Source organism: Arthrobacter sp. ISL-72 (assembly GCF_018613755.1).
In the GTDB taxonomy this organism is placed as follows: Bacteria; Actinomycetota; Actinomycetes; order Actinomycetales; family Micrococcaceae; genus Arthrobacter.
The window spans coordinates 1-55125 of sequence record NZ_JAGGPP010000001.1 but is presented as its reverse complement, the minus strand read 5'-3'; the positions used below and the strand labels follow the sequence as shown (position 1 = coordinate 55125).

57 protein-coding genes and 3 pseudogenes (1 of these 60 only partly in view) are annotated in these 55125 nt (G+C 65.8%); 37 read left to right on the top strand and 23 right to left on the bottom strand.

The features are described from left to right. A protein-coding gene (locus J7I92_RS00300) for a TetR/AcrR family transcriptional regulator (RefSeq protein WP_214835763.1) crosses the window boundary here: on the bottom strand, nt 1-443 show its 5' portion. The gene continues 157 nt to the left of window position 1, outside the view; 443 of the gene's 600 nt are visible here — the first part of the coding sequence; it begins with the start codon at nt 441-443; its stop codon lies off the left edge, out of view. 83 nt (nt 444-526) lie between these two features. Between J7I92_RS00300 and J7I92_RS00295 the strand changes: the two are divergent. Further along, a pseudogene (locus J7I92_RS00295) lies at nt 527-1306 on the top strand (SDR family NAD(P)-dependent oxidoreductase). 101 nt (nt 1307-1407) lie between these two features. On the opposite strand, the gene J7I92_RS00290 reads toward J7I92_RS00295, so the two are convergent. Then, nucleotides 1408-2331 (bottom strand): LysR family transcriptional regulator, encoded by a 924-nt coding sequence (locus J7I92_RS00290; protein ID WP_214835760.1) that lies wholly within the window; start codon nt 2329-2331, stop codon nt 1408-1410. A gap of 211 nt (nt 2332-2542) precedes the next feature. Between J7I92_RS00290 and J7I92_RS00285 the strand changes: the two genes are divergently transcribed. Continuing rightward, nucleotides 2543-2887, top strand: a complete 345-nt coding sequence (locus J7I92_RS00285; protein WP_214835756.1) for a YgjV family protein — start codon at nt 2543-2545, stop codon at nt 2885-2887. Between the two features lie 210 nt (nt 2888-3097). On the opposite strand, the gene J7I92_RS00280 is transcribed toward J7I92_RS00285, so the two are convergent. Together J7I92_RS00280 and J7I92_RS24155 are read right to left on the bottom strand one after the other, a co-directional pair. Beyond that, on the bottom strand, nt 3098-4189 hold the full coding sequence (locus tag J7I92_RS00280) for a type I restriction endonuclease (RefSeq protein WP_214835753.1): 1092 nt from the start codon (nt 4187-4189) through the stop codon (nt 3098-3100). A 70-nt stretch (nt 4190-4259) separates the two neighbouring features. Then, entirely contained in the window at nt 4260-4499 is a 240-nt protein-coding gene (locus J7I92_RS24155; RefSeq protein ID WP_311379971.1) for an IclR family transcriptional regulator C-terminal domain-containing protein, read from the bottom strand. A gap of 315 nt (nt 4500-4814) precedes the next feature. Here J7I92_RS24155 and J7I92_RS00270 point away from each other — a divergent pair, with 315 nt between their 5' ends. The 4 genes and pseudogenes from J7I92_RS00270 to J7I92_RS00255 all read left to right on the top strand — a co-directional run bounded on the left by J7I92_RS00270 (nt 4815) and on the right by J7I92_RS00255 (nt 8443). Beyond that, nucleotides 4815-5642, top strand: coding sequence for a GPP34 family phosphoprotein (locus tag J7I92_RS00270; RefSeq protein WP_214835747.1), 828 nt, complete (start codon nt 4815-4817; stop codon nt 5640-5642). 68 nt (nt 5643-5710) lie between these two features. Further along, a pseudogene (locus J7I92_RS23600) lies at nt 5711-5869 on the top strand (CGNR zinc finger domain-containing protein); the annotation flags it as partial. Continuing rightward, complete coding sequence (locus J7I92_RS00260; RefSeq protein WP_214835744.1) at nt 5870-6754, top strand: aminoglycoside phosphotransferase family protein; 885 nt, start codon at nt 5870-5872, stop codon at nt 6752-6754. Between the two features lie 132 nt (nt 6755-6886). Further along, nucleotides 6887-8443: an HNH endonuclease signature motif containing protein gene (locus J7I92_RS00255; protein WP_214835741.1), complete on the top strand. Its 1557-nt coding sequence runs from the start codon at nt 6887-6889 to the stop codon at nt 8441-8443. Nucleotides 8444-8463: 20 nt separating this feature from the next. On the opposite strand, the gene J7I92_RS00250 is transcribed toward J7I92_RS00255, so the two are convergent. The 4 genes from J7I92_RS00250 to J7I92_RS00235 form a co-directional block, all read right to left on the bottom strand. Continuing rightward, nucleotides 8464-9699 carry an NYN domain-containing protein gene (locus J7I92_RS00250; RefSeq protein WP_214835738.1) on the bottom strand — a complete coding sequence of 412 codons (1236 nt, stop codon included), beginning with the start codon at nt 9697-9699 and terminating at the stop codon, nt 8464-8466. Nucleotides 9700-9779: 80 nt separating this feature from the next. After that, nucleotides 9780-10262 carry a hypothetical protein gene (locus J7I92_RS00245; protein WP_214835735.1) on the bottom strand — a complete coding sequence of 161 codons (483 nt, stop codon included), beginning with the start codon at nt 10260-10262 and terminating at the stop codon, nt 9780-9782. Beyond that, nucleotides 10259-12745, bottom strand: a complete 2487-nt coding sequence (locus tag J7I92_RS00240; RefSeq protein WP_214835732.1) for a molybdopterin oxidoreductase family protein — start codon at nt 12743-12745, stop codon at nt 10259-10261. The genes J7I92_RS00245 and J7I92_RS00240 overlap by 4 nt, the downstream gene beginning before the upstream one ends. A 132-nt stretch (nt 12746-12877) precedes the next feature. After that, nucleotides 12878-13621: a GAF and ANTAR domain-containing protein gene (locus tag J7I92_RS00235; RefSeq protein ID WP_214835729.1), complete on the bottom strand. Its 744-nt coding sequence runs from the start codon at nt 13619-13621 to the stop codon at nt 12878-12880. Nucleotides 13622-13843: 222 nt separating this feature from the next. Here J7I92_RS00235 and J7I92_RS00230 point away from each other — a divergent pair, with 222 nt between their 5' ends. From J7I92_RS00230 to J7I92_RS00215, 4 genes are all read left to right on the top strand, one after another. Beyond that, entirely contained in the window at nt 13844-14272 is a 429-nt protein-coding gene (locus tag J7I92_RS00230; protein WP_214835726.1) for a hypothetical protein, read from the top strand. A gap of 96 nt (nt 14273-14368) precedes the next feature. Further along, a complete protein-coding gene (locus J7I92_RS00225; protein WP_251039283.1) occupies nt 14369-15031 on the top strand; it encodes a DUF6766 family protein in 663 nt (220 codons plus the stop codon). Nucleotides 15032-15182: 151 nt separating this feature from the next. Next, on the top strand, nt 15183-16676 hold the full coding sequence (locus tag J7I92_RS00220; protein ID WP_214835722.1) for an FAD-dependent oxidoreductase: 1494 nt from the start codon (nt 15183-15185) through the stop codon (nt 16674-16676). Between the two features lie 88 nt (nt 16677-16764). Further along, entirely contained in the window at nt 16765-17538 is a 774-nt protein-coding gene (locus J7I92_RS00215) for an oxygenase MpaB family protein (RefSeq protein ID WP_214835720.1), read from the top strand. Here J7I92_RS00215 and J7I92_RS00210 read toward each other — a convergent pair. Genes J7I92_RS00210 through J7I92_RS00200 form a run of 3 tightly spaced genes read right to left on the bottom strand, consistent with a single transcriptional unit; the run spans nt 17535 to nt 20591 of the window. Further along, nucleotides 17535-18368: an SDR family oxidoreductase gene (locus tag J7I92_RS00210; protein WP_214835718.1), complete on the bottom strand. Its 834-nt coding sequence runs from the start codon at nt 18366-18368 to the stop codon at nt 17535-17537. The genes J7I92_RS00215 and J7I92_RS00210 overlap by 4 nt on opposite strands. Then, complete coding sequence (iolG, locus tag J7I92_RS00205; protein WP_214835716.1) at nt 18365-19399, bottom strand: inositol 2-dehydrogenase; 1035 nt, start codon at nt 19397-19399, stop codon at nt 18365-18367. The genes J7I92_RS00210 and iolG overlap by 4 nt, the downstream gene beginning before the upstream one ends. Next, a complete protein-coding gene (locus J7I92_RS00200) occupies nt 19389-20591 on the bottom strand; it encodes a phytanoyl-CoA dioxygenase family protein (RefSeq protein WP_214835714.1) in 1203 nt (400 codons plus the stop codon). Before J7I92_RS00200 ends, iolG begins: the two co-directional genes overlap by 11 nt. A gap of 218 nt (nt 20592-20809) precedes the next feature. Between J7I92_RS00200 and J7I92_RS00195 the strand changes: the two genes are divergently transcribed. From J7I92_RS00195 to J7I92_RS00180, 4 genes are all read left to right on the top strand, one after another. Beyond that, complete coding sequence (locus J7I92_RS00195) at nt 20810-21829, top strand: LacI family DNA-binding transcriptional regulator (RefSeq protein WP_214835711.1); 1020 nt, start codon at nt 20810-20812, stop codon at nt 21827-21829. A gap of 116 nt (nt 21830-21945) precedes the next feature. Then, nucleotides 21946-22362, top strand: a complete 417-nt coding sequence (locus tag J7I92_RS00190) for a hypothetical protein (RefSeq protein ID WP_214835708.1) — start codon at nt 21946-21948, stop codon at nt 22360-22362. A 40-nt stretch (nt 22363-22402) separates the two neighbouring features. Continuing rightward, complete coding sequence (locus J7I92_RS00185; RefSeq protein ID WP_251039282.1) at nt 22403-22762, top strand: PEP-utilizing enzyme; 360 nt, start codon at nt 22403-22405, stop codon at nt 22760-22762. After that, complete coding sequence (locus J7I92_RS00180; RefSeq protein WP_311379965.1) at nt 22759-23361, top strand: hypothetical protein; 603 nt, start codon at nt 22759-22761, stop codon at nt 23359-23361. Before J7I92_RS00185 ends, J7I92_RS00180 begins: the two co-directional genes overlap by 4 nt. A 34-nt stretch (nt 23362-23395) precedes the next feature. On the opposite strand, the gene J7I92_RS00175 is transcribed toward J7I92_RS00180, so the two are convergent. Then, on the bottom strand, nt 23396-23776 hold the full coding sequence (locus tag J7I92_RS00175; RefSeq protein WP_214835701.1) for a glyoxalase/bleomycin resistance/extradiol dioxygenase family protein: 381 nt from the start codon (nt 23774-23776) through the stop codon (nt 23396-23398). A 246-nt stretch (nt 23777-24022) separates the two neighbouring features. On the opposite strand from J7I92_RS00175, the gene J7I92_RS23595 reads away from it, so the two are divergent. Both J7I92_RS23595 and J7I92_RS00165 read left to right on the top strand, forming a co-directional pair. Continuing rightward, nucleotides 24023-24202, top strand: coding sequence for a hypothetical protein (locus J7I92_RS23595; RefSeq protein WP_251039281.1), 180 nt, complete (start codon nt 24023-24025; stop codon nt 24200-24202). 105 nt (nt 24203-24307) lie between these two features. Continuing rightward, a complete protein-coding gene (locus J7I92_RS00165; RefSeq protein WP_214835698.1) occupies nt 24308-24607 on the top strand; it encodes a DUF6221 family protein in 300 nt (99 codons plus the stop codon). A 58-nt stretch (nt 24608-24665) separates the two neighbouring features. Here J7I92_RS00165 and J7I92_RS00160 read toward each other — a convergent pair whose 3' ends face one another. The 3 genes from J7I92_RS00160 to J7I92_RS00150 all read right to left on the bottom strand — a co-directional run bounded on the left by J7I92_RS00160 (nt 24666) and on the right by J7I92_RS00150 (nt 27255). Continuing rightward, complete coding sequence (locus J7I92_RS00160) at nt 24666-24839, bottom strand: CsbD family protein (protein ID WP_214835695.1); 174 nt, start codon at nt 24837-24839, stop codon at nt 24666-24668. A 120-nt stretch (nt 24840-24959) separates the two neighbouring features. After that, nucleotides 24960-26162 carry a serine hydrolase gene (locus J7I92_RS00155; protein WP_214835693.1) on the bottom strand — a complete coding sequence of 401 codons (1203 nt, stop codon included), beginning with the start codon at nt 26160-26162 and terminating at the stop codon, nt 24960-24962. Nucleotides 26163-26409: 247 nt separating this feature from the next. Further along, complete coding sequence (locus tag J7I92_RS00150) at nt 26410-27255, bottom strand: DMT family transporter (RefSeq protein WP_251039308.1); 846 nt, start codon at nt 27253-27255, stop codon at nt 26410-26412. A 184-nt stretch (nt 27256-27439) separates the two neighbouring features. On the opposite strand from J7I92_RS00150, the gene J7I92_RS00145 reads away from it, so the two are divergent. Beyond that, a complete protein-coding gene (locus J7I92_RS00145; protein ID WP_214835689.1) occupies nt 27440-28312 on the top strand; it encodes a LysR family transcriptional regulator in 873 nt (290 codons plus the stop codon). A gap of 77 nt (nt 28313-28389) precedes the next feature. Here the strand turns inward: J7I92_RS00145 and J7I92_RS00140 are convergent, their stop codons facing one another. Next, nucleotides 28390-29058, bottom strand: coding sequence for a GntR family transcriptional regulator (locus tag J7I92_RS00140; protein ID WP_214835687.1), 669 nt, complete (start codon nt 29056-29058; stop codon nt 28390-28392). A gap of 103 nt (nt 29059-29161) precedes the next feature. On the opposite strand from J7I92_RS00140, the gene J7I92_RS00135 reads away from it, so the two are divergent. Continuing rightward, nucleotides 29162-30376: an MFS transporter gene (locus J7I92_RS00135; RefSeq protein WP_251039280.1), complete on the top strand. Its 1215-nt coding sequence runs from the start codon at nt 29162-29164 to the stop codon at nt 30374-30376. 50 nt (nt 30377-30426) lie between these two features. On the opposite strand, the gene J7I92_RS00130 is transcribed toward J7I92_RS00135, so the two are convergent. After that, a complete protein-coding gene (locus tag J7I92_RS00130) occupies nt 30427-30999 on the bottom strand; it encodes an MOSC domain-containing protein (protein ID WP_214835684.1) in 573 nt (190 codons plus the stop codon). A gap of 274 nt (nt 31000-31273) precedes the next feature. Here J7I92_RS00130 and J7I92_RS00125 point away from each other — a divergent pair, with 274 nt between their 5' ends. The 4 genes from J7I92_RS00125 to J7I92_RS00110 all read left to right on the top strand — a co-directional run bounded on the left by J7I92_RS00125 (nt 31274) and on the right by J7I92_RS00110 (nt 34137). Further along, complete coding sequence (locus J7I92_RS00125; protein WP_214835681.1) at nt 31274-32629, top strand: MFS transporter; 1356 nt, start codon at nt 31274-31276, stop codon at nt 32627-32629. After that, nucleotides 32626-33429, top strand: coding sequence for a putative hydro-lyase (locus tag J7I92_RS00120; RefSeq protein WP_214835676.1), 804 nt, complete (start codon nt 32626-32628; stop codon nt 33427-33429). Before J7I92_RS00125 ends, J7I92_RS00120 begins: the two co-directional genes overlap by 4 nt. Next, nucleotides 33426-33689: a hypothetical protein gene (locus tag J7I92_RS00115; protein WP_214835673.1), complete on the top strand. Its 264-nt coding sequence runs from the start codon at nt 33426-33428 to the stop codon at nt 33687-33689. Before J7I92_RS00120 ends, J7I92_RS00115 begins: the two co-directional genes overlap by 4 nt. Nucleotides 33690-33771: 82 nt before the next feature. Continuing rightward, nucleotides 33772-34137, top strand: coding sequence for a VOC family protein (locus J7I92_RS00110; RefSeq protein ID WP_214835670.1), 366 nt, complete (start codon nt 33772-33774; stop codon nt 34135-34137). A 14-nt stretch (nt 34138-34151) separates the two neighbouring features. Here J7I92_RS00110 and J7I92_RS00105 read toward each other — a convergent pair whose 3' ends face one another. Next, a complete protein-coding gene (locus J7I92_RS00105; RefSeq protein WP_214835667.1) occupies nt 34152-34892 on the bottom strand; it encodes a copper homeostasis protein CutC in 741 nt (246 codons plus the stop codon). A gap of 117 nt (nt 34893-35009) precedes the next feature. Between J7I92_RS00105 and J7I92_RS00100 the strand changes: the two genes are divergently transcribed. The 7 genes from J7I92_RS00100 to J7I92_RS00070 all read left to right on the top strand — a co-directional run bounded on the left by J7I92_RS00100 (nt 35010) and on the right by J7I92_RS00070 (nt 42625). Continuing rightward, complete coding sequence (locus J7I92_RS00100; RefSeq protein WP_214835663.1) at nt 35010-36158, top strand: ROK family transcriptional regulator; 1149 nt, start codon at nt 35010-35012, stop codon at nt 36156-36158. Continuing rightward, complete coding sequence (locus J7I92_RS00095) at nt 36151-37212, top strand: ROK family protein (protein ID WP_214835660.1); 1062 nt, start codon at nt 36151-36153, stop codon at nt 37210-37212. The genes J7I92_RS00100 and J7I92_RS00095 overlap by 8 nt, the downstream gene beginning before the upstream one ends. A 61-nt stretch (nt 37213-37273) precedes the next feature. Then, nucleotides 37274-38566 carry an extracellular solute-binding protein gene (locus J7I92_RS00090; RefSeq protein ID WP_214835657.1) on the top strand — a complete coding sequence of 431 codons (1293 nt, stop codon included), beginning with the start codon at nt 37274-37276 and terminating at the stop codon, nt 38564-38566. A gap of 43 nt (nt 38567-38609) precedes the next feature. After that, the gene (locus J7I92_RS00085; RefSeq protein WP_214835655.1) at nt 38610-39620 is read left to right on the top strand and encodes a carbohydrate ABC transporter permease; all 1011 of its coding nucleotides are present in this window, start codon (nt 38610-38612) and stop codon (nt 39618-39620) included. Next, the gene (locus tag J7I92_RS00080; protein WP_214835652.1) at nt 39617-40528 is read left to right on the top strand and encodes a carbohydrate ABC transporter permease; all 912 of its coding nucleotides are present in this window, start codon (nt 39617-39619) and stop codon (nt 40526-40528) included. Before J7I92_RS00085 ends, J7I92_RS00080 begins: the two co-directional genes overlap by 4 nt. Beyond that, the gene (locus J7I92_RS00075; protein ID WP_214835648.1) at nt 40525-42180 is read left to right on the top strand and encodes a beta-N-acetylhexosaminidase; all 1656 of its coding nucleotides are present in this window, start codon (nt 40525-40527) and stop codon (nt 42178-42180) included. Before J7I92_RS00080 ends, J7I92_RS00075 begins: the two co-directional genes overlap by 4 nt. Before the next feature lie 7 nt (nt 42181-42187). Continuing rightward, nucleotides 42188-42625: a rhodanese-like domain-containing protein gene (locus J7I92_RS00070; protein WP_214835646.1), complete on the top strand. Its 438-nt coding sequence runs from the start codon at nt 42188-42190 to the stop codon at nt 42623-42625. A 133-nt stretch (nt 42626-42758) separates the two neighbouring features. Here the strand turns inward: J7I92_RS00070 and J7I92_RS00065 are convergent, their stop codons facing one another. From J7I92_RS00065 to J7I92_RS00055, 3 genes are read right to left on the bottom strand one after another with little or no spacing between them, the layout of a single operon-like run. Beyond that, entirely contained in the window at nt 42759-43163 is a 405-nt protein-coding gene (locus J7I92_RS00065) for a RidA family protein (RefSeq protein WP_214835644.1), read from the bottom strand. Then, complete coding sequence (locus J7I92_RS00060; RefSeq protein ID WP_214835642.1) at nt 43160-43921, bottom strand: IclR family transcriptional regulator; 762 nt, start codon at nt 43919-43921, stop codon at nt 43160-43162. Before J7I92_RS00060 ends, J7I92_RS00065 begins: the two co-directional genes overlap by 4 nt. Nucleotides 43922-43925: 4 nt before the next feature. Then, entirely contained in the window at nt 43926-44933 is a 1008-nt protein-coding gene (locus tag J7I92_RS00055) for a sugar kinase (protein ID WP_214835640.1), read from the bottom strand. Nucleotides 44934-45181: 248 nt separating this feature from the next. Between J7I92_RS00055 and J7I92_RS00050 the strand changes: the two genes are divergently transcribed. From J7I92_RS00050 to J7I92_RS00035, 4 genes are read left to right on the top strand one after another with little or no spacing between them, the layout of a single operon-like run. Then, a complete protein-coding gene (locus J7I92_RS00050) occupies nt 45182-46498 on the top strand; it encodes an alanine racemase (protein WP_214835638.1) in 1317 nt (438 codons plus the stop codon). Nucleotides 46499-46507: 9 nt separating this feature from the next. Further along, nucleotides 46508-48169: an amidohydrolase family protein gene (locus J7I92_RS00045; RefSeq protein ID WP_214835635.1), complete on the top strand. Its 1662-nt coding sequence runs from the start codon at nt 46508-46510 to the stop codon at nt 48167-48169. Beyond that, nucleotides 48159-48794, top strand: coding sequence for a bifunctional 4-hydroxy-2-oxoglutarate aldolase/2-dehydro-3-deoxy-phosphogluconate aldolase (locus J7I92_RS00040; RefSeq protein ID WP_214835632.1), 636 nt, complete (start codon nt 48159-48161; stop codon nt 48792-48794). The genes J7I92_RS00045 and J7I92_RS00040 overlap by 11 nt, the downstream gene beginning before the upstream one ends. A 21-nt stretch (nt 48795-48815) precedes the next feature. Then, on the top strand, nt 48816-50204 hold the full coding sequence (locus J7I92_RS00035; RefSeq protein ID WP_214835629.1) for a GntP family permease: 1389 nt from the start codon (nt 48816-48818) through the stop codon (nt 50202-50204). Nucleotides 50205-50292: 88 nt separating this feature from the next. Here J7I92_RS00035 and J7I92_RS00030 read toward each other — a convergent pair. After that, a pseudogene (locus J7I92_RS00030) lies at nt 50293-52168 on the bottom strand (Na+/H+ antiporter). Nucleotides 52169-52445: 277 nt separating this feature from the next. Here J7I92_RS00030 and J7I92_RS00025 point away from each other — a divergent pair. The 3 genes from J7I92_RS00025 (at nt 52446) to J7I92_RS00015 (ending at nt 53732) form a co-directional block, all read left to right on the top strand. Beyond that, nucleotides 52446-52709, top strand: a complete 264-nt coding sequence (locus J7I92_RS00025; RefSeq protein ID WP_214835626.1) for a GlsB/YeaQ/YmgE family stress response membrane protein — start codon at nt 52446-52448, stop codon at nt 52707-52709. A 175-nt stretch (nt 52710-52884) separates the two neighbouring features. Further along, a complete protein-coding gene (locus tag J7I92_RS00020) occupies nt 52885-53217 on the top strand; it encodes a metalloregulator ArsR/SmtB family transcription factor (RefSeq protein ID WP_214835623.1) in 333 nt (110 codons plus the stop codon). 14 nt (nt 53218-53231) lie between these two features. Further along, nucleotides 53232-53732: an SRPBCC domain-containing protein gene (locus J7I92_RS00015; protein ID WP_214835620.1), complete on the top strand. Its 501-nt coding sequence runs from the start codon at nt 53232-53234 to the stop codon at nt 53730-53732. Nucleotides 53733-53799: 67 nt separating this feature from the next. Here J7I92_RS00015 and J7I92_RS00010 read toward each other — a convergent pair whose 3' ends face one another. After that, nucleotides 53800-53997 (bottom strand): hypothetical protein, encoded by a 198-nt coding sequence (locus J7I92_RS00010; RefSeq protein WP_214835617.1) that lies wholly within the window; start codon nt 53995-53997, stop codon nt 53800-53802. A gap of 399 nt (nt 53998-54396) precedes the next feature. Here J7I92_RS00010 and J7I92_RS00005 point away from each other — a divergent pair, with 399 nt between their 5' ends. Continuing rightward, a complete protein-coding gene (locus J7I92_RS00005) occupies nt 54397-55065 on the top strand; it encodes a DUF2306 domain-containing protein (RefSeq protein WP_214835613.1) in 669 nt (222 codons plus the stop codon). The last annotated feature ends 60 nt before the right edge of the window (nt 55066-55125 follow it).

The following is a 55125-nucleotide window of genomic DNA, read 5'->3' as shown; positions in this document are numbered from 1 at the left end:
TAGGCACGCGCCCGCTCCCGCTGCGGCGCCAGGGCCTCGTAACTCCGGCTGGCCAACTCCGGGTGTTCGGCAATCAGCCGCAGCCTGCCGCGCGTGACGGCGAGGTTAGGCAGAACGGCAACCCCCGCGACGGCCGCCTGCCGCAGCCCCGCCAGGATCTCGCCGCCGGCACCCCCGGCAGCACCAGCCGAATCCAGCATCCGCCCCGACGCCTCAACCACCGGTTCCATGCCGCCCCAAATGAGCTCGGCCTTGCTGGAGAAGTAGCGGTACAGGCTCTTGCGCCCGATCCCCGCCTCGCGGGCGATGTCCTCCATTGAGGTCTGCTCGTAGCCGCGCTCGGCGAAGAGCCGCAGTGCGATGGCGGCCACGGCGTCGGGATCAATCGTCACCGGCCGTCCGGTGGGGCGGGGAACAGCGGTCTTCACAGCATCCGAAGGCATCCCACCAGTATTCATCCTTACATAATGACACAGAGTGTCATAAGGTGGAACGCATCACCCTCAGCACCGTCTGGAAGGACATCATGGGCAACGAAGCTTCATGGCAGGAAGCCACCACCAACGGCCGATTCGCCGGCAAGACCGTCATCGTCACCGGCGCGGCCTCCGGCATCGGCTAGGCCACCGCCCTGCGCGTGGCCAAGGAAGGCGGCCGCGTCATCGCCGCCGACATCAGCAAGGAACGCCTGGACGACCTGGTGGCCGAGAACGCGGGACTGGACCTGGTCCCCGTGGCCGGCGACATCTCCACCGAAGAGACCGTGGCCGCCGTCGTCGCTGCCTCCGGCGGACGCGTCGACGCCCTGGCCAACGTCGCCGGCATCATGGACAACTTCGCCCCCATCCACGAAGTGGACGACGACCTCTGGGACCGCGTCTTCCGGATCAACGTCACCGCCCTCATGCGCCTCACCCGCGCCGTGGTGCCGCTGATGCTGGACGCCGGCACCGGCTCCGTGGTCAACGTCGCCTCGGAGGCCGGCCTGCGCGGTTCCGCCGCCGGCGCCGCCTACACCGCGTCCAAGCACGCGGTCGTCGGCCTCACCAAGAACTCCGCCGTGATGTACGGACCCAAGGGCCTGCGCTTCAACGCCGTGGCCCCAGGCCCCACCATCACCAACATCGTGGCCAACTGGGGATCCCAGCTCGCGGCCGAACGCCTCGGCCCGCTGATGCAGGCCACCGTCCCCACGCCCGCCACCGCGGCGCAGCTCGCCGCCTCTATCACCTTCCTGCTCAGCAACGACGGCACCAACGTCAACGGCGCCATCCTGGCGTCCGACGGCGGCTGGTCGGCACTGTAAAGCACCTCCCCGAACGGCAGAGGACGACGGCGGGACGTCCTGCCGTCGTCCGCTCACTTCTGCACGTGTCTGTTCAGCAGGACCATCCGGGACAAGGCCGCTCAGGATGTCGACCGCGTGTCGAACGCTGCAGCCGATTCCCGGAGGAGGCGGGCGACTGTGTCTACCGGCGTGCCGGTTGACCGCCGCCGGTCGAACCGCCACAGAACAATGCGTCGCGTGCCCAGTCCGGGGACGTCCAGCACGTCCACGCCGTCCTGGACCACGCCGCTCAACGCCAAGGTGGGTACGATCGCAGCACCTTCGCCCGCAGCGACGAGTGCCAGAGCGGTGAGCGTGTCCTGGTACTGATGCACTGTCTCCATCTGGGCACCCGTCGACTGGCGGAGCCGACCCAGCACCGAAGCGTTAGCGGCTGTGGACTCGACGCCGAGCCACGGAAACGGCAGACGGCCGAGGTCGACGTTCTCGGTGGAGAGCAGCGAACCGGCGGGAACGACCAGTTTCCAGGGCTCGTCCAGCAGGGGCTCTTCGGTCATTCCGGCGGAAAGTGAACGTTGCCCGGTCGTCGTCGAATCCAGCTCGACCACGACGGCGTCCAGCTGGCGCTGACGGAGCAGCCGCATCAGGGCAGGGAAGTCGTCCTCGACCATCCGGATCTGCAATTGCGGGTACCGGACGCGCCATTCGGGCAGACGCGGGATCACCACCGTCCGAACGAAGCTGGTGAATCCGCCCACCCGCACCACTCCGGCGACTTTGGCCCCGCCTGCGATTCGGGCCCGGGCGACGCTGAGTGCGCGTTCTATCTCCTCGCCAGCTTCTGCAACCGCCAGACCGGGGGGCGTCAATACTGAGCCTCTGGGCGTCCGCACCACCAAGGCGTGCCCTGTCTCGTCCTCCAGTTTGCTGAGCTGCTGCGATACGGCCGACGGCGTAATCCCCAGCTCGTCAGCCGCGGCGAGCACCCCGCCTGTGCGGGCAACCGCAAGAAGTACGCGAAGCCGGCGCGGGTCGATTTCCATATTCACTATTTCTAAACCATGTCTTCAGCGGAATGCAATTGATCTAAAGGTCTGTCTTCCTGATAATTGCTGTTGAGACTGGCTAAGCAGACGCTGGTGCAGCGATGCCTGGTCCATTCGGCAAGGGCCGCTTCCAAAACACACATTTATAGCCCACCATCTACACTCCGCCCGGCGGATGGCAGTCGGGCGTCACCTCTGAAAGGACATCATGGAACTGCTGTGGGAAATCTCCGGTTGGGCAGGCGCGGTTGCGATCCTGAGTGCGTACCTGGCTGTCTCCATGGGCTGGCTGAAGGCCGGCCGGGGCTTCCAGATCGCGAATCTCCTCGGTGCTTGTGCCTTCATCGTCAACGGCGCATTCCATGAAGCATGGCCGTCCGTGGTCACGAATATCGCGTGGTTCCTCATTTCCGCGGTCGCGCTTCTTCGCATGCGCTCCGCACAGGAGCCGCCAGCGGACGCTGTAGAGCCCCCGCAGGTGCAATTTCCTGGCGTCCCTGAAACCGGCCAACTCTCCATTGTTGAAGCGCCCCGGGCAGCTAGCTGCGCATAATCTGATGTAAGGCCGGTGTCGCAGACCTCCTACGGCGGCTGGTCGGCGACATAGGGGAGCAGCCACGAAAGCGGACGACGGCGGGGGAGTCCCGCCGTCGTCCGCTTTTCCGATCCCTGCGCCTAGTACTTCAGAGAATTGCCGGACTGTTTTCTAGGCCGTCGAGGCGGCGATGGCCTGAAAGCAGGTCGAGGTCAGGAATATCCGTGCTCACAGGTAGCTCTTTACACTCGCACGCAGGGCTTCTGTGTGCTCGTAGATCTCTTCCAGTGAGCCAATGGGCACTCGTGTCTCTTCCTTGTTTGCGTCGAATATTCCGATGTACTTCTGGGTGCGGTTGAAGTGCAGGCGCGCGATCGGCTTGCGGTTGTTGTCATCCAGCAGCACCGCGAAATAGGACTTGGCATCCCGCTGGACGACGCGGGCAGGCTTGACTTCGCTGCAGACAATGGCGCGCACGATCTGGTAGCCCTCAATTTCCTCCAGGGTTGTTTCCAAGCCGTCAGCCTCGGCCAGGTCCGCTTCGGCCACGGGCGCACTGGTGACACTGGCGGCGATGGTTACGTCTTCGTTTTGCGGGAAGCTCGGCGCAGCCAGCGCTTTCTTCAGCCGTTCGTTGACCTGGTCATTCAGGAACTGCTTGGATGCTTTGGTTACCAGCGCTGTGAACTGCTCGCGCACCTTCTGCGTATAGGGGCCCGGATAGACGCGGCCCGTCAAAAACTTGATCCACTCGTCCTCAGGTGCGTTGAATTGTGCCGCCAAGGTCCTCTTGAGTTCACCGATGTATTTCAGTTCACCTGCCGCGTTGATGATCGAGTCGAGATCGAAGACATCCTTTGACAGCTTTTGCAGTTCCGGAATGAGGGACTCGTCAATGTCGTTCAAATCAAGAACAAGGAACGGCTTGGCGTCCATCCGGTTCGGTGCATCGAGGTCCGTGAAGAACTGATACACCTCGCCGTTGGTAAGGATGGCGATCCTGGCATTGGTTACAGCAAAGTAGCGGAAAAGCTGGGATGCATGCTCGATCTTCACTGGTTCCGTGGACTTCTTGCACTCGATCAGGATCTGGACCTCGCCATCCTTGACGATGGCATAGTCGATCTTCTCGCCTTTCTTGAGCCCGACGTCGGCGATGAACTCTGGAACGACTTCCAGCGGGTTAAACACGTCATAGCCGAGAATTGTAGAAATGAACGGCATGACAAAGGCATTCTTTGTTGCCTCTTCAGTTTGGATCGCACCTCGCTGCTGGCGCACCTTTGCTGCCAGAGCTGAGAGTTTTTCTGCAAATTCCATGCGTCCCCCTAAGAATTGATGGTGCTGCTAACCGTAACGCAGGCCTACGTCAATCCAGGGCAGCCGGACCTCAGCCCCTAATCTCCTCTTTTTTGAATTCATCGGCCGTCTCCAGCAGTTGGCCGGTCAGGCGTTTTGCGTCGTGACGGGCGAAGCGGCCGATGGGCATGGCGATGCTAAGCGCGGCGTGTTGGCCATCGATGAGACCCAAGGACACGGCCATTGCGGCCACGCCGTCCTCGCTCTCTTCGAAGTTCATGCCGATCTTCTGCCTGCGCGTCTGGTCCAGTTGCTCAACCACGGGCTGCACATTGGCTGGGCAATGGTTTCCGGACGCATCGCCGGCCGCAACGTGGCCCAGGCCCCGAGCCGGCGCGATTTGACGGCCGTGACGGGTGTCGTCGTCGGCTGACAGTTGCCAGTCGCGGCGTCAGCCGCTTATCCGCGTGTCCACCGACGACGGCGGGAAGTCCCGCCGTCGTCCCCCTATCGGGGACCTTGATCAGAGGGTCTATGCGCCCACGTTGGCCGCGATGATCTTGCCGAGCAGACGAAGGCCGCCATGCGAAGCGCATGCTTGTAAATCCTCATTGTGGTGGCTGCCCGACTGCGCCACGATGTTCGTATGAACGCTGAAACACCGAAGGCGGCGGAGTTGAGCCTTCCCCAGGCTTTCCTCCTCCTGGCTACGAACGACAAAGACGGCAAACCTGAAGTGCCGGTGTACGCACTCAGGACCACCCTGGCAGGGGCAATACTGGCCGAGCTGGACCTGATCGGTGCCATCCGGCTGCGGGGGAAGCACGTCAGGGCTACAGGCAGCGCGCCGCCAACGGAGTTCCAGCACGAGTTGGAGCTCATCCGGCACAAATCACGGCCCCACACTCCCAAGCGGTGGGTCTCCATGCTGGAGGGCCGCGCCGAAGTGCAGCGTGTCTACGAGCGGATGGCATCGTTGGGCATTGTGGAAGAAGTCGGCGAAAAGCACCTGGGCCTGTTCCGGACCGTGCGGTACCTGGAGAAGGACCACGCTCCGGAGGCGGCGCTCCTGAAAAAGATCCAGGAGGCACTCGGCGGTGCGCCGTCCGATGCTGCGCCGTCGGATGCTGTGCCGTCCGACTCCAAAGCGCCCGACGCCGGGGCACCTGGTCCCGAGGCGAGCGGCGCCGGGGCGCTGGCGCCCGAAGCGGGGGCGTCTGAAGGCGGGGCGCCTGAAGGCGAGGCGCCCGGCGCCGGGACGCCTAAAGCCAGGGCGCAGGAGTCTAAGGCGCCCGAAACCAGGACCCTAGCCCTGATTGCCCTGCTTCAGGCCGCCGGGCTGTTCGGCAAGCTCTTCCCCGACGCAGATCGAAGCCGGGCAAGCGAGTTGGCGAAGGACTATTGGCCTTCCCGCGCAGTGGAGGACGAACTTCGTATGATCAGATTGGCGCAGGAAGAAGCCGCCACGTTGTGACGCGTAGCCCAGGAGGTGCTTAGCGGCTTTTATGCGCCCCCGCGGGTGAGCGGCCTGGCGTCTGCGCACGGCAGGGCTGTGACCGGGTATTTGCCGATACCAGCCGGGGCGGAAACCGCTCGTACTGCTCAGCCCAGTGCGGTAACGCCGACGCGGTTCAGCGCTACCGCGGCCGATGGCGCTCCGGAGACTCCGAGGCGCGCATGGACAGGAAGGCTGATTTCTAAATGGCAGGAATGCCGGCAGCCACCGTGGAGGTGAGTGCCGCCGTCGTCCGTACCCTCATCCGGGAGCAGCGGCCGGACCCTGCCGGCCGCTCGCTCGTGCGTGTTGCCAATGGCTGGGACAACGCGACCTTCCGGCTCGGCGACAATCTGGCAGTCCGGCTGCCGCGCCGGGCCGAAGCGGTGCCGCTGATCCGGCATGAGCAGCGGTACCTTCCCGGCATCGCCGCCCGATCGCCGGTTGCGGTGCCCGTCCCCGTCCATGCCGGCCGGCCGACGTCGGACTTTCCCTGGCCGTGGAGCATCGTCAGGTGGGTTCCAGGTGCGCCGGCGGCCGAGGTCGGAACGGCGGACCGTGGGCCTGCTGTGGACGGCCTTGCCGCCTTCCTGAGGTCCCTCCATGTGCCCGCGGAAGCAGGAGTCCCGGTGAATCCTGTCCGCGGTGTGCCGCTGATGGACCGGGATGCGGCTGTACGGGAAAGGCTCAGGGACGGGGAACGCTACCCGCAGGCGGCACGGCTGAGGGCGATATGGGCTGAGGCCTGTGCCGCTGAAACACGGGGCGGCCCGGCGATGATGCTCCATGGCGACCTTCACCCGGGCAACATTCTGCTGGCGGCCGACGGTTCACTGGCTGGAGTGATCGACTTCGGCGATGTCGGGGCCGGGGATCCGGCCGTGGATCTTGCCGTGGGATGGTTAATGTTCGACGCCGGTGCCCGCCAGCGCTTTATCGGCGCCTTTGGCCCCTCAGTAGACGGAGGCACGTGGATGAGGGCGCGTGGCTGGGCTCTCGTCCTGTCCACCGCCATGCTGAGCAACTCCGACGACAATCCGCGGATGTTCTCGGTGGGGGATTTCGGGATCCGGCAGGTGCTGGAAGGCTGAGTCGGGCTGGGGCGGTCACCGCGGGGGGATTTCCGTCTTCCGAACGGTCGTTCCGCGGCGTCGGAGTGCTTGTCGTAGAGTGCCCAACAGTACAGTCGGTTTTTTGTCGGACCCTCCTGCCATGCTGTGGGTATGGAAAGCAGAGCAGCTGTGGAGGCGTTGGAGGGCATTGAGTCCTCCGTTGCTGCGTTGGCTGTTTGTGTCCGCGGCGCGGCCGGTGAGGTGGCCCCGACCGGTGTTGATCCGGCGGGTGGGGATCCCGCCGGTGGGGATCCGGTGGGTCTTGATCCGTTGCGGGATCAGGCGGATGCGTTCCTGGACGGTCTGGCCGAGGCGGGCAGGATGGAGGCCCGGCTGGCCGCGCTGAAGGTGCACCTCGCCGCGGGCTACGCCGCCGCGGCCGAGGCTTTGGCGGCACCGGCAAAGTCCCCGCAGGAGCACACCGCGCAGGAGATGGCGGTGACCGCTGAGGTCGCGTGTGTGCTGACGGTCAGTGAACGCACCGCCGGTGCCTTGCTGTGCGAGGCCCGCACCCTGACCGCCGGGCTGCCGTTGACGCTGGCCGCGTTGCAGGCCGGGACCATTTCCTGGCAGCACGCACGGATCCTGTGTGATGAAACAGCCAACCTGGAACCGGCCGCCGCCGCCGCGTTGGAAGCGCATTTCCTGGACCCGGACGCGGTGAACCCGGCGCGGGGCTGCCCGGCCGGGGAACTGGTGCCGGGCCGGTTCCGGGCCAAGGCACGGGCCTGGCGGGAGCGGCACCACCCGGTCAGCATCGAGACCCGTCATACCAAGAGCGCCGCGGACCGGCGGCTGGAGTATGTTCCGGACCGGGACGGCATGGCCTGGCTTTCGGCGTACCTGCCGGCCGATACCGCGGCGGGGATCTGGGACCGGGCCACCACCGCCGCACGTGCCCTGCAGGGCCCCGCAGAAGCCCGCACCCTGACGCAGCTCCGGGTCGATGTTGCTTCTGAGTGGCTGCTGGGCGGTGTGATGGAGGGAACCCCGTCCCCGACCGCGCAGGTCCTGGTCACCGTCCCGGTCTTTTCGCTGCTCGGCCTGACCGGGGAACCGGCCATGCTGGACGGGTACGGGCCGATCCCGCCGTCCATGGCCCGCCGCCTCGTCGCCGACGGTGCCGCCTCGATCCGGCGGGTCCTGACCGACCCGCGTGACGGGGCACCCCTGGAGATCGGCCGCAGCACCTACCGGATCCCGACAGCCCTGCGGCAGTGGCTCCGGCTCCGGGACGGGCGCTGCCCTTTTCCCGGCTGCAACAACCCCTCCCTGGACAACGACGCGGACCACCTCCTCGCCTGGGCAGACGGCGGAACTACCGGGATCAGCAACCTGGGCCAGCCCTGCCGCATGCACCACCGACTGAAGCACACCACAGCCTGGACCCCCGTCGGGGCGACAGCCAACGAATCACCTGGCTGGATCTCACCCACCGGACGGTCCTACCCCAGCGAACAACAGGACTGGGAACCACCACACTGGCCCGAACCGCCGGATCATGCGCGGGAAGACCTAGCACGCGACGACCGGGACTGGGAACCGCCGGACTGGCCAGCCAGCTTCGACAGCCTCGAGCGCTTTGAGGGCCCCGGGGGCCTCGATGGCGTGGGCTCTCCACTGCCGGTGGATCCCTTCCCCGACTGGGCACTATTCACAGCTGCCTAGAATCAGGCGGACACTTAACCCTACGCAGCCACGAACCCGCCGCTTGCCCAGCGCCGCAGCTCCTGCTTTTCAGCTTCATCGAATTCCATCAGCGCCACCCGGCACAGCTCTTCCACGTCTTCCGTCCACGCCGCCGCGAGCTCGGATGCCGTGGCCGAATCGCTGAGCTGGAAGTCCACGCTGCTCAGGCCCTGGATGACAAAGTTCACCGCGTTCCGGGACACCGGCTGCCCTGCCGTGACACAGTCATCCCGGACAAGCCTCGACAGTTCACTGCGGCTGGCCGGGTTCTCACGGAGCCGCGCCTCCATGGACACGAACATCTGCCGGAACTGGGCAGCGGAGAGCGCCGGAACATCCGTCACCCGGGCAACCTGCTCCTCGATGCCTGGCTGGACTTCGGCTTCTGACGGAAGATCGGCGCTAGAGAAACGCTTCGTATCCCAGACCCAGCCGCCGCGTGCGGGTGAGTATTCGATCCCCTTGCCGATCTGGGCCACCCAGGTCCCAAACTTTCCACAGCCGCCCCAGTCCGCCTTCAGCCCGGGGTCTGCCGTCAGCGCCCGGTGGGCCACCAACGCTCCGGCCACGGGACCGGGCGCGTTCCGGACGAACTCCCCAACCTCCTTGATGGCAGGCGAGATGGTTTTGGCCCTGGTCTTTCCGCGGAGCGGGGCACTTTTCGCTTCACCGGCGCCCACAGCAGGCATCGGCTCCGCTGTCGTCCCATGGAGAATCGCCACGAAGTCGTGGGACTCAACCACACTGTCAGCCATCTCGCGGTAGGCGAAGGCCACAGCACCCGCTGCAATCACAGTGGTCATGCGGTCCGCCGCCCTGAACCGCTGAATCAGCGACGTGAAGTCGGCGTCCGCCGAGGCGATGAAAAACTCCTCGATGCCGGAGGTTCCGGACAAGGCATCCATGGCGTCAAGTACCAGGTTGATGTCGGTGCTGCTCTTGCCGCGCTGGGTCAGTGACGGGCAGTCGATCACGCGAAAACCAGCCCGGGTCCAGTACGTCCGGTACTTCGAATACACCACCGGGTTCAGGTAGCAGTTGCGGATCAGGAACCGGCGGGACTCCTCGCCGGCACCCCCTGCCGACAACGCATCGGCCCAGTGCTTCGGATCCTCGGCGAACCGCTTGGCCGCCACCGGGTCGAGGGCCTGTAAACCGGTATAAACATTGTCGAAATCAACGAACATCGCAGCACGGATGCCAGGCCGCCTGGACGGGGAAAACGCATCGATCATTGGCTCAGTGTGCCAGCAACACTTCGCCCCCACCAGATGCGACGCACCGTGGCGGGCGGCGTCAAATGAAGCGGACGACCTCAGCTGACCAGGATCTGGGTGGAGGACTCCTTGATCTTGCCGTTGGCCCACTTCATCTGGCGGACGGTCTGCGCGTGGCAGCGCTGGGCGACCTCCAGCAAGTCCGTGTGTTTGATGCCCTGGGCGGCCTGGGCGAGCATCTCCCAGTCGGCGGACACGCCGCAGGACTTCAGATAGACCTCCCGAAGGTCCCGGAGCAGCAGCAGACCGGCCTCACCGCGCCGGCCCATCAGCTCGCTGCCCTTCTCCCTGAGTTTTTCCATCACTGCGGCCTCGTCGCGGGGCTCGGGATCCAGTTCCTGGCCGTACTGCTTGGCAATTTTGGCGATCTCCCGGACGTGCTCTTGCGACCACTTGGCCAGGTCGCGTGCAAGGTAGTAGATGTCGTGGTCCACCTTGTGCCGTTCCGAGACTTTCAGGAGCTCGTGCGCCAGCTCGTTCTCGGACCGGTGGAGTTCTTCCAGCACCAGACCGATTTTCATGATGCTCCTCCCGACGCGGCGCCCTCGATGGTTTCATAGGCCTGTGCCGAGGGGATTCCTGACGTCAGCTTCCCGGCCGGGAAAGCTGCCGCCTGGATACCTGCAGCGGGAGCCGAAGCAGTGTTGGTGGGGGCCGACGACGGGCCGTCGCCCGCGGCGATCCGCGTCAGGCGCGCCGCCGCCGTCTTGAAGATGGGCTGCTTGGACGCGGCGTCCCATTCGGTGATGGTCAGCTCATTTGCGGCCCGCCCGTTGCCAGGCGGTTCATGTCCGCCGTCGGTATCCCAATATCCGTAATGGAACGGAAGGAAAAGGACGCCGCTGCGGATTCCGCTGATGCGCACCTGGGCGCGGACCGATCCGCGCGGAGTCTCCACCTCCGCAAGGTCCCCTTCGGCAATACCGTACGCGCCGGCGTCGTCCGCTGACATCTCCACCCAGACCTCCGGCGCGGCAGCCTGCAGCTCAGGCGCCCTTGCGGTTTTGGTGCGGGTGTGGAAGTGGAAGAGCGTCCGCCCCGTGATGAGCTGCAGGGGGTATTTCTGGCTGGGCAGCTCATGCGGCGGCGTGTATTCGGCGGCCTTGATGATCGCCTTACCCTCCGGATTCAAAGCCTTGTACTCCGATGCCTCCATGGGTGCGCCGGTCAGCAGGTCACGTCCGTAGCTTTCGCAATACTCCGGATCGGCCCAGAACTTTCCATCGGCATAGATCCGCTCGGAGCCCTCGGGATTCTCCTCATTGCACGGCCATTGGATGCCGGATCCGCCGCGGAGCTTGTCATAAGTGATGCCGGTGTAATCGCAGGGCCGTCCGCGGCTGCACTCCTTCCAGGCTTCGAAGGCGGACTCCGGATCGTGCCACTTGACCAGCGGCTCCCCGTCCTTGTCCTTCAACCCCATCCGCTGGGCGTAGTCGATGAAGATGTCCAAATCCGGCCGGGCCTCGCCGGGAGGTTCCACGGCCTTGTCCGAGAGGTGGACGGTCCGGTCCACATTGGTGAACGTTCCAGTTTTCTCACCCCAGGTGGCCGCGGGGAGGACAACGTCGGCAAGCTGCGCGGTCTCGGAAAGGAAGATGTCCTGCACCACCAGGAACAGCCGCTCCTGCGTGAGGAGGGATCGGATCCGGGCCAGTTCCGGCAGGGACACGGCAGGGTTGGTGCCGCTGACCCAGAGCATCCGGATCGAGCCCTCTTCCACGTAACGGATCATCTGCATCACGTGCGTGGGCGGCGAAAAGTGCGGGATCGACGACGGCTCGACGTTCCAGACCTTCGCCAGGTCCTCGACCTGGGCATCGTTGGACCAGTTGCGGAAGCCGGCAAGGTCGCCGTCGGCCCCGCATTCCCGGGTGTTCTGCGCGGTGGGCTGGCCGTTCATCTGGAGGATGCCGCAGCCGGGTTTGCCCAGCATCCCGCGGATGAGGTTGAGGTTGTTAACCTGCACCGCTGCGGCCGTAGCCTGGTTGGACTGGTAGAAACCCTGCAAGACCGTGGACAGCAGCCGCTCTGCATGGCCGATGATGGCCGCTGCCTCCTGGATCTTTTCAGCCGGAACGCCGCAGATCTCGGCCACCAGCACCGGGGGGTAGTCCTTGACCATCTTCTCGAGGTCCGCGTATCCCACCGTGTTCGCCTGGATGTAGTCGGTGTCCAGCCAGCCGTTGCTGATGATTTCGTGGAGGATGGCGTTCATCAGGGCCACATTCGTCCCCGGCCTCGGAGCCAGGTGGACCGTGGCTGCCTTGGCCACGGGCGTCAGGCGCGGGTCCACGCAGATGACCTTCGGCGGGTTCGGGCCCTCCAGCCTGTCCAGTACCCGGGTCCACAAGACCGTCTGCGTCTCGGCCATGTTGTGACCGAACAGGGCAATAACGTCCGCGTGGTCCACATCCGTGTAGGACCCCGGCTGCCCGTCGCAGCCGAACGATTCCTTCAAAGCCTCCGCAGCCGTGGCCGTGCAGAGCCGGGTATTTCCGTCCACGTGATTGGTGCCCAGGCCGCCGTGCGCCACCACGCCCAGCGTGTAGTACTCCTCGGAGAAAAGTTGGCCCGTGGTGTAGAAACCGATGGCACTGGAACCCTGCTCCGCCAGCAGTTCCTTGGACCGGGCCACCACGCGGTCCATGGCGGTGTCCCAGTCCGTCTCCACCAACTGCCCGCCTGCACGGATCAGCGGTCTGGTCAGCCGGTCCGGGGATGCGTTCGCCTGCCAGCCGTAGAGATCCTTGGGCCCCAGGCGTCCGTGGTTGACCCGGTCCACTGCCCGCCCCCGCACACCGACAATCCGTTGGTCCTTGACGGCGATATCCATGGCGTCACCGTTGGAGTGAAGGATTGACGCGGTCTGGACCCACCGGTCCACGTCCTCAGGAGCCACCCCTTCGGCCAGGTGCGCATCCACCCGGACCGGCCAGGATTCCCCGGCTCCGTACGGTGTCCGTGTCCCCCAGGGGTCGGCGATCCTGTCCTTGCGCGCCATGGTTCATCTCCCGGTCCTACATCGATGTCTGCCCAGCCGGTTTCGTAGCTCTCCTTACCCATATACCAGGCAGCACAAACACGGACAGATCCCAATCGGAAGACGACACCGCTGCAGAGCCGGTCGCTGCCGCTATTCCTCGAAGTGACTGACGGCCGGCTCGGCGGTCAGTGAACGGACCACGGACGCGGCCACATCGCGCAGCTTCACGTTTCGGTGGTTGGAGGCGGCGGTCAGAATCTTCATGGCCGCTCCCTGGCTGCAACGGTTCTGCGCCATGATCGCCCCGGCGGCGAGATCGATCGTGGTCCGAGACTGCATGGCCGCGGCCATGTCGTCCCGTGCTTCACTGAGGTTGGCGATCTTGAGAGCCAGCCGCAGGGACTTGGACGCATGCGCCGCGAACGACTCGGCCCTTTCGATGTCGGCGCCCGTGAAGGCGTGGGTCCTGCTGGCGTAGAGGTTCAATGATGCTCGGGTTTCGCCCTCGACCAGGAGCGGAACGCCCAGTACGGACCCGATTCCCTGTCCGGAGATGGCCCGGATGTATTCCGGCCAACGATGCTCACGACGGAGATCCGGGACGAGCACACTAGTCATCTCCCGCATGGCCGTCAGGCAGGGTCCTTCTCCGAAGGTGTTCTGCAGTTCGTCCAGGAGATAGGCAGTCTCGTCGCTGCCGGCCACAGTTGCAGCCCTTTTGCGTCGGATGACGGTGACGCCGCACAGCATGTCGGGGTCCATGGGCGCGAAGCTGGCCGCGGCAAAGCTTGCCAGCTCGGTCAGGAACGCCTTGACGTCGCTGCTTTCCAGCACGAGGTCCTGGAGATACCCGTCCAGGGTGACTTGCTGTTCAGGGGGTAAATCGTGGAGCATGCTGGGCCTCCGGACCTCGGCCGGACCCGGTGCAGGTCGGCGGAAGCCCGCTCACTGCCAAACGGATCTGCTCTAAGAGTACGCCCGTTCCAAGTCTGGAGAGGGGGCAGCGGCGGAGCTTGGCCGCTGCTGAAGCGCCACGCCCGACTTGCTTGCCGATTCAGCTACTTACTCCGCGGTGCCCTTGGTACGTTGGAGCCCTCGACGATGTGGAGGCTGACGATGCGTACAAAAGTGGCCATGACGTTCCGGGCTCTGTTTGCCCTCGCCGCGGCGGCGGCGGTGGCGGTGGGCGCGACGGCGTGCTCGGGCTCCAACCCGGGCAGCGCGGAGGCGGCAGTGGCCGCAACTATGTTCCACGACGACGTGCGCTCCGGTGATGTGGAAGCAGCCTGCGGACTCCTGGCCCCCGGAACAGTCGAAGAACTCGAGGAAGGGGAGCCGGGCAGTTGCGCCATCAAGCTGCGGGAGGTGGACCTGCGAGCTACTTCCAGTGTGTTGGAGTCCGAGGCGTACGGCAGCGATGCACAGGTCGTCCTCGACGAGGACACGGTGTTCCTGGTGCAGTCCGGCCAAAACTGGAAGATCACGGCGGCAGGTTGCACCTCCCGCGGCGAACGTCCCTACGACTGCCTTATTGATGGGAGCTGAGATGCGCGCAACATTCGTTATCTGCCTGAGCGTCATCGCCATAGGCCTGGTGTACATGCTCGCACTGGGGGTGATGGGCCGGTGAGGAACAAACCCTTGGTCACCAATGGGCTGAGCATCGGCTTCGGGCTGCTGTTCCTGGCGTCGCTGACCGGCCAGGCTTTTTCGGGACTGGCCTACTTCAACGAGCAGCAGATGGCGGCGAACCTTGAGCCGGTCGGTTTTTGGCAGTACGTGACTTCGTCAAGCTTCGCCGTGGACGTATCGGAGAACTGGCAGTCCGAATACCTGCAGTTTTTCCTGCTCATCATTCTTGCCGTGTGGCTGGTCCAAAAGGGCTCCCCGGAGTCCAAGGAAATTGAAAAGCGGGGGCTGGAATCCGATAAGGACCAGATGATCGGGCAGTATGCAGAAGACGATTCCCCGGCCTGGGCCAAAGCCGGAGGCTGGAAGACGGTCGTATTTTCCAACTCGCTGGGCCTCGTTATGGGGACAATCTTCGTCCTGTCCTGGCTGGCGCAGTCCGTTGCGGGATTCACGGCCTACGCGCAGGAGCAGCTGGAAAACCTTCAAGATCCGGGGAGCTGGACCGAATACATTGTCTCGCCGGAATTTTGGAACCGCACGCTGCAAAACTGGCAGTCTGAGTTCCTGGCTGTGTGGTCCATGGTGGCGCTGTCGATCTTCCTGCGCCAGCGCGGCTCACCGGAATCCAAGCCCGTCGGCGAAGCCCACGACGCAACCGGAGTGCAGGGCTAGCCGGGGCAGGCTCTGCCGTCATCGCGGACCTTCCAGTGAGATTGCGGGGTCTTCTGTGCGGGGTCTTCTGTAAGGTGCGGGAACTGTCTAGGCTGTCACCACCAGAGCATCGACGGGTTTCAACTTCATATGACCGACAGGGAGTGCAGTAATGCTTTCACTTTGGCTGGACCGCCCCCGGACCTTCACCCCGGATCCCTTTGTCCCGGACGCCGACTACAACGCGGTGGTTGTTGGAGCAGGAATCACGGGTCTTGCGACAGCAGTCCTGCTGGCCAGATCGGGCATGAAGGTGGCCGTCCTGGAAGCAAGAACCCTCGGCGCGGGAACCACCGGGAACACCACGGCCAAGCTGACCCTGCTCCAGGGCACGGTGCTGTCCTCGCTGCGCCGGCAGTACTCCCAGAAGATGGTGAACTCCTATGTGGAAGCCAACAGGGAAGGGCAGGCCTGGCTGCTGCGTCACCTGGAAGCGAACGATGTGCCGTTCCAGCGCCGGGACGCTTATACCTTTGCGATGACCGGCAAGGGGGAGGAGCAGGTGAAATCCGAACTCGCCGTCAGCCGGGAGGCCGGTCTGGACGTTGAAGACACCAGCGACTCCGAACTCCCGTTCAGTACGCGCCGCACCATCCGCCTGGCCGGCCAGGCGCAGTTCAACCCGATGGATGTGCTGGAGAGTCTGGTGACGGACTTCCGCGCCCACGGCGGCACGCTCATTGAAGGCGTGCGGGTGCAGGACGTCACCGGCGGGGACCGGGCCGTCGTCGATACCGACGCCGGCAGGGTTCACGCTGATCTGGTGGTGCTGGCGACCGGAGTGCCCATTCTTGACCGCGGCCTGTATTTCGCGAAACTGAAGGCCTCACAGTCCTACGCCGCCGCCGTGAAAGTGCCTGCCTCAACCAGCATTCCGTCCGGCATGTACCTCTCGGCAGAGACTCCCGGCCGTTCCCTGCGCACCTATCCCGCTGCCGAAGGCGAACTGCTGGTGGTCGGCGGCAACGGACACCAGGTTGGCAGGGAACCCTCGCCCCAGGCCCGCCTGGATGAGCTGCTGGACTGGGCGCGCCATCATTTCCCAGGGGCTGAGGTGACGCACACCTGGTCGGGTGAAGACTACCGGGCCACGAACGTGATGCCTTTCTTCGGTAAGTTGCCCCGCGGCGGCGGGAAAATCTTCTTCGCCACCGGCTACAACAAATGGGGGATGAGCAACAGCGTTGCCGCCGCCCTGGCGATCAGCGGAGAGATCCTGGGCGGCCAGCTCCCCTGGGCGGACACGATCCATCACAGGGTCACCTCACCTGCGGGCGCAGCTGCCGCAGTGGCCTTGAACGCTGACGTCGCCAAGACCCTGGCCGAAAGCTGGGCAAAGTTCGGAATGTCCAAAGCCGACACCGGTGACACCGTACCGGAGGAGGGCGCTGGCACTGTCCTTCGACACGGCAACAAGCCGGTGGCCGCGTCCACCGTTGACGGAACAACCTGCCGGGTCTCGGCGGTCTGCACCCATCTGGGCGGAGTGCTTAGCTGGAACGATGCGGAGAAATCGTGGGACTGCCCGCTGCACGGCTCCCGCTTCAACGCCACAGGCGAGGTCCTGCAGGGCCCCGCCACGCACAACCTCCGACCCGCCGAGTAGTCAGCCCGGGCCAGCGCATCCGGTGCCGGACGACGGCGGGACCCTCCCGCCGTCGTCCGTCCCCTTTCCGCTCGGGTATCGTGTGGACATGGACCGTGGACTTGCCGACATGGGCGCAGAAGGAATTCTGCTCGCCGGAGCGGGGCGCGCCATTCTGCTGCAGATCGCCAATCCGGCGGTGGGTCACGGGGTTGCCGAGCACAGCAGCTTCACGGAACGCCCGCTCGACCGGCTTCGCGGCACCCTGACCTACGTCTATGCCGTCGTCTACGGCACCGAAGGCCAGGTGGCAGCCGTCCGCCGCCGCGTGAACCGCGCCCATGCGCCGGTCCGCCGCGCCCCGGATCAAACCTCCAGCGGCTACAGCGCGTTCGACGCCGACTCGCAGCTTTGGGTGGTGGCGACGCTGTACGACACGGCGATCACTATTTACGAGAAAATCTACGGACCGCTCGACGACGAGACCGCCGACGCCATGTACCGCGACTATGCGAGGCTCGGCACGGTCCTGCAGCTCCCGCCCGCAATGTGGCCGGCGGACCGGGCAGCGTTCGCAGACTATTGGAACGGCCGGCTGCAGTCACTTAAAGCCAACGACGACGCCGTGCGCGTCGCCCGGGGGCTCCTGCATCCGCAGGGCGGGCCGGTCTGGTACCGCGTCGTCATGCCGTTCGCGCGCTTCCTCACGGCAGGCCTCCTGCCTGACCAGCTCCGGAACGACTTTGGCCTGGCGTGGAGTGCACGACACACTCGCCGCTTCGACCTCACCATGAGGTCGCTTTCGGTGGTGTATCCCCGGCTGCCGCAACGGATCCGGCACTGGTTCAAGAACTACTGCCTCGGCCAGCTCGGGACGGCCTAGTCGAAGGCGCCCACCACGTTCTGGTCCCAGTCGATCACGGAGCCGGTGACCACGCCGCTTCGCGGCGAGAGCAGGAAGACCACAAACTCGGCGATCTCATCGATCTGGCCGAGCTTGCCCATCGGCACCGACGCATTGGCCTTCTCCAGCCAGTCGTCGCCGCCGCCATGGAACCGGCGCTGGATCAGGTCTTCGCCTTCGGTGGCCGTCCAGCCGATGTTGACGCCGTTGATCCTGATCCTGTCCCACCTGTGGGCATGTGCTGCATTCCGGGTCAGCCCGGCGAGCCCGGCTTTGGATGCGACGTAGGGTGCCAGATACGGCTGGCCGCCGTGCGCGGACATGGTGATGATGTTGACGATAGCTCCGGGCACCTCGCGTTCCTTGAAGTGTTTGATGGCATCGGCCATGATGAAGAACGGCGCCTTGAGGTTGACGGCGATGTGCTGGTCGAACAGCTCAGGCGTGGTGTCCGTCATGCTGCCCCGGGTGGTGAGGCCGGCAGCATTCACTACTGCGTCAAGCCGGCCGAAGTGCTCGATGGTTCGGGCTACCGTGCTGGTCGCCTGTTGCGTATCAGCCAGGTCGGCTTGCAGGAAGAGTGCGGCCACCCCCAGTTCGGTGAGATCTTCGGCCATCCTGCTCCCGGCCTCGGCCGAGCGACCTGTGATGGCGATACCCGCAGCTCCTTCAGCGGCGGCCCGCCGGGCTATGCCGGCGCCCAGTCCGTGCGTGCCCCCGCTGATAAGTACAACCGTGTCCTTGAGGAGCCCCGAGCCGGGTAGTCCCGAACCGGGGAGCTCCGGGCCAGCGAGTTCTGGTGCTGTCACTTCTGCAGTGCCCCTTCAACGTTGACGGTCCTGCCGGTGGTGGCGGACTCGGCGGCGGCATCGGCCAGGACCAGCGCGGCCATGCCATCGTCGAAACCGGGCGAACAGGGGCTGCCCGTCTGGAGGGCTTCGACGAATCTGTCCAGTTCGCGCCGGTAGGCGGCGGCATAGCGCTCCAGGAAGAACGGCTCATACGGGTCCGCCGCCTCCACGCCGCGGCTGCCGAAACTGCGAATGGTTGTGGGCGAAATGTTGTCAGCCCGCAGCATGCCCTCGCTTCCGAACGCTTCCAGCCTCTGGTCGTAGCCGTAGGCGCTGTGCCGGGAGTTCGTGATGCTGACGAATTCACCGTTCCGGCCACGCAGGGTCACCACGGCGGAGTCGAAATCTCCCGCCCCCGCGATGTAATCGCTGAAGACGTTCGCTCCGTGGGCGGTCACCTCGACGATGTCCGGGATGAAAAACCGGGCCATGTCCAGGTCGTGGATGGTCATGTCCCGGAAGATGCCTCCGGAGGCTGCGATATAGGCCGCAGGGGCGGGAGCCGGGTCGCGGCTGATGATGGACAGGTGCTCCAGCCGTCCGATCTCGCCGGCCGCAACCCGTTGATGCAGCGCGGCGAACGCGGGGTCGAACCGCCGGTTGAAGCCCATCATGAGCGGGATGCCGGCCGCGGCCAGATTCTGCCGGCAGCCCCGTACCCGCTCAATGTCCAGATCGATCGGCTTTTCACAGAGCACCGCCAGGCCCCTGGCGGCTGCAGCCTCGATCAGCTGGACGTGCGTGGGAGTCGGCGAACAGATGACGACGGCGTCCAGGGACGCGTCGGCGAAGACATCGTCCGTGGACCCGGTGGATCGGGCCCCGTACTGGGCGGCGACTTCTCCAGCGCTCGCGGTCATCGGGTCGGCAACCCAGGCCAGGTTGATACCCGGGTGGGCTGCGAGGTTCGCGGCGTGCACCCTGCCGATGCGCCCCGAGCCGCACAGGGCCACGTTCAGTTTCTCCACCGCTGCCGCCTTACTGGCCATCGGTGAGGCGGCGGCCGGCGGAGGCCTTCAGGTCCCGGTCGAAGACGTCGACGGGGGCGTCTTCCTGCAGGCTCCGCCACACCAGTTCCGCCTGGGACTCGGGGGCGATCCCGCCCACCGGCTGGTCGCGGTCCAGGTTCGTGGGAAAGCCGTAACCCTCAGCGGACGCGGCGATGACATTGCGCAGGAACCTGTCGCTGGCACCGTCCGTCTTGAGCTGCCGTAGTGTCGGGTACAGGGCAGCCGACATCGCGGTGCGGTCCACTGATTCCATGGCCCGGCCGAACGCGGAGGAAACCTGCAGCAGGTTGGCCATACGGCGGATGTCGGCGGACTTGTTGTGGCCGGCGCCGTGGAACAGGGCCGGGTTGAAGAAGGCCGCATCGCCCTTCTCCATCGGCAGTTGCACGTAGTTTTCCTCGAAGTAGCGGGTGAACTCCGGGCGGTGGAAGGCGAGGTAACCGGCGTCGTACTTGTGCGAGTGCGGCAGGTACAGGGTTGGTCCCGACTCCACCGGCATGTCGCAGTGTGCGACGGCGCCCTGCAGCGTCAGCGCAGGGGAGAGCAGGTGGATGTGGGCCGGGTAGCGGGCCGCCTGCTCGCCGGACATGAAGCCGAGGTGGTAGTCGCGGTGCGCGGTCTGCGGCGCACCGCCGGGGTTCACGACGTTGACCTGCGAGGTGACCTGGTAATTCGGGCCGAGCCACGCTTCGGAGATGAGGGCCAGGATGTCGTTGGAATAGTAGTTGGCGAACACCTCCGGGTCCCGCACGGCCAGCTTGTCCAGCGCGCCCCAGATGCGGTCGTTCGCGCCGGGCTTGGCGAAGTGGTCGCCGGCCGCTGCGCCGGAGGCCTTCTGCTCGGCGATGATGCCGTTGAAGGCTTCGGTGGCGCGGTCCACGACGGCGGTGTCGGCGAAGGCGCCCTTGAACACCACGATGCCCGGGCCGGCGGTCAGGGCACGGATCAATTCGGCCTGGATATCCGCGCGCTCCCCCGGGGAGTCCAGATAGCTGTGCAGGCGCTGCCCGTAGACCAGGACATTTTGCTCGACGGCGTCGGCGTAGGCATAATCGTCCAGCTTCGTCTTTTCGCTGACGACGGCAACGAAGTCCTCGAGCCGGCAGCTGTCCTGGCCGAACCATTGCGGGGCCCGGGTTCCGGGTGCGTGCGATGCGGCTGTGGTGGTCATGGCGTTTCCTCCTTGAAACTGTGGGCTTGAAACAGTGATCTGGAATGTGTGGCGGTCCGGTTTCCAGCTTCGTGCATCCCGCTGTTCCCGTGCAACGCCAAAATCCATCAGGAATCCATCAGCCGTGCGCGTCTTGCCATCGGGTCCGCGCCAGTGGGACAGTCTTGCTAGACCTAAACCCATCAGGAAAACATCATCAACCGACCGCGAGGAGTTTGATGGCCCACCCCTATTCCGTCAGGGAAATCGCCCGCCAGGCCGGGGTGAGCGACGCGACAGTTGATCGCGTCCTGCATAACCGTTCCGGAGTACGGCAGAGCACCGTCGGCCAGGTGCGCCAGGCCATCAGGGACCTGGAGGCGCAGCAGCTGCAGCTGGAGCTGACCGGCAGGCGGTTCATGATCGACGTCGTCGCGGATGCTCCAGGCCGATTTACCACCTCCGTGAAAAGCGCACTGGAATCGGTGCTGCCGCTGCTGAGGCCCGCCGTGTTCCGGGCCCGCTTCCACCTCCATGAGCAGTGGAACGCGGAGGACTGCGCGGCCGAACTGGACAGGATCGGCAAGCGGGGCAGCCAGGGCGTCATCCTGAAGGCGCCGGACGTGCCGCTGGTGACGGCCGCCGTCGACCGGCTCGCCGAAGCCGGAATTCCGGTGGTCACGCTGGTAACGGACCTTCCCGCCAGCCGCCGGGTCGCGTATGTGGGCATGGACAACAGGTCCGCGGGGGCGACGGCGGCGTACCTCATCCACCAATGGATGGGCGCGGATCCCGGGAGGGTCGTCGTGACGGTCAGCAACGATTTTTTCCGCGGGGAGGAGGAGCGGGAGGTGGGCTTCCGCGCGGCCATGCGCTCCATGGATCCGCGACGGGAGGTCTTGTTCCTGCCGGCAAGCGACGGCCTGGACCGGACCACGCGGCGCCTGATGGGAGAAACCCTGGCCGCCCACGACGACGTGCGCGGCGTGTATTCGATCGGCGGCGGCAATACCGGCATCTCAGAGGCATTCGAAGCCGCCGGCCGGATGCCGCAGGTGTTCATTGGCCACGATCTGGTTCCGGACAACGTGGCGCTGCTGCGCACCGGGACCATGACCGCCTTACTGCACCATGACCTCAAACAGGACATCCAGCAGTGCTGCCGGGCCATCATGCACACCCACGGTGCCCTCCCCGACGCCGGCGGCGGCAACGCCTCGCAGATCGAGGTCATCACGCCGTTCAACATTCCGCACTGATGCTGAGACTGAGCGAGGCGCGGCTCGTGCTTTCAACACTCTGTTGACAACAGCCTGTTGAAAGCGGATGCTTGCGGGATGTGCGGGCACACATCGCGCAGGAAATGGAGCAGGGAATGAACAAGCCCGAGACGGCGGCCAGCCCGGGCAGCGACGTCGAGGAAGCCTCCCGACAGAGCCGGGCGGCGCGGGTGTTGCTGGATAGAGGCGCATCGGATCTGCCGCCCCGACCCTGGTTGGGCGGGCGGCAGCCGCCTTCCGCGCAAGACCTCATCCAGCACCTTCTGTGGCGGGCCAACGGTACCGGCCGCGGAGCGCCGGTGGATGTCCTGGATGTGGATGCCGGCCTCACCCTACTCTCGGCCGCGCGGCAACAGATGGATGGTCTAGAATCGGCGCTCTTGTTTCTTGCGCGGTCGCAGGGGCTGACTTGGCAGCAGATTGCCCAAGGCCTTGGGCTGCGCTCCGCGCAAGCAGCGCAGCAGAGACTCGACCGGCTCTTGGGGAGGCCGGAAGCGGGTGTGTCCAGCTGACATGGAACCTCCGTCTCCGGCCCAAAAAGGAAGAGAAAGCATGGACGTCTCCAAGAACGTTCTCACTGGAACCGGTGCCAGCCCCGGTATTGCGTGCGGTACAGCACGGACCGTTCAGAGCATCGACCAGTTCTCCGATCTGAGGCCTGGCGAGGTCCTGGTCTGCCGCACTACTGATCCCGCGTGGACACCCCTGTTCGCTGTAGCCTCTGCAGTCATCACGGAAACAGGGGGAATGCTGTCCCACGCCGCCATTGTGGCCCGCGAGTACGGCATCCCCGCCGTCCTGGGCCTAAACCACGCTTTGACCCGCATCACGACCGGAACATCGCTCGTGGTGGACGGAACCCATGGAACCGTCCGCGAGAATCCGGCAACAGCAGGAGCGACTTCATCGTGAACGCACAGCAGCCAATACTGCTCACGCTCCACGCTGTGAGGTTGCTCGGTTTCGCTGACACTGAACCAGTTGCGGCACGGTTCCGACAAGATCCGGACGACGTTGAACAATGCCTGATAGCTGCAGGTGCCAACGGTTGGGCGCACCGAACTTCATTCGGAGGAGCCAGGGGCTGGTCCCTGACCGTCGCTGGTAGGAAAGAAAATGAACGTCTCCTCGAAGAGGAGCTGAACATTGCCGGCGGCCATCCAGCCCTCATCGGCGTGCACGCTGACTTTGCACCCCTGAACGAACAGGTCGTTGCCGCCTGCAGCAAACTTCAACTCCAGTGGCTGTCCGCGGGACATCGGCCAGGCGACGGGATTGCCGAGCAGACAGAGCAGACCTTCAAGCCAGCGCTGACATCCTTACGTGATCTGGAAGCCCGGCTGATTGCTGTCCTGCCGCGATTCAGCGGATACACGAAACGCCTCGAGAAGGCGCTCGCGAACGCTGCCACGGAGCCGGCCTGGCTCACCGCCACCGACCGCGACTCCTTCCACCGAGTATGGTTCGAGCTGCACGAAGACCTCATCGCCACCCTAGGCATCCGGAGATAAGCAACCGGACGTCACCCTCAAACATGAGGTTTGGTTACTCGGGCGGTGTCGCCTCTCCCTGCCAGAAGTTCCACTGATAGCCCCACGGGTCCACGATCGTGAAGGTCCGCGGCCCGTATGGCTGGTCGGCCGGCGGCTCGATCTCCACGTCCGTCGCGGCGCGGACGCTGGAGTACTGGGCGTCGACGTCGTCCACGTGCACGATCAGCAACAGCCCTCCGCCGTTGCCTGGATCTGCGGCGCTCCCGGAAACCGCGATTCGCCCGCCTCCGGCCACGATTTCCGCTTCCTCGGTGACGCCGTCGTCGTTGCGCCAACGGGTGGAAGGGCCGAATCCGAGCACCTTCTCCATCCAGTCAAGCGCGGCGTCCGCCCCTTCGTAGTACAGGTACGGAATGACTTCGGTGACTGCCATGATCGGCTCCTTCCCCTCGCGGTATTCAAAGATTACTCAGGCACAGCCGCGCGGGAAGACCACGCTCCTAATGGAGACGACGGCCCACTGGCGGAGCGCTGCAAGGCCCCGCGTGCACCCGTTTTCGTTACGCCATGCTTCGGGGAGTTAACCCGTGTTGCCCAGCGCGTCCGTTCATTTCACCCGCTGTTGGGAACCGCCAGGCAGGGTGGTTGATTGGGTGGACAAGCTTCGAAAGGACCCGCCATGACGGAACATTCTAATCTCACCCCGCGCCGGCTCCGGACCATCCTGGGCCATTTCGCCACCGGCCTCACCGTGATCACGGCGGCAACGAAGGGCAACCGCGACGGCGTCCGTCTCCAGCCGGCGGGGCGGGAACGTCTGAGGGGCGTCTGCAGACACCCCCAAAGCAAGCGGTGCTGAACCGTAACCCGACGACGGCGCGACGTGCCGCCGTCGTGCGCGGAGCACCAAGTCGCCACATGGACCGGTTTCATGGAAGAGGTGCGGGCGTTGAAGAATGGGGTCATGGCCGACATCATCGAATTCCTGGAAGCCCGGATTGCGGAAGACGAGGCAGCTGCGGGCCAGCTGGAAGAGAGTGGATCCGGTCACCCGGTGCAACGGACCAGCTTCGGCATCTCCCCGTTCTCCGCCGGTCGCGTACTGGCCGAGTGTGCCGCCAAGCGGAGGATCCTGGGGAACGTGCCCCTGGTTACCGATATACCGTCGCAGATGGGCGGGACCAGCGAGTACGTGCTCATGTGCCTAGCCTCGGTCTACAGCTGGCACCCTGACTATCAGGAGGGCTGGACCATTACGGACTAGCCCGGCAAAGAAGGGTGCCACTCCCGTCGGAGCGACACCCTTCCCTATCTTTGCGGCATTATTTCTTGAAGGCGTCCTTGACCTTCTCGCCGGCCTGCTTCAGATCCGCTTTGGACTGATCGGTCTGGCCTTCGGCTTTCAGGCTCTGATCGTCCGTAGCGTCTCCGGCGGCTTCCTTGCCCTTGCCGCCAAGCTTCTCGGCAGCATTTTCGATCTTGTCGTCCAATCCCACGATGCCACTCCTTCGGTTGGTTGCCGCCGGCGGTCCGCCTGCGGTTCACTCCTCAATCGTAAACCCGTTTTCCGCTTAATGCTAAGCATGCTGAATACCTGCGCGGCGGGACGGCTGCTGCTAACAGGCCTTGTTGAGCGCCTCAAGAGCCCTGTCCACCATCTCCTGTACGCGCGGATTGAAGTCCTCCCGTGGCGATGCCGGCGGCAGCGCCACGGCCATGGCCGCTTGCCGGGAGCCATCGGCGCTGGTTATGGCAACCGTCCCATACCCGGGCACGTCGCCCACGTGGCCGAAGTAGTAATTGCCGGTGCAGGCATCCTTCCAGTGCTGGAGCCCCAGTCCGTAGCCTTCCTCTTCATTTGCCTGGTCCGGTGCGGTCATTTCCGCCACTGTCTTGGAGTCCAGCAACTTCCCCTGTGCCAGCGCGCCAGGAAATGCGTTGAGGTCCGGCACGGTGGAAATCATCCCGCTGTCCGCGGAACCGATGTGGATTGCCGGCAGCGCGACGTCAACGGGTTTGTTCCCCAGCAGCGCATAACCGTGGATCAGCTGTTCCGGTCCGGGTTCGGCCCCCGTCATGAGGGTGCCGTCGAGCCCCAGGGGCTCCGCGATGTCGGTGCGAAGGACTTCGCCGATTGTCGCTCCGCGCAACCGCTCAACGAGGAGCGCCAGCGCAGCATAGTTTGAGTTCGAGTAGCTGAAGGCAACGGCCGATCCCCGGGGTTCCCACGGGACGGAGGCGGCAACGGCCAGTCGCTCTTCATGGGTCATCCGTTTGGCCAGGACATCCTGCATGGGTGCGGACGCCAGCAGTGCCTCCCAGTAACTGGGCATGCCGGAACGGTGGTTGAGCAGGCTGCGCACGCTGACGGGCCCCGGCGGGTGAAGCATTGTTGCGAGTTCCGGCAGATGGCGGGAGACGGGATCGTCCAGCCGGAGCTTTCCTTCTTCCACCAGCTTCATCACGGACACTGCCACCATGGGGATCGTGGCGTCGCCGATATGGACCTGGTCCGTCAGTTGGACCGGTTCCTGGTTGTCCTGGCTCCGGACACCGACGGCGCGGGTCCATTCTTCGCCGTTCGTTTTCATCTGGATGACAACGGCCGAGGCTCCGTCGGTACGCACCGCATCGAGGTAGCGTTCCAAGCCGGAGGAGGGCTCCGCTGCGGAGGCAGCGGACGATGGCGGTGAGGACTGTTGGCCGGGCGGCTCCGGTGCTGCTGTGCAGCCTGCGAGGAAGGACGCCGCCACTGTTGCGCTCAGGGCGGTCAGGACCGCGAGACGGACCGGGGCCAGTCGGGTGGATGCTGTCTGCATGTCACGGCCCTTCAGGGGCCGGTCCGCAGCTGGACTCCTAAGAGACCGCCAACTGCGCCGACACTTCCGATCCTCCTCAGGGCAGAGGGAAGCGTCAAGGGACGGACGGTGAGCGTGTGATCGCCTCGGCGACCGACACGCGACGCAAACGGACGACGGCGGGATGTGCCGCCGTCGTCCGTTTCCGGTTGCGCTGTTGGAACATTTAGATCGTCGCTGCCGCCTCCGGGCCGTGCAGCTGTTGCTCCTACCCGGTCCCTGCGCCGCCTGTACCCGATTGGGTTCTATTTCTGCGTCCGGTCAGCCAGATGGCCGCACTGTTGGTGGCAACGACGATGGCCATGCCAAGCCATTCGTGGAGGACCAGGATCTGGCCCAGCACCACAGTTCCGGAGAGCGCGGCGAGGATCGGGTTGATGCTCATGAATACGCTGAAGAACCCCGCGGGCACGTGGCGGAGTGCGATGAGGTCGGCGGCGTAGGGAACCACGGAGCAAAGGACTCCGGCCGTGACGGCGTAGAGAAGCGCCGGACCGGCAAACATTCCTTGAATGACCAAATAGGCCGCCACGGGCAGGTAGAACAGCAGTGAAATCAGCGTCGCTGCGGCGGGAGCCTGCAGGCCGGGCAGTCGCTGCCCGGCCACCCTGTTCAGGACGATGTACGCCGCCCAACAGGCGGCCGCCGTCACGGCGATCGCAATTCCGGCGTAGTCGCTGGTGGGGCCCGGCAGGACAAGAACGTACACACCCAGTCCTGCGGTCAGCCCGCACAGCAAATCCCACCGGCTCCTCGACGCCAGCAGCGCGACGGCCAGCGGCCCGAGGAATTCCAGGGTGACGGCCAGGCCCAGCCCGATCCGTTCGATCGCCACGTAGAGGCAGATGTTCATCAAGGCGGTGGCCGCGCCCAGCAGGAGGACCGGCCACCACTGCCGCCAGGTGAACCGGTGGAAGGGAGGCCGGGCAACGGGAAGCAGCACCGCCGCGGCTACAAGCTGGCGCACAGCGACAACTCCGGCCGGCCCGATCAGCGGAAAGGCGTGCGCCCCGATTCCGGCGCCGATCTGATTGCTGACGCCGCTTCCCGCCATGGTCAGCACGCCACGAACGAGCGTTGACCCGCGCGCGCCTGACCCGCGCCGGTCTGACCCACGCGGGCCTGACCCGCGGGGTCCACCTGCGCTGTGCACTGAAGAGGCTTCCATAAGCCAAAGTTTCCGGGCAAAACCCCTGCGCGAAAAAATGTGCTCGGTGAACGTTCTATACGATGACCGTATGAATGTTGAACTGCGGTATCTCCGGGCGCTGGTTGCCGTGGTGGACTCGCAGACCTTTACCGATGCCGCTATCGATCTCGGAACGTCGCAGGCGGCCGTTTCGCGGTCCGTCGCCGCGCTGGAACGGGCCCTGGGGCTGCGCATTCTGCAGCGGACAACCCGCAACGTCACTCCAACTGCTGCCGGTCAACGGATCATCGAGCACGCACGCCGCGTCCTCGACGAGGTTGCGCTGCTTGAACGCGAAGCCAAAGACCAAAGCGGCGAGCTGAGGGTGAGTTATGCGTGGTCCGCGCTGGGCCGCCGGACCGTGACACTGCAGCATAAATGGGACGAGGCCCACCCGGGGGTGCGCTTGATCTGGGTGCAGTCGAATGCCCCGGCGGGCGGGCTGGCGAACGGGTCGGTCGAAGTGGCCGTTGTGCGGCGCCGCCCCGTCAATGACAACCGCTTCGCGTCCACGCTCATCGGAACGGAATCCCGCTACGCTGCCATCGCCAAGGCGGATCCACTCGCCCGGCGGCGTTTCCTGCGCCTGTCTGACTTTTCCGGACGAACGATCGCCGTCGACCACCGCACGGGAACCACCACCGAAGACCTCTGGTCCGACGAGTCCCGGCCCGCGTTGGTCCGGCTTGTGCAGGGCGTGGACGAATGGCTGACGCTCATCTCCACAGGGCAGGCCATGGGCATGTCCTCTGAGGCCACGGCCGCGCAGAATCCGCGGCCCGGAATCGTGTACCGGCCGGTCCGCGATGCCCCGCCTATTTCTGTCTTCCTGGCGTCTTGGAAAGACGATCCCTCGGTTCTCGTTTCAGACTTCACCCGGCTGGCAAGGGAAGCCTTCGTCCCCGAGCAGCCGGCACTATAGGGGAGGCGGCACAGCGCAAGCGGACGACGGCGGGACCTCCCGCCGTCGTCCGGCCGCGTTGCCCTAAAGGCGGGGCGCTATTGGTTTTCGAGAACCGCTATGGCGCGGCGCCCAAGGCTGCCGGCGACGTGGCGCTGCATGATCTCGCGGGCCCGGACGGCATCCCCGGCCACTACTGCGTCGGCGATGTGGACGTGTTCCTCCTGGACCCGGAGCCGGTCATTTTCGGATTCCTTTTGTCCCTGCAGACCGATCCGTCGGTAGCGGTCGGCCTTGTCCCAGAGGCCTTCCAGGATTCCGATCAACGGCGGATTGTGCGATGCGGTGTAGATGGCACGGTGGAACTCCCGGTGGGCCATCATTGCGGCGAGGTCCGCGGCGTCGTGCAGGGGTGTCAGTTGCTTCAGTGCGGCTTCAATGTCCGCGATGTCTGCCGGTGTACGGCTCTCGGCCGCGAGCCCTGCTGCAAGGGGATCCAGGTTTTCCCTGATGACGTAGAGGTCGCGTGCCTCATCGGCAGTCAAGGAGGCGACCCGGGCGTCGCGGTGTGATTCGAGCTGGACGAGTCCCTCGGCTGCCAGGCGGCGGAGCGCTTCGCGCAGCGGCGTGGTGCTGACGCCGATTTCCTTGGCAAGCTGGGCCTGACTGAGAACGGAGCCCTGCCTGATGTCACCTGTCAGAATACGACGGCGCAGCTCATCGTAGGCGTAGGCGTTCTTCGTCAGTGCTACGGCCGGGTTTACCACCGTTGCTCCTTCATGCGTAGGGGGGGAGGATTTGAGTCCTGCACGCTGCTTCTATAGGTTATAGGCTATAACGACGTGGGATTTCCGGTGAAAGGGCGAGGTTTTGAGCAGGCGCCAACTTTCCCGCCAGTGGCTGTGGATGTTGATCGCCTCCGCCGTTCTGTGCCAGATGGCCCTGAACCTGGCGCGGCCCCTCATTTCCTACAAGGTCCTGGCCCTGGGCGGAGACTCCGTCACAGTGGGCCTGACCTCGGCGGCGTATGCCCTGCTTCCGGTGGCCGCGGCGCTGTGGCTCGGAAGGGTCTCAGACCGGCGCAGCTCCTTGCGCGGCATTGTGGTGATTGGCACTGTTCTCCTGGCCGCGGGCCCGTTTGTGCTGTTCCTGTCGCCATCCCTGTTCCTGGTCGGGGCAGCGAGTGCCGTGCTCGGCCTTGGCCACCTCTGCTTCACCATCGCCGGGCAGTCCGCCATCGCACGGTTTGTCCCCCTGAACCACATGGATGCGGCTTTCGGCTGGTTCACGGCGTCCTTCTCCGTCGGTCAGATGGCCGGCCCGCTCCTCGCCGGCCTTGCCATGGGATCCGCGGAGGGTGTGCCGGCCGGAGCCCGGTTGGCTGACGCCAACACCGGCCTCCTGATCGCCGGGGTCATCTCGTTGCTCGCGGTGCCGTTTGCGGCGGGAACGGCTGTCAGGGGATCGGCGAAGCCGGTGAAGGACCCGGATGCACCTGCGCCGGCCCCTCCGGTCTCGGCCGCCGCGCTTCTGCGGTTTCCGGCGGTTCGGACGAACATGGTTGCCAGCCTTGCGCTCCTTGCCACCACTGACATCCTGGTCGCGTTCCTGCCGCTGCTGGGGGAAGAAAAGGGAGTCGCGCCTGTCATGGTGGGCATTCTGTTGGCACTGCGGGCCGCTGCCTCCATTACATCCCGGCTGCTCTTGCCCGTTCTGCTGGCGCGGTGGAGCCGGCCAACGCTGGTCATCGCCAGCCTGGCGGGGGCTGGGACAACGCTCGCGCTGCTGCCGTGGCTGTTTGAATTTCCGTGGCTCGCCGGCGGCCTGCTGGTGATCGGCGGCTTCTTCCTGGGCCTGGGGCAGCCAATCACCATGACCCTGGTGACCCACGCCGTCCCGCCCGCGTCCCGGGGAGCAGCCCTCGCCCTCCGCCTGCTCGGTAACCGGGTGGGACAGGTCAGCCTGCCGGCCGCCGCAGGATTGCTCGCCGCACCGGTCGGGCCCAGCGGGGCGCTGTGGATGTCCTGCGTGGTGCTGGGTGCGGCGTGCATCAGGCCGCGGCCGACGGCGGACGGCGGAGACTGACCGACATCCTCCTGCGCGTGTGAAGCCAGGTCCGCCGGAACCCGCGCCCGCTACGGCAGCCGGGAGGGGCGCAGCAGTGCGGGGGTGCCTGCGCTGTCCGGGTCCAGCGGCACCGGGCTGATCAGCACCGCCGGGCCCCGGTGCAGGATGCCGTCCGAGAGCGGCTGGCAGCGCACACCGCCCCGGCCGCGCATGGCCTTGTGCGCACCCGGGGCCAGCATCCGGTCCATCCATGCACAGGGGTGGGCAGGCCGTCCGGCACGTAGCCGCACCTGATCGCGGCGTGATTCCAGCGCGAACTCGCCGCCGAGCAGCGGGGCCAGGTGGGCGCCCCGGAGGACCACATTGCGCCGCGTCAACAGAGGATCAAAAGGTGCTGTTCCCAGCTCCGCCGCCATGGCTTCGAGGGCCTCGACCGCGATCAGGGTGACGGCGGCGTCCATGTGCGCGGCCTTGCCGAAGAAACGGTCGCCCACGATGCCCTTGCCGGCCACCAGCTGCACCTGGTCCGCGTCCAAGGCGGGGACATCCGCCGCCCCCTCGCGTGCCCGGCCAAAGTAGGCATGCCCCGTCGACACGAGCAGGTGCAGGATCTCAACGTCGTACCTGTAGCTTGCCGTCATGACACCCAACTATCCTCCATCGCAGGCGGCTGCGCACGACGATTGAATCAGCGTCAACCCTTGACGGTGTGATCTGCGTCGCGTAAATTGTTCAACAAGTTCGGATTGTTCAACGATCCAACAATTTCTCGCAGTCTCGACTTCCGCAGCCCATCACGGCAGCCGCACAAGCGCCCAAACGCCCCAACCTTGCAACGTCGCAAGCCAAGGCAGAAGCGCACTAGCACCATCCGCCCGAAACGCGGATGACATCCACTCTTCATGGAGGATACAAATGGCCACTCAATCAGCAATGGCCCCCGCTGTCCCGAAACCCTTTGTAGGGCGCAAGGGCATGTACAAGGCCTTCGCAGCCAGCCTGACCGGAACCGCGCTGGAGTTCTACGACTTCGCCGTCTATTCCGCCGCGGCCGCGATCGTTTTCCCGCTGATCTTCTTCCCGTCCTCGGACCCCGTCACGGGCACCCTGCTGGCCTTCTCCACCTACGCCGTGGGCTACATTTCCCGGCCCGTCGGCGGCATCATCTTCGGACGGCTCGGGGATGAGATCGACCGCAAGAAGATCCTGGTGGTCACGCTGATGCTGATCGGCGTCGCCACTTTCCTCATCGGCCTGCTGCCCACGTACGACAACATCGGCATCATCGCCCCTGCCCTCCTCGTCTTCCTCCGCTTCGCGCAGGGCGTCGGCGTCGGCGGCGAATGGGGTGGAGCGGTCCTGCTCTCCAGCGAATTCGGTGACCCCAACCGCCGCGGCTTCTGGGCATCCGCCGCGCAGATCGGCCCGCCCGCCGGCAACCTGATGGCCAACGGTGCCCTGGCCGTCCTGACTTTGGCCCTGTCCGAAGAGGACTTCCTGAACTTCGGCTGGCGGATCGCCTTCCTGATCTCCGCGCTGCTGGTGGCCTTCGGCCTCTGGATCCGCCTCAAGCTCGAAGACACCCCGATCTTCAAGGCCATGGAGGCCCGGGGTGACAAGCCCAAGGCCCCCATCCGCGAAGTGCTGGCCACCCAGCGCCGGCCCCTCATCGCGGCCATGCTCAGCCGCATCGGACCGGACGTCACCTACGCGATGTGCACCGTCTTTACGCTCACCTACGGTATTCAGGAACTCGGCTTCGACCGCGGCCAGGTGCTGGTGGCGGTACTGATCGGTTCGGCGCTCCAGATATTCACCATGCCGCTCGCCGGGGCCATCTCGGACCGCATCAACCGCCGGCTGGTCTACGCCATCGCCGCAGTGGCCGCCGCCGTCTGGGCCTACCTGTTCTTCATCGTCCTCGAAGGACGCTCCCCGGTCATGCTGATCATAGGCACCGTACTGGGTCTGCTCTGCCACTCGTTCATGTACGGCCCCCAGGCGGCGTTCGTCGTCGAGCAGTTCTCGCCGCGGCTCCGCTCCACCGGCAGCTCACTGGCCTACACGTTCGCAGGAATCATCGGCGGCGCCATCGCACCGTTCATGTTCACCCTCCTGCTGAGCACCTTCCACAGCTGGGTCCCGGTTGCCATCTACCTCACCGTCGCCTGCCTCCTGACCCTGGTTGGCCTGGCCCTCGGACGGGACTCCAATGTTGCCGAAGACGAGGAATACCTGCAGTCTTCGACTGAACTGGCGGACGCCCGATGAACCCGGCCAACGCCCTCATGGCACCCTCGGATGCACGCCTGAAGTTCCGCAACGGCCTGGTCACCCCCACCTCCGGCTGGAGCGACGGCTACACCCAGGCGAACCTGATAGCGGTGACGGCCGACTACGCCGACGAATTCATCGAATTCTGCCGGCTCAACCCCAAAGCCTGCCCCGTCATCGACATCATTCCGGCGGGCCGGTACGAAAGCGCCCTCGCAGCAGGATCCGACATCCGCAGTGACATCCCCGCTTACCGGGTGTGGGTGGACGGAGAGCTTGCCGACGAAGTCGCGGACGTCTCCCCGGGCTGGCGTGACGACATGGTGGGGGTCCTCATCGGCTGTAGCTTCACTTTCGAAGCCGCACTCGCCAGTGCCGGCATCCCGCTGCGGCACACCGAAACCGGCCGCAACGTCCCCATGTACCGCACGAACATCGAGTGCTCGCCGGCCGGTCGGATCCACGGCCCGATGGTGGTTTCGATGCGCCCAATGCCGCCCGAGCTGGTCGAAACGGCCATCAGGGTGACGTTGGAAGTGCCGAAGGTCCACGGCAGCCCGGTTCACGTCGGGTCGCCGGAGGACCTGGGCATCATTGACATCAACCGCCCCGACTTTGGCGATGCGGTGGAGATCCGGCCGGGGGAAGTTCCGGTTTTCTGGGCGTGCGGCGTGACACCGCAGAGCGCAGTGATGGCATCCAGGCCCCCTTTTGCCATCAGCCACGCCCCCGGGCACATGTTCATTACGGATGTTCCCGAAAGCACTTACCGGGAATCGGCAGGAGCGTCATTGTGAAGAAGAGACTCCCCGTTGCCGAGAAGCGGGCTCGCAGGATCCTCAACCTGTCGGTGCCGCGGCGGCAGGCCACCGGCACCCACTGCGAACTGACCGGCGTCTGGCAGAGTCCGGCGGGAGCGAGCGTCTCGCTGTACGAGGGCCAGCTCCTCCCGAGCGATTCCGGCCGGCCCTGCGTCTGGACATTTGCAGGCCTCCCGGCAGGCAAAGCCGATTCCGGAGCTGCCCGGTGGGCGGTCCCGGAGCATCACAGGCTGTAGGGGCAGGAAAGCCCGGCACCATTGTGCGCCCCGGCTTTCGGTCCTAGGGTGGGTGCGTTCTCACCCAAGACCAGGAGGAGCGATGTCCGGCGAGCCAGCATTCTTTGAAATCGGCGTCGAAGATCCCCGGCGGGGCAAGGCGTTCTACGGGGCGCTCTTCGGCTGGGACTTCACACCCGGGCCCTCCGCCGGAGGAGGATTCGTGATCGGCACCCCCGGGCTCGCCGGCGGGATGCACGGCGGGGACCCCGGCGCCGTGCCGTACCTCTTCTTCCGGGTGGACAACATGGACGCCGCACTGGACCGGGTACGGGAGCTCGGCGGCTCAGTCGATGAACCTGAACTTGGGGACGAGACCAGCGCGGGGGAGTACGGCAGGTTCAAGCTCTGCAAGGACGACCAAGGCTCAGCCTTCGGTCTCCACGAACCTCCCCGGCCCGCGGCCTAGGGTCCGCTCCGGCTTCAGCCGCAGGCGATGCGGGCCGCCCTCACTGCCGCAGCGTCGGTCACGTAATACGCCATAGGATCAGCTCCATCCCAGGCACCCAGTGACAATGCTCCGGAAGCCGACGCGGACACCTGCCGCTTGGCCGACAGATGCACGGCATCCAACTCCGAGCGCTTCACGGCCGGAATGTCCGGAATCCTGAGCCCACCGCCGGCCATGACCTGAAGGTGGCCGGCGGCCGCCCGGGCCATGCGGACCAACGTGTCCAGGCCTTCGCGCGCTGACGCCGACCGGCCGGAGCTCAGAACGCGCGTGAAGCCGAGCCCCAACAGCACCTCCACGGCCGCCACTGCATCGGGGCTCCGGTCGATCGCGCGGTGGAAGGTCAGCTGCGCCGAGGGGTCTGCGTTCCGGGCACACTCGGCGAGGCGGCGCGTGGCGGCAACATCCACTTCCCCTCCAGGTGTCAGCGCGCCGAACACCACTCCCTGCGCACCCTGCGCCAGCAGCATACGAATCTCGCGCTCCATGGTGTCCAGCTCGGTGGGGGAGTAAGTGAAGTCGCCGGGGCGGCAGCGGATAAGCGGGTGGATCTCCAGCTTGCCGTGCGCCCGTTCCGCGGCGGCCTCCATCAGGCCCTGGGACGGTGTGATGCCGCCGAGCTCCAGGCTGCTGCACAGCTCGATCCGGTCTGCGCCTTCAGCGGCGGCAGTTCCCGCGCCGTCGGCACTGGCCACTGCAATTTCGAGTTTCACGGGTAGCTCCTGCAGTAAGGGCGGTTCGGTTCGGCCCGGTCCGGTCGGCCCGGGGGCCGGGGTGGAACCAAAAGAAAACCATTGCCATTTGATTGTTAGTATAGTTTACTAACAAACATGAACGAATCTCCAGGTGTTCGCACTGCCGGCTCGGTAAGTGGAACCCTTCCTTCCGATGGCCGCGCACGCAACCTGTCCCTGGTGCGCCAGACCCTGCACTCATCCGGTGCCATGAGCCGGGCGGATCTCTCGAGGGCCCTTGGTCTGACCCGCGTTACCGTGTCGGACCTCGTCGCGCATCTGATTGAACGCGGCCACGTGGTGGAGCTGGGCCAGTCCGAGAAGGGCCGCCCAGGAAAACCGGCCATCCTGGTGGACCTCAACCGACGCGGACTGCAGATCATCGGCATGGACCTGGCAGAAAACGGCGTCCTGCGCGCCGCCGTACTGGACCTTGACGGCAACATCGTCAACCGGCTCGAGCGCTCCATCGGACCGGAAACCGGTGAAGCCGTGGTCAGCCAGGTCGTCCAGCTCGCCGCCGACGCCATGGAGCTGGCCACCGCCACGCTCCTGGGCATCGGCGTCGGAACCCCGGGCATCGTCAGCCCCGACGGCGTTGTGGTCGAGGCCTCCAACCTGGGCTGGAAGAATGTCCGGCTCCGGGACCTGCTTCAGAAGCACACCGGGATACCGGTGCTGGTGTCCAATGACGCCGACGCTGCGGTCCATGCGGAGTACACCTTCGGGGGCGGCAGCGACGACATGATCCTGGTGAAGATTGGCCGCGGTGTCGGCTCCGGACTGATCGTGGGCGGGCGGCGCGTTCGCGGCGCCCACTCCGGCGCCGGCGAAATCGGTCACGTCACTGTAGGCACCGACGGGGGAGCCGTGTGCAACTGCGGGAAGACCGGCTGTTTGGAAACCTGGATGTCCGTCCCCAACCTCGAACGGAAGATGGCCGAAGCAGCCGCAAGCCCCGAACCTGAGGCTGCGGCCGACGCTTTGTTCCGCGAGGCCGGTGAACGGCTCGCCGTCGCATTGGCGCCGGTTGTCGGCGCACTCGATCTGTCCGAGGTGGTCCTGAGTGGACCGCCGCACCTGCTCGACGGGCAGTTGCTCGACGCCGTCGAGACAACCTTGCTTTCCCGGCTGCTGCAGCAGGACCCGGCACCGGTATCTGTCCGGCTGGCCGACGACGCCCCTGACATCGTCCTGCGGGGAACCTCTGTGCTGGTGCTCTGGAACCAATTGGGCGTTGCGTAATGGTACCCATTTTGACGGCACCCGCACTGGCCGGACCCGCATCATGAGGCTCGGGCTGGACATCGGCGGAACCAAAACAGCGGCCGCGATCCTGCACGACGACGGCTCGCTAGCCGCCCTGCGCACCGCACCCTCCGGTTTCGGCGGGGACCAGGTGGTCGGAGTGGCCGCGTCCCTGGCCTGGGACGCAATGGCCGAGGCCGGCCACGGCCGGCCGGACTCCATGGGGGCCTGCATGCCCGGTCTTGTGGATCCGTCCACCGGCGTGGTCCGCCACGCCGTGAATCTGGGCGTGGAAACCCTCAACCTGGCGGGCGAACTGGAGCAATTGCTCGGATCTCCCGTTGCCGTTGAGAACGATGTGAAGGCCGCAGCTTTAGGGGCCTACGGCATCCTCGCGGCCCGAACAGCCGACGGATCGGTGCCCGGTGGCTCGGGCGTTTCCCACGACGAGACGCTGGCGTACCTGAACCTCGGCACGGGCCTGGCCGCCAGCGTCGTCAGGAACGGCTTGGTCCTCCGGGGGCCTGACGGCATGCTGGGCGAAATCGGCCATCTGCCGGTCGCCGGGGACACCCCCTGCGCCTGCGGCCAAGTGGGGTGCCTGGAAACCCTGACATCCGGGTCTGCCCTGGCCCGGATGTGGACTCCGCCGCCGGGCGGCGGACGGGATCCGTTCACGGCAGCGCTCACCGGCGACCGGCAGGCCCGCGAAGCGGCGGAAACGCTGTGCCGCGGCGTGGCGCTGGCGATCCAGATCCTGGTCCTGTCGACGGGGGCCCACCGGATCATCATCGGCGGGGGCCTCGCCGCCCTGGGGCCGGCGCTGCTCCAAGGCATCCAGTCCGAACTTGAACGGCGTGCGGACAAGTCCCTGTTCCTCGAGTCCCTTCGTCTCCCAGACCGCTTTGAACTGCTCCCCGCGGACATTCCGCTGGCGGCATTGGGGGCTGCGGCACTGGGAGCTGCAGCCCTGGGTGCCGCTGCGCTGCCGGCCGCGGGGCTGCCTCGGCAGGAAACAGCCCGCCTGGCGGCCCTAACATGCACCCTCTAATTGCCCGCCCCTGCTCACTCACACCCTGCAAACCTCATCCCACTTTTCCAATGGAGGAATTTTGAAACTCGCTCGCACCGCCGCGGCAGTCGCATTGACCGCCCTGGCCCTGACGTCCTGCGCCCCGCCCACCTCGAACAACGCCGCCTCATCCTCGGACGAGCAGACCGGAACCGTCCGTGTGTGGCTGTTCTCCGAAGTCAACCAGGACCCCAAGTCCGCCGTGGTCAAAGAGGCCGTGACCGAGTTCGAGGCAGCCCACAGCGGCGCCAAGATCGACGTCCAGTACATCCCCGTGGACAGCCGGGCTGAACGCTTCAAGGCAGCCTTCAACGATCCCTCCAGTGCCCCCGACGTCGCCGAATTCGGCAACACCGACCTGGCGAGCTACGTGGCCTCCGGCGGCCTGGCAGACGTCACCGCCGACATCAAGGACTGGGACGAAGCCCGGGACCTCGACAGCAAGATCCTGGCCACCACCGAAATCGACGCCAAGAACTACGGCGTTCCCTGGTTCGTCGGCGTCCGAGCCCTCTACTACCGCACGGACCTGCTCCAGCAGCTCGGCCTGGAGGTCCCCAAGACCCTGGCCGACGTTGAATCCGTTGCCCGCGCCGTCAGGGCGGCCAACCCCGGGATGCTCGGCATCTCCGTGGGCGGGGCAGCCCAGTTCTCGGCCATGCCGTACCTTTGGGCCAACGGCGGCAGCATCGCCACCAAAGAGGGGGACACATTCGTCTCCGGCTTGGCTTCCACGGAGTCCCGCGAGGGCGTCGCCGCCTACGCCCGCCTCATCAAGGACGATATCTGCCCTGCGCAGACCTGCGCTGAGTTCGGCGGCAACGCCAGCGTCCAGCAGTTCATTGCCGGCAAGTCGGCCATGACCATCGGCGGCGACTTCAACTACAAGGCCGTCGCAGCAAGCGCCGTCAAGGACAAATTCGCAGTGGTCCCCGTTCCGGGCAAAACGGCGGCTTCCGTTGCCCCGGCCTTCGCCGGAGGCAACAACCTCGGCGTCTTCAACAGCAGCACCCACCGCACGCTGGCCGCCGACTTCGTGAAGCTGCTGGCCAGCAAGAAATACCAGCAGAAGATGTTCGACTCCATGGGTAACCTGCCCACCTTCTCCGACGTCCAGAAGACTGTGGCAGCGTCCAACACCCAGGTGGCACCCTTTATCCAGACCCTCGGCGCCGGCACCAACTTCGTCCCGGTCACGGAGACCTGGTCAACCATCGATGCGCAGGGCGTCTTCACCGGCATGTACCAGAAGATCGTCACCGGCAAGGCGGACGTCAACACGGCAACCGCCGAAGCCGCCGACGCCATGAACAAGGCATTCGGAGCCAAGTAATGTCACACATTCCTTCACCAACCCTCGCGCCGGGCGGCGTGGCATGACGGCCCTGGCGCCGCTGCAGGCCGAATCGCCGCGCGGCAAAGGCACCCCCTCAATTAGCCCACGGCCCGGCGGCACCCAGACGGCGGGAAACAAAGCGCGGCGCCGCTCGAAGGTCAAACGCGGGCTGGAACCGTGGCTGTACCTGGCCCCGGCCTTCATAGTCCTGATCGCCCTGCTGGGCTACCCCATTTTCCAGCTGGTAAACGTCTCCCTCTACGACTACCGCCAGGCCCAGGTCAGCGGAAAGGCGCCGCTGCGCTTCACTGGCCTGGAGAACTATCAGAAGCTTTTCGCCGACCCGCAGTTCTGGACGGTCCTGGGCAACACGGTGCTGTTCGCCGCGGCCTGCGTGGTCCTCACCCTCCTGGTGGGGAGCTCGCTTGCGGTGCTGGCCACCAGGCTCCGGCCGTGGGTCCGCTCCACCCTCTTCGTTGTGTCGCTGGGCGCATGGGCCACCCCCGCCGTCACCGGCAGCGCCGTCTGGCTGTTCCTCTTCGACCCCACGCTGGGCCTGGTGAACAAGACGCTCGTGTCCGTCGGCCTGTCCGAGTTCGCCGGGCATTCCTGGACCTACGACAAATGGTCAGGCTTCGGCCTGGTCGCCAGCGAAGTGGTCTGGTGCTCGTTCCCGTTCGTGCTGGTCACGGTCTACGCCGGCATCCAGGCGATCCCCACCGAGGTCATCGAAGCCGCACGGATCGACGGCGCCACCATGCCGCGGATCGCGGGGAGCATCATGCTTCCCATGCTGCGGCCCATCGTGATTGTGGTGACCATCCAGTCGATCATCTGGAACTTCAAGATCTTCTCGCAGATCTACATCATGACCAACGGCGGCGGCATCGCCGGGCAGAACCTCGTGCTGAACGTCTACGGCTACCAGCAGGCCTTCGCGGCCAGCCTCTACGGGCTCGGGTCCGCCCTGGGCGTCATCATGACCGCCCTGCTTATGGTCATCACCCTCGTTTACCTCCGTATCCTCAAGAGAACGGGAGAAGCACTGTGACCGCCGTCGACGTTTCACCCCGCAACAGCCTGCCGTCCGCGGCGGGAACGCCGCAGAAATTCCGCAAGAACGGACGACGGCGGTTCGGCGCCGACGCCGCTGCCCTCGCCATTGCGCTGGGCGTTGCCTTTCCGCTGTTCTGGATGGTGCTTTCGGCGCTGAAACCGAAAACCGCGCTCGACGCCGGGGACGCGGCGCCGTTCACCCTGGAACCGTCGCTGGAATCGTTCGGGCGCGTCCTGGCGGTCAACAACTTCGGCCAGTACTTCATGAACAGCGTGATCGTGGCCCTGGCCGTCGTCGTCATCTCCACCGTCCTGGCCTTCCTGGCCGCGGTGGCGCTGACCCGCTACAACTTCAAGATGCGCACCAAGCTGCTCATCATCATCCTCGTGTCTCAGATGGTGCCCGTGGAAGCCCTTACCATTCCGCTGTTCTTCCTGCTCCGCAACGCCGGTGAGGCCATCCCGCTGGTGGGACTGAACCAGCTGGGCTCGCTGGTGCTGGTGCACGTGGGCTTCAGCATCCCGTTCGCCATCTGGATGCTCCGCGGCTTCGTGGCCGCCGTGCCGGTGGAAATCGAGGAGGCGGCCCGCCTGGACGGTGCCAGCAGCTTCCGCTTCGTCCGCTCCATCCTGTTCCCGCTGGTGGCACCCGGTGTGGTGGCCTGCTCGGTGTTCTCCTTCATCTCCACCTGGAACGACTTCCTGTTCGCCAAGACGTTCATCATCTCGGCCCAGGAAAACCAGACCCTGCCGATGGCGCTGCTCACCTTCTTCAAGCCCGACCAGAACGACTGGGGAGCCATCATGGCCGGATCCGTGATCATGACCATCCCGGTGCTGATCTTCTTCATCGCCGTGCAGCGCAAGCTCGTGTCCGGACTGGCCGGGGCGGTGAAAGGATGACCGGCACTGTTGGGCATCAGCTTATTCCGGCCCCGAGGGCGGTGCGGGACGGCTCAGGCGTGCTGGAGCTGGACGGCACCACCAGTCTCGGGGCCGACCCGGAACTGAACACTGCGCGCCGCTGGCTGTCGCGTGCCCTGGGCGCTGCCACCGGCTGGGACCTCATGCCCGCCCCTGCTGGCTCGGCCACCATCCGCCTCCGGCTGGACCCGGAGCTCGACGCCGAGGCGTACCGCCTGGACGTTGACACCGCCGTCGTCATTCATGCAGGCGGGCCTGCTGGGGCGTTCTACGCCGCCCAGACTCTGCTACAGCTGATGGGTCCGGCGGCACTGCGCCAGGCGCCCGCCGCTCCGGGGGGTGGGTCCGCGGACCCGTGGCCGGTACCCCGTACGCACATAGAGGACCGGCCCCGCTTCGGTTACCGGGGCGCCATGCTGGACGTGGCACGGCACTTCATGCCCAAGGACAACCTGCTGCGGTTCATCGAAGTGATGGCCATGCACAAGCTCAATGTCCTGCACCTGCACCTCACGGACGACCAGGGCTGGCGGATCCAGATCAACCGCTACCCGAAGCTCACCGGGACCGGAGCGTGGCGGCGTGAATCCTCCCGCGGATCCTGGCGGGCGGGCGTGTTCGACTCGCTGCCGCACGGCGGCTTCTACACGCAGGACGACCTCCGCGAGGTGGTGGCTTTCGCGGCCGAACGGCACATCACGGTCATCCCGGAAGTCGACGTGCCGGGCCACAGCCAGGCCGCCATCGCCGCCTACCCGGAGCTGGGCACCGGCGCTTTGAACGGCACGGGGCCCGTGGAGGTCTGGACCCGCTGGGGCATCAGCGAAACCGTCCTAGAAATCTCGGACACCTCGCTGGAGTTCTACCGCAACGTGCTGGACGAAGTGGTGGAGATCTTCCCTTCCCCGTGGATCAGCCTGGGCGGCGACGAAGTCCCGCTCACCCAGTGGCAGAACAGTGACCGGGCACGTGCCCAAGCCGCCGCGCTCGGGCTGGCGGACGTGGCCGGGCTGCACAGCTGGTTCGTCCGGCAATTGGCCCTGCATCTTGAAGCGCATGGACGCGCCACGCATGTGTGGGATGAAATCGGCGACGGCGGACTGCCTGACCGTGCGCTCGTGGCGTCCTGGCGCGACTACGAGGGCGGGATCGAAGCCCTGAAGAACGGCTATGACGTGGTCATGTGCCCCGAACACAAGCTCTACCTGGACCACCGGCAGGCCGACGGCGACGACGAGCCTGTGCCCGTTGGATTCGTGACCACCCTGCAGGCCGTCTACGACTTCGAGCCGCTCCCGCAGGACGTGGATCCGGCGTTCCCCGGCCGGCTCCTCGGCGCCCAGGCCAACATCTGGACTGAGCACCTGGACTCGCCGCGGCGTGTCAATTACGCCGCGTATCCGCGCCTGAGCGCAGTGGCCGAGGTGTTCTGGTCCCGGCCTGAAGACCGGGACTACGATGGGTTCCTGGCCCGGCTCACCGGAGCGCACCTGAAGCGGCTGGAAGCCATGGGTGTGGAATACCGGGCCCCGTCCGGACCCAACCCCTGGCAGCAGCGGCCGGGAGTCGAGGGCTGGAAACGTGATTACGACGCCGAACAGCGCACCGCCGCTGGAACGGCCGCTGGATAGGACACGAATGACTACTGAAGGCACTGCCGGCGCGGCCGGAGATAAAGACGCGGCGGCATACTTCCGCGCCAAGCTGAGGTTCGAGATCGACGTTATGGACGTCGCAGAGAATCTACCGGCCGGAGGATTCGTGCTCGTTGACACCCGGAGGCGCGCGTCCTGGGAGCACGGGCATATTCCTGGTGCCGTGCATATGCCGACGGCGGATATCCCGTCCCGCGCGCCGGCGCTCATCCCGGCCGGCACTGACGTGGTGGTCTACTCCTGGGGTCCGGGCTGCAACGGCAGCACGTTCGCGGCCCTCGCATTCGCCGAGCTGGGATATCCAGTGAAGGAGATGATCGGCGGCATCGAGTACTGGACCCGGAACGGGCTGCCGGTGGAAAAGGCCGACGGTGTGAGCGCCGGGGAACCCGACAGGCTGGGGACGGCGGCACACGGGTGAGTGCCGCCGTCGGGCGTTACCCTGTGGAAATCGGGGGTTCGACGCGCAAATTCCTCGGGGACGCAGAAACGGGGTGACGACGCGTGAATCCACGTGTCGTCACCCCGTTTGTGTGTCCTGGGGGCGAAGAGCCTTACGCCGTGACCGCCAGTGCGTCGATCTCAACCAGCATCACTTCGTGCGGCAGGTCAACGAACACCGTGGTGCGGCTGGGCAGCTGGCCGCTGGGGACGTTCTCGCGGATGAATTCGCCGTAGACCTCGTTCATGGCGGCGAAGTCGTCGCGCGTGGTGAGGTACACGCGGAACATCAGCACATCTTCCACGGATGAACCGCCGGCTTCGAGGATGGCCTTGACGTTTTCCAGGGTGCGGCGCGTCTGGACGCGGACGTCGCCTTCGCCAATGTACTGGTTGGTGGTCGGATCCATGGGGCCCTGGCCGGAGACCTGGAAGAAGCCGCCTTTCTGGATGCCCTGGGAGAAGACGTGGGCCGGGGCAGGGGCGTTTTCGGTCAGTACTACGGTCTTTTCACTCATGCTGAGTTCCTTTCGTGGCTGATCCAGCCGAGGTCCCTCGAGATGGCCTCGGTGCTGGCTTTGAGGTCGGGCAGCAGCTCCAGCAATCCTTCATAGCTGAGCATCACCACCGGTACCGAACAAGAGGCTGCGGCAACAACGGCGCCGCTGGCATCGCGGATGGGGGCCGCGATGCAGTGCACGAAGGCTTCGTGCTCGGCGTTGTCGTGGGCCCAGCCCTGGATCCTGACCTGCTCCAATTCGGCCAGCAGGGCCTCCGGCGAGGTCAGGGTGTTGTCGGTAACTTTTACATAGTCCAGCCCCGCCGCGATCTTTTCCTGCCGGCTGCGCGGCATGTCGGCGAGGAGGACTTTCGACACGGCGGCCGAGTGCAGCGATGCGGTAAGGCCGATGCGCGAATACATGCGGACAGGGTGGTGGGACTCGAACTTGTCGATGTACACCACTTCATTGCCTTCGAAGACCGCGAGGTGCACGGTATGCCCGGTGCGGCCATTCAGTTCGGCCAGGTGCGGGTGGGCCACCTTGCGGATATCCCGCTGCTCCAGGGCGAGGGAGGACAGTTCGAATAGCTTTGAGCCAAGCATGAACCGCTGTTCGTCGTCCCGGACCACGAACCGCTTCTCCTCCAGGGCGTGCAGCAGGCGCATCACAGTGGTCTTGTGCACGGACGCCTTGGAGGAGAGTTCGTCCAACGTTGCGGGTTTGGCAGCGAGTTCTGCGAGCAGGTCGATGGCCCGGATCAGGCTCTGGCTCACGGTGTCACGCTCCTGTTCTGGTGTTGAAGTGTCCGTCAGAAACGTGGATGGCAGCCCAGCCGGCGTCGGTGGAATCGAGGATCGCGCCCAGCTGTGCGGCTTCCGGGAGGGGGCCGCGGTCTCCGTGGACGGTGAGCGTGCAGGCTGCGGCCACGTGGCCCCTGCGGAGGCTTGCCTTCTGGTCCAGCCCGAAAAGCACGCCGCTGAGGTAGCCTGCCGCAAAGGAATCCCCGGCGCCCACTGGCTCAACGACGTCGACAGACAGCGCTGGCACGTCTTCACGGCTGCCGTCGTGGTTCAGTGCGATCGCGCTGATGGCCTCGTTCTTGATGACCAGCACGCCGGGGTCCGGGAGCAGCCGGCGGAGTTCGGCCTCGTCCGTGGTGCCGAAAGCATGCTCGGCCTCGTCCCTCCCGACGAGCACGACGTCGGCCAGATTGGCCAGGCGCCTGAGCACCGAACTGTCCTGCCCGGCCCACAGCGCTGCCCGCCAGTTGATGTCGAAGCTGATGGTCCGGCCGTTCCGCGGGGCGCTTAGGAGTGTCTCCATCAGTTCCAGGCATTCAGCGGACAGGGCCGCGGTGATGCCGCTCAGGTGAATGAGTGAAGCGTCTTCCAGCAGGCCGGCGACGATGGGATTGGCCAATGTGCTGCGTCCCATGGCCGAGGCCGCGCTTCCTTGCCGGTAGTACAGCACCGAGCTGCTCCCGTCGTGGTCAGACTCCAGGGCCGGAACCTTCACGTAGAGGCCGGTGGGCAGCGCAGGATCAACCTCGACGCCGGTCACCCCCACGCCGTGCTCACTGAGTTCGTTGAGGATCCGCGTGCCGAAGCCGTCCCGGCCGACCCGGCCCACCCAGTGCGAGTCAACGCCCATGGCCGCGAGCCCCATGGCCACGTTCGACTCGGCACCACCGATCCCGCAGTGGAGCTCCGTGGCCTGGTGCAGCGGCACGGCTTGTACCGGGGTGAGCATGGCCATCGTCTCGCCAACACATACAGCTGAAAGCATCTAACTCCCGCACTCCTTCTAGCGCTTTTCAGCGGCACTCGAACACCGCGGCCTGAGGGGTTTCCGCGGTGGATCATTCGGCCCTGCGGGCATGCCGCGGCCTTGACTCACAATCCTGCACCATGTTAGACATATCACCAGCAGGTTTGCAACCCGCGTTGCAAAATACGCAACGCGAGCGAAGATCTCCATAAAGACAACCCCACTACGCAGCTTCAAGAACGCAGCACCGCGAAGGGAATGAACCCGTGAACACCTCCGAAGCGATATCGGCAAGTGCCGTCGCCGCCCTGGCAGACAGCCGGCTCGACTGGCGGCACAAGGCTGTGCCGGCCACCGCCACCGGCACCACCCATGCCGAGTTCGTCGCAGCCGGGCACTCACTGGCGGATCTCCAGACCCCGCTGCTCACCCTCGACGCAGGTGCGCTACAGGGCAACGCGGACCGGCTAGCGACCTGGTGCAAGGACCACGGCGTCCTGCTGGCTCCGCATGGCAAGACCACCATGGCGCCGCAGCTGTGGAGCGAACAGCTCAGCCGCGGCGCCTGGGGTATCACGCTGGCCAACTTCGCGCAGCTTCGCGTCGCCCGTGAGTTTGGCGTCCGGCGCCTGCAGCTCGCCAACAGCCTCACCGATCCGCACGCCATTGAGTGGGTGGCCGCCAACACCACGGCCGGGGCACCCATCCTGTCCTGGGTGGATTCCCCTGGCACTGTCGAGGTCATCAACAGCACCCTGGCTGACGGCGACTCAGTCCTCGATGTCCTCGTCGAGCTTGGCGCCAAAGGTGGCCGCACCGGCGCCCGAAGTGTGGACGCAGCGGTGGAGGTGGCCCGCGCAGTTGCCGCCTCACCACACCTGCGGCTGGTGGGCGTCAGTGGTTACGAGGGGTCGCTGGCCCATACCTCGGACGACGCCGGCCTGGCCGCCGTCCGTGGCTACCTCGCGCAGATGCGGCTGCTTCACGAGGAACTGCTCGCCAGCGGTCTCTACGGCGCCGATTCGGTCATCCTGACCGCCGGCGGCAGTGCCTACTTCGATGAAGTCGTCTCCGTACTTTCGCCGTGCATCAGCAGCGGTTCCGAAGGCGCCTCACAGGACGTCCCCCGCGTGGAACTGATGATCCGCAGCGGCGCGTACATCATCCACGACGACGGTTTCTACCGCGGGATTTCGCCGTTTTCCCGCGACGGCGGTGACCCCTTCAAAGCCGGAATGCACGGCTGGGCGCGCGTGGTGTCCCAGCCCGAGCCGGGCCTTGCCATCCTCGACGCGGGCAAACGCGACCTTCCCGTCGACGAAGGACTGCCGCGGCCGCAGCTCATCGGACCCGCCCTCGGCGGCCCCATGGAACCGCTCGCCGGTGCCACCATCACCGCCGTCAACGACCAGCACTGCTACCTGAAATTCGACGCCGGCACCACCACCGTGCGGCCCGGCGACGTGATCCGGCTGGGCCTGTCCCACCCCTGCACCGCCTTCGACAAATGGACCATCGTCCCGGTGCTGGCGGACACAGACGGCGACCAGACGGTCGTCGACCTCATCCACACCTTCTTCTAGGACACACGCATGAAAACCCTCATCAGCAACGCCGTCCTCATGGACGGAACCGGCACGGACCGCCGCCCTGCGGACGTCCTGCTGGACGGCCCGGTGATTGCCGCCGTCGCCGACGCCGGAACCCTCACCGCGGCGGAAACGGGCGCCGATCGTGCCATCGACGCCACGGGCCTGGTCCTGAGCCCCGGCTTCATCGACATGCACGCCCATTCGGACCTTCAGCTGTTGGTCAACAAGGACCACTACGCCAAGCTCAGCCAGGGCGTCACCACCGAACTGCTGGGTCAGGACGGACTGTCCTATGCGCCGGTGGATGACGCCACGCTGGCGGGGGTGCGGGAGAAGATCGCCGGCTGGAACGACAACCCCCCGGACTTCGACTGGGCCTGGCGTTCGGTGGGCGAATACCTTGACCGGCTGGACCGGCAGGACAGCGACGGCGGCCGGATTGCCACCAACGCCGCCTACCTGGTGCCGCAGGGAACGGTCCGCGCCATGGTGATGGGCTTTGCCGAAGGGGATCCCACACCCGAGCAGCAGCGGCGGATGCAGGATGCGGTCCGCACCGCCATGGAGGATGGCGCCGTAGGCATGTCGTCGGGGCTGACCTACACACCTGGAATGTACGCGCGCACCGAGGAACTGGCCGGACTCTGCCGGACAGTGGGGGAGCTGGGCGGTTTCTACGCTCCGCACCACCGCTCCTACGGCAAGGGCGCGCTGGGCGCCTACGCCGAGATGATCGGACTGAGCCGGGACACCGGCTGCGCCCTCCACCTGTCCCATGCCACCATGAATTTCGCGGAGAACAAGGGCCGCGCCGGCGAACTGCTCGAGCTGATCGATTCAGCCCTCGACGACGGGGTGGACATCACCCTGGACACCTACCCCTACCTGCCCGGAGCAACCACGCTCTCGGCCATCCTCCCCAGCTGGGCATCGTCCGGCGGCACCGAGGCCACGCTGAGGCGCCTGTCGGATCCCGGATGGCTGGCAAAGATCCGCGAAAGCGTGGAGGTCTATGGCTCGGACGGCTGCCACGGAGTAGTCGCCGAATGGGACACCCTGGAGATCAGCGGCGTCCAGAACCCGGCGCTGGACGGTCACGTGGGGAAGACGATCGCGGAAATCGCCGCGGAAACGGGTGCCGAGCCGTTCGAGGTCTTTGCGCAGATCCTCCGAGATGACCGCCTCGGCACCGGCATCCTGCAGCACGTTGGGCATGAGGAAAACGTCCAGGCCATCATGAAGCACCGCACCCACACCGGCGGCAGCGACGGACTGCTGGTGGGAGCAAAGCCGCATCCCCGTGCCTGGGGCACGTTCCCCCGCTATCTCGGCCACTATTCCCGCGACCTTGGGCTGCTGACGCTCGAGGAAACCGTCCATCACCTCACCGGACGACCCGCCGCCAGGCTCAAGCTCCACCGAAGAGGACTGGTCCGCGAAGGCTACGCGGCCGACGTCGTCCTCTTCGATCCGGAAACCGTCCGGGACGAAGCCACCTTTGAGCACCCGCGCCGGGCAGCCACCGGCATCCATTACGTCTTCGTCAACGGCACGGCAGCCATCGACGGCGGCCAGCCCACCGGCGCCCGCGCCGGCCGCGCACTGCGCCGCAGCAGCGACGGACTCACCCGAGAAGGAAGCAGCACCACCCATGACTCCTGAAGAATTCGTCCGGCAGCTTGAAGCTGACCGCGCGCTCGCGGTTGTCCGCGCCCCGTCCATAACCGACGCTGCTGATCTTTGCCGGGCTCTGTCCGACGGCGGGATCCGCAGCGTCGAGCTGACATACACAACGCCGGATGTGCTCAGGCACGTCCGGCGCGCAGCGGACACGGCCGCGGACCACGGTGCCGCCGTGGGGATCGGCACGGTGATGACCGCAGACCAGGCCCGGGCAGCCATCGACGCCGGCGCGCAGTTCCTGGTGACGCCCGGACTCCGGCCCGAGGTGGCCAAGGTTGCCGCCGACGCGGGCATCCCGTTCAGCCTGGGCGCCATGACCCCCACGGAGGTGGCGCAGGCACTCGATTTGGGTTCCGCCGCCGTCAAGATTTTCCCGGCCCGGCAGCTCGGCCCGGCATACCTGAAGGATCTGCAGGGCCCTTACCCGGGAATCCGGTTGCTTCCCTCCGGCGGCATCGATGCCTCCAACGCCAAGAGCTACCTCGACGCCGGTGCTGCCGCAGTCTGCTGCGGCACCAGTGTGGTCCCGCCCGCAGCAGTCGCTGCAGGCAACTGGGCAGACATCGCGGCACGCGCCGCAGCCTTCACCAGCACCCTCAAGTAGGACAACCGAGAAAGAAACCCCATGAACGAATTCCTTAACTGGCTGCGGCACGACACCGCCGGCCTGCTCGTCCTGGCGGGCAGCGGTATCGCGCTCCTGCTGTTCTTGATCATCAAGGTCAAACTCGAACCGTTCATCGCCCTGGTGGCAACCGGTGTGCTGGTGGCCCTGGTGGGCGGGATCTCGGTGGAGGCGTTGGTCGGCTCGGCCACCAAGAGCAGCGACGCCCTCATTGAAAAAGGCTTCGCCGGCATCCTCGGCCACATCACGGTGATCATCGGCCTCGGCACGGTGCTGGGCGCCATCCTCGAACGGTCTGGCGGCGCCGAAGTGCTGCTGGGCCGGCTCGTGAAGGTCTTCGGCGAGAAGGGCACCCCGCTCGCCATGGGCATCACCGGCTTCGTGCTGGGCATCCCGGTCTTCTTCGACATCGGCATCTTCGTCCTGGCGCCGCTGGTTTACGTGGCGGCCATCCGCGGCGGCAAATCCCTTGCCCTGTACGCCCTGCCGCTGCTGGCGGGCCTCTCCGTGACCCACGCCTTCCTGCCGCCGCACCCCGGACCCGTCGCCGCGGCCGGCCTGTTCCACGTGGACCTCGGCTGGATTATCCTCATGGGCCTGGTCTGCGGTATCCCGGCTTGGTTCGCCTCCGGTATCTTGTGGGGCACTTGGATTGGCAAGCGCGTCATGGTCACCGTTCCCGAGGACCGGATCGTCCCCGAGGCCGAGGAAGCCAAGGGCCACGAACCATCCATCGGCCTGGTGCTGCTGGCCATCGGCCTTCCGATGCTCCTCATCCTGGGCGGTACCTTTGGCAATATCTTTGCTCCCGCAGGTCCGCTGCGTGACGTACTGACGTTCTTCGGCAACCCGGCGATCGCACTGACCGTGGCCGTGCTGCTGGCCATGTGGCTCCTGGGCATCCGCCGCGGCATGAGCTCCGCCGAGCTCAGTGAAATCACCGGTTCCTCGCTGCGCCCGGTGGGCATGATCCTGCTGGTGGTCGGCGCGGGCGCCTTCTTCGGTGCGGTCCTGTCCGCCACCGGAGTTGGCAAGGCCGTTGCGGATTCGCTGGCCCAGGCCGGTCTGCCGATCATCCTTTCGGCCTTCGTGATCAGCGCCGGCATGCGCATCGCCCAAGGTTCCGCAACCGTGGCGATCGTGACCACCGGAGGCATCCTGGCGCCCAGCCTGGCCTCCGGCTTCTCGCAGCCTCAGCTTGCCCTGATCGTGGTGGCCATTTCGTCCGGTTCCATCATTGCCAGCCACGTCAACGACGGCGGCTTCTGGATCATCTCCAAGTACTTCAACATGTCCGTCAAGGACACCCTGAAGACCTGGACCGTGCTCGAAACCGTGCTCTCCATCGTGGGCTTTGCGATGGCGGCGTTGCTCTACCAGTTCGTCTAGACCCCTACCCGCCTGCTGGCGCAAGCGGACGACGGCGGAAACTTCCCGCCGTCGTCCGTGCGATGCAGGGTGCTATGTGCCTCGCTGTTCAACCCAGCAGGTCGTCCTCGTAGCACCATCGCCAGTATTCGCCGGGTTCGATGCTCCGCATCACCGGGTGGTCCGTCGCCGCGAAGTGCTTGGAGGCGTGGTTTCCCGGGGAGGAATCGCAGCAGCCGACGTTTCCGCAGGCCAGGCACATCCTGAGGTGTACCGGCGTCGTGCCTTCCTGCGCACAGCCCGCGCAGTAGGGGTCCCGCGGGACGTCTACGTCTGCCGCCGACTCCAGATGGCCGCATACTCCGCCCGGCCTCGCGATGCCTTCCCCGCCGCCCCCGCCGGAAGCGTCCAGCTCATCCAGCGCGACGTCGAGCATCGATTCTTCGACGTACAGCCGGTCCAGGACTTCGCTGAGGACCTCGTGGGCGTACTCGCCGCCGGGCCGCAGTTCCAGCACTTTGGCCCGCTCCGCTTCCAGCATGGCGAGCCGCAGCTGGGCGTAGCGCTGGCTGGGCGTCGCCGTTTCCGACGTCGGCCGGCCGAGCCGTTCCCACGCCGCCAAGCCGCGCTCCTGGGTGCGCCGCTTCAGCATGGCCATGACCTCCGGCGGATCTGTGTCGGTGCGCAGTTCCTGCAGCCGCTCCACCCCGGCAGCGGTGGCCAGCTGCATAAGCGAGGCCTGGTTCAGCGCGTCCTCGCGGGGGTCCGGGCCCTGGACCCGTAGGAGCCGGACCAGTGCCGGAAGCGTGAATCCCTGCAGCGTCAGGGTCCCGCCGACCACCACCATGGCAGCCAGGATCAGCACGGAACGGTGTTCAAGATCCGCAGGCAGCACCAGCACCGCGGCCAGGGTGACCACCCCGCGCATGCCCGCCCAGGATACTATCGCCGGGAACTGCCACGGCGGCGCGGGGTCATTCCGCTGCACGGAAAGGATCAGCCTGGGAAGGTAGGTCGCGGGGAACACCCAGACCGGCCGGAGCAGCAGCACTGCCAGCAGGATGCCCGCGCAGCCCGCCCAGATGCGTGCTGCACCCAATGAGTCATCCTGGACGCCGTCAATGATTGTCCGGACCTGTAGCCCGATCAGCAGGAAGACGGAATTCTCCAGCAGGAACTGCACGGTGTTCCAGTTGCTGCGCTGGCTTAGCCGTGCTGCGCCGTTGGGCATGGAGGGCGCCTTGGTCCCCATCACCAAGCCCGGTGACGACGACCGCGAGGACGCCGGAGGCGTGCATCGCCTCCGCCGGCAGGTAGGCGACAAACGGCGCCATCAGCGACGTCGAGGTGTTGATGGCGACGTTCCGGATCCGTTTGCGGAGCTGGGTCAGCACGTAGGCCGCGGCCAGACCGACCAACAAACCGCCCCCGGCCGCCAGTAGGAATCCGCCGGCGATCCCCGCTGCGGACACAGACCCGGCAATGGCAGCGATGGCGGCGCGGAGGCAGACCAGCGCGGTGGCGTCGTTGACCAGGGATTCGCCTTCGAGGATCGTGACAATTCGCCGCGGCATCCCCACCTTCCGTGCAATGGCGGTCGCGGCCACTGCATCCGGTGGCGCCACAACGGCGCCGAGGGCGATGGCGGCGGCCAGCGGGATCTCCGGGAAAAGCCACCAGACCACCAGGCCCACTGTGACGGTGCCGAAGATGACGTAGCCAACCGAGAGCAGCCCGATGGCGCGGCGGTTGGAGCCGATGTCGAACAGCGAGGTCCGCAGCGCGGCGGCATAAAGCAGTGGCGGCAACAGGCCCACGAGGACCAGTTCCGGGTTCAGCTCAATGTGCGGTACGAACGGGAGGAACGAACCGGCGACGCCGGCCAGCACCAGCAGCAGCGGAACCGAAACGTTGAGCTTCCGGCCCGCTGCACTGCCGGCGCAGACCACCGCCACGAGAACAAGCAGTCCCAGGGCGACTTCCATTCAGCCATTCTTTCAGCCTTGAGGAACGATCCACCCGATGGCGTACAACGAATCCGGGATTCAGCGAACAGTCGCCGCGCGAAAAGCATAGGGCGGTCGGGCCGGCCTCGCCAAAACGCGGGGTAACACTGCAGCCTGCACTGCCCACGTAGTCCGGGCCGGCCACGCAGGCGTAGGGCGGGCATATTCGGGTGGCAGCCACTCGTGACCGGACCTGACCGACTCCCTAGACTCCACTCACCGGCAGGTGCCGGCATACATCGGAAGGAAGCTCGTCATGGGATTTCTCGGTTTTCTCCTGCTCGGCCTAATCGCCGGGGCTATCGCAAAGGCGATACTGCCCGGAAGGCAAGGCGGCGGCTGGCTAGTCACCCTGCTTCTGGGTGTGGTCGGCGCCATCCTTGGCGGATGGATCGGTTCGCTGATCTTCGGCGGAGGCCTGGGGGACTTCTTCGACCTCAGGACCTGGCTACTGTCCATTCTGGGTGCCGTGATTGTCCTGGCCATCTTCGGCGCCGTTACGCGTCGGAGCCGGGTCTGACCCCGCACTCCCGCGGACTGCTCAAACCCAAATACCGGAGCGGACGACGACGCAACCTCCCGCCGCCGTCCGCTCCCGGCTGCGGTGACTGATCCCGCCGTCGGGCTTTGGGCCGTTTCCCGCTGCGCCCTGAATCCATTGACACCCCTTCCGCGCGCGCGTATCGTACAACCAAATGGTTGTAGATCAGCTCACCGAAGCAGAACTTGACCGCCTGTTCCAGGCGCTCGCCGATGCCACCCGCCGCGACATTGTTCGCCGGGTGACAGTCGGGGAGTATTCGGTATCCGGCCTGGCCGCCCTCTACGCCATGAGTTTCGCCGCCGTCCAGAAGCATGTGGCGGTTTTGGAGCGCGTTTCCCTGGTTGCAAAGGAGAAGCGTGGAAGGGAGCAGATCGTGCGGGGCAATCATGAAGGACTGCAGAAGGCCCGGCGGCTGCTCGATGAGTACGAGGCGATCTGGCGGCAGCGTGCCGAACGGATCGCGGACATTCTCGCTGAAGGATAGGAAAGGGTTCCGCAATGACCGTTATCAGTTCCACCAAGAATCTCGAAGCCCTGAGCTTCACCCTTGTCGCCGAGTTCGATGCGGATGTGCAGCGCGTCTGGCAGATCTGGGAGGATCCGCGGCAGCTTGAGCGCTGGTGGGGTCCGCCAACCTGGCCGGCCACGTTCGAGCAGCTCGAGTTCCAGCCCGGCGGAAAGGCCGCCTATTACATGACCGGCCCGGACGGGACGAAGGCCCGCGGCTGGTGGCGCATCACCTCCGTCCAGGCCCCGAACCAGCTGGAGTTCGATGACGGTTTCGCCGATGACAACGGCGCGCCGGTGGACGCCATGGGCACCACGCACGCGATCGTCACGCTCGAGGACATCGGCAGCCGCACGCGGATGACGGTGCTGTCCACGTTTGAGTCCGAAGAGCAGATGAACAAGATGGTTGAAATGGGCATGGAAGAGGGCATGAAGGAGGCAGCGGGTCAGATCGACGCGCTCCTTGGCGAGCACTCCCGGGCTGTTTAGGGCGAAAACGCAAGAGGACGACGGCGGGAGGTCCCGGCGTCGTCCTCTGACGTTTGCTGGCAGCTGCCTAAACGGTGACGCTCTCGGCAGCCTTCCGGTTCAGGCTCACGGTGAAGGTGTTCGGCCCGCTGAGGGTGACGGCGACGTCATTCCGGTGGGCGTTTGCCTTGGTGGAAATGTCGTGCACCAGGGCGTCCAGCGTGTGGTCGATTGCCGAGCGGTCCCAGATTTTAAGCGTTACTGAGTGATTGGTTTCGAACGTCATTATTCGGTGCCTCATTCATTAATTCGGTCATGGCTTCGCATCGGCGCGGAGCCCGGAAACGGTTCGGTCCATGAACGCTTGGAGGCCTTGCGCAGCTCGGCGAGCCACTGGTTTGGCCTCGTTGCGTCCACCAGGTTGGGTCAAGCTAAGCCGCTGGGTTCTCTGCGCCGGGGCGCGAAAATCAGGGCTATCGGGGCTGGGAAATCGCATTCTCAGCCGTCCTTCCATGATGCACAGAGCGGCACCGGCGGCTCAAGCCAGGCCCGCGTGAGACTCATCACAGCCCTCCGCCAGGTACGTATTTCCGGGGCACCTCTTGACAGGTGTACTACGTATACCTAACCTCAAACCCAAGAGGTGTACGCCGTACACCCAAATTTCAGCAGCAGAGGACCCGCCATGACAACGCACACCATCAGCCAGGCAGCGAAACCCGTCCGGCGGTCCCGGCGGCAGTGGCCTGTGCCCGCCGGGCTGATTTTGCTGAGCCTTATTCCGGTGGTTTTCGGGGCCCTGCGCCTGACTGAACTGGCCTCCGGTGCCGCGGTGACGCCGCAGAACGCACGGTTCTTCGCATCACCGGTCCCGGTGGTGACGCACATTGTCAGCGTCACCGTCTACTCCCTGCTCGGGGCGTTCCAGTTCATTCCTTCGCTTCGGGGCAGGCGTGCCTGGCACCGCATCGCCGGACGCATCCTGATCCCCGCCGGCCTGCTCACCGCCCTCTCCGGGCTGTGGATGTCCGTCTTTTACCCGCTCCCCGACGGCTATACCGACGTGCCGCTCCGCCTGTTCTTCGGCACGGCGATGCTGGTGAGCATCGTTCTGGGCCTCGCAGCGATCAGGCAGCGGAACTTCGTCCGGCACGGCGAATGGATGACGCGCGCCTATGCGATTGCCATGGGCGCGGGGACCCAGGCCCTGGTGGGCATTCCGTGGCTGCTGCTCGTGGGCCCCACCGACGTGCCAACCCGGGCAGTGCTCCTGGGGGCGGGGTGGGTGATCAACGTGGCGGTGGCCGAGTACGTCATCCGCGGCCGCGCCCGGAAGATACGCCGCCCGCGCTAGCCCCTTGGAGTTTTTGTCCAGATGACGGGACTTCGGAGGCGGCAAAGTCATACGGTGGGA

Coding starts and splice junctions, on each gene's coding strand:
- J7I92_RS00290 (WP_214835760.1), bottom strand. CDS start 2,331: ATGGAAATCGACCCGCGCCGGCTTCGCGTACTTCTTGCGGTTGCCCGC.
- J7I92_RS00285 (WP_214835756.1), top strand. CDS start 2,543: ATGGAACTGCTGTGGGAAATCTCCGGTTGGGCAGGCGCGGTTGCGATC.
- J7I92_RS00280 (WP_214835753.1), bottom strand. CDS start 4,189: ATGGAATTTGCAGAAAAACTCTCAGCTCTGGCAGCAAAGGTGCGCCAG.
- J7I92_RS00270 (WP_214835747.1), top strand. CDS start 4,815: ATGAACGCTGAAACACCGAAGGCGGCGGAGTTGAGCCTTCCCCAGGCT.
- J7I92_RS00260 (WP_214835744.1), top strand. CDS start 5,870: ATGGCAGGAATGCCGGCAGCCACCGTGGAGGTGAGTGCCGCCGTCGTC.
- J7I92_RS00255 (WP_214835741.1), top strand. CDS start 6,887: ATGGAAAGCAGAGCAGCTGTGGAGGCGTTGGAGGGCATTGAGTCCTCC.
- J7I92_RS00250 (WP_214835738.1), bottom strand. CDS start 9,699: ATGATCGATGCGTTTTCCCCGTCCAGGCGGCCTGGCATCCGTGCTGCG.
- J7I92_RS00245 (WP_214835735.1), bottom strand. CDS start 10,262: ATGAAAATCGGTCTGGTGCTGGAAGAACTCCACCGGTCCGAGAACGAG.
- J7I92_RS00240 (WP_214835732.1), bottom strand. CDS start 12,745: ATGGCGCGCAAGGACAGGATCGCCGACCCCTGGGGGACACGGACACCG.
- J7I92_RS00235 (WP_214835729.1), bottom strand. CDS start 13,621: ATGCTCCACGATTTACCCCCTGAACAGCAAGTCACCCTGGACGGGTAT.
- J7I92_RS00230 (WP_214835726.1), top strand. CDS start 13,844: ATGCGTACAAAAGTGGCCATGACGTTCCGGGCTCTGTTTGCCCTCGCC.
- J7I92_RS00220 (WP_214835722.1), top strand. CDS start 15,183: ATGCTTTCACTTTGGCTGGACCGCCCCCGGACCTTCACCCCGGATCCC.
- J7I92_RS00215 (WP_214835720.1), top strand. CDS start 16,765: ATGGACCGTGGACTTGCCGACATGGGCGCAGAAGGAATTCTGCTCGCC.
- iolG (WP_214835716.1), bottom strand. CDS start 19,399: ATGGCCAGTAAGGCGGCAGCGGTGGAGAAACTGAACGTGGCCCTGTGC.
- J7I92_RS00200 (WP_214835714.1), bottom strand. CDS start 20,591: ATGACCACCACAGCCGCATCGCACGCACCCGGAACCCGGGCCCCGCAA.
- J7I92_RS00195 (WP_214835711.1), top strand. CDS start 20,810: ATGGCCCACCCCTATTCCGTCAGGGAAATCGCCCGCCAGGCCGGGGTG.
- J7I92_RS00190 (WP_214835708.1), top strand. CDS start 21,946: ATGAACAAGCCCGAGACGGCGGCCAGCCCGGGCAGCGACGTCGAGGAA.
- J7I92_RS00185 (WP_251039282.1), top strand. CDS start 22,403: ATGGACGTCTCCAAGAACGTTCTCACTGGAACCGGTGCCAGCCCCGGT.
- J7I92_RS00175 (WP_214835701.1), bottom strand. CDS start 23,776: ATGGCAGTCACCGAAGTCATTCCGTACCTGTACTACGAAGGGGCGGAC.
- J7I92_RS23595 (WP_251039281.1), top strand. CDS start 24,023: ATGACGGAACATTCTAATCTCACCCCGCGCCGGCTCCGGACCATCCTG.
- J7I92_RS00165 (WP_214835698.1), top strand. CDS start 24,308: ATGGCCGACATCATCGAATTCCTGGAAGCCCGGATTGCGGAAGACGAG.
- J7I92_RS00155 (WP_214835693.1), bottom strand. CDS start 26,162: ATGCAGACAGCATCCACCCGACTGGCCCCGGTCCGTCTCGCGGTCCTG.
- J7I92_RS00150 (WP_251039308.1), bottom strand. CDS start 27,255: ATGGCGGGAAGCGGCGTCAGCAATCAGATCGGCGCCGGAATCGGGGCG.
- J7I92_RS00145 (WP_214835689.1), top strand. CDS start 27,440: ATGAATGTTGAACTGCGGTATCTCCGGGCGCTGGTTGCCGTGGTGGAC.
- J7I92_RS00130 (WP_214835684.1), bottom strand. CDS start 30,999: ATGACGGCAAGCTACAGGTACGACGTTGAGATCCTGCACCTGCTCGTG.
- J7I92_RS00125 (WP_214835681.1), top strand. CDS start 31,274: ATGGCCACTCAATCAGCAATGGCCCCCGCTGTCCCGAAACCCTTTGTA.
- J7I92_RS00120 (WP_214835676.1), top strand. CDS start 32,626: ATGAACCCGGCCAACGCCCTCATGGCACCCTCGGATGCACGCCTGAAG.
- J7I92_RS00110 (WP_214835670.1), top strand. CDS start 33,772: ATGTCCGGCGAGCCAGCATTCTTTGAAATCGGCGTCGAAGATCCCCGG.
- J7I92_RS00100 (WP_214835663.1), top strand. CDS start 35,010: ATGAACGAATCTCCAGGTGTTCGCACTGCCGGCTCGGTAAGTGGAACC.
- J7I92_RS00085 (WP_214835655.1), top strand. CDS start 38,610: ATGACGGCCCTGGCGCCGCTGCAGGCCGAATCGCCGCGCGGCAAAGGC.
- J7I92_RS00075 (WP_214835648.1), top strand. CDS start 40,525: ATGACCGGCACTGTTGGGCATCAGCTTATTCCGGCCCCGAGGGCGGTG.
- J7I92_RS00070 (WP_214835646.1), top strand. CDS start 42,188: ATGACTACTGAAGGCACTGCCGGCGCGGCCGGAGATAAAGACGCGGCG.
- J7I92_RS00065 (WP_214835644.1), bottom strand. CDS start 43,163: ATGAGTGAAAAGACCGTAGTACTGACCGAAAACGCCCCTGCCCCGGCC.
- J7I92_RS00055 (WP_214835640.1), bottom strand. CDS start 44,933: ATGCTTTCAGCTGTATGTGTTGGCGAGACGATGGCCATGCTCACCCCG.
- J7I92_RS00045 (WP_214835635.1), top strand. CDS start 46,508: ATGAAAACCCTCATCAGCAACGCCGTCCTCATGGACGGAACCGGCACG.
- J7I92_RS00040 (WP_214835632.1), top strand. CDS start 48,159: ATGACTCCTGAAGAATTCGTCCGGCAGCTTGAAGCTGACCGCGCGCTC.
- J7I92_RS00035 (WP_214835629.1), top strand. CDS start 48,816: ATGAACGAATTCCTTAACTGGCTGCGGCACGACACCGCCGGCCTGCTC.
- J7I92_RS00025 (WP_214835626.1), top strand. CDS start 52,446: ATGGGATTTCTCGGTTTTCTCCTGCTCGGCCTAATCGCCGGGGCTATC.
- J7I92_RS00020 (WP_214835623.1), top strand. CDS start 52,885: ATGGTTGTAGATCAGCTCACCGAAGCAGAACTTGACCGCCTGTTCCAG.
- J7I92_RS00015 (WP_214835620.1), top strand. CDS start 53,232: ATGACCGTTATCAGTTCCACCAAGAATCTCGAAGCCCTGAGCTTCACC.
- J7I92_RS00010 (WP_214835617.1), bottom strand. CDS start 53,997: ATGACGTTCGAAACCAATCACTCAGTAACGCTTAAAATCTGGGACCGC.
- J7I92_RS00005 (WP_214835613.1), top strand. CDS start 54,397: ATGACAACGCACACCATCAGCCAGGCAGCGAAACCCGTCCGGCGGTCC.